Origin of the sequence: Gardnerella coleohominis (assembly GCF_002896555.1) — a bacterium.
Classification (GTDB): Bacteria; Actinomycetota; Actinomycetes; order Actinomycetales; family Bifidobacteriaceae; genus Bifidobacterium; species Bifidobacterium vaginale_F.
In genome coordinates, this window is sequence record NZ_MNLH01000009.1 from 1 (window position 1) to 57671 (window position 57671).

Here is a 57671-nt window from a genome sequence, read left to right on the forward strand (position 1 = left end):
GATGTGTATTAGAGACCGACTCACRRTTGWCWKGTCTTTACCAGTCTTGTTTTCAGCTTTCTGCTCGCTAACAGCTGGTTTTCCTGCTGCTGGTGTTTCACCGGTTACGGTCGTTTCGACTGGGGTTCCGGTTGCACCGTCCTTGCTTGGAGTGAGCGTGAGCTTGGTGTTCGGGTCTTGCTTATCAATATCGACAGTGAAGGTTCCGTCGTCTTTAGCTGTTGTTTCGCCAACTGTTTGACCGTTCTTGCTGATAGTGACTTTTGCGCCTGGAGTGGCTTTACCACTCACGGTTGTCTTGTCTTTACCAGTCTTGTTTTCAGTTTTCTGCTCGCTAACAGCTGGTTTCACGGTTATGGTTAGAGTTGTGGTGCCGGTGTTTCCTGCCGAGTCGGTTACAGTGAAGGTTAGGGTATGTGTGCCAACTTCCTTCGGCTGCATGTTCTTAATAGTAAGATCCAACACTTGTTTCTGATCAGTGTCAGTGGTTTTTGAAACACTCGCACGTCCACTAGTGAGATCAGTATCTTGAAGCAGATTGGCGCCCTTTAGTGCCTGTATAGTGTTGATGTCTTTAACTTGCACATCATCTTTAGCAACAATGTGAATCTTCAGATCTTGCCCAACTGTTACAGGCGATGAAGTAGCAGTAATTGTTGGGTTTTCAGTATCCTTAGGCTTGGTAGCTTGTTTTTTCTCACTGTTTTCTGAAGTTAGTTTAAATCCTGGAATTTTTATTCCTTTAGGACTATTTTCATCAGGCTTCGTTACAGTTGTTGTTGCATACACGTTGCCTTCAGGAATTTCACCATTAACAGTAATCTCCGCTTTATCACCGTTAATCGTTGTAGTAGAGCCGATTTCATTGCCATTTTTATCAAACAGTTTAACTGTTGTAGTAACTTTAGCGCCAGTAGGAATGCCGCTTCCAACAGATACTGTTACTTTCTGCCCTGTCCTTCCAGCAAGATCAGTCAGATCAGTTTCGATAACTGGCTTCTGTGGTTTAACATTGATGGTTACGTTTGTAAAACTCTTGGACTTATCGGAGTATTCTCCCTTAATACTAGGGGTAAATACGCCAACTTTATCAGTGTTTGGAGTAGCAGTGCCGTTCCACTTTAAGGTTGGCTTATCTTTAAGATTGTCTCCGTCTGTAATCTCAACAAGTTTGTCAATTTCTGTCAATGGCGGTAATTGATCACCAACGGTAACATCAATGGTTTTACCGGTAATAGGATGTTCATCAGCAAGTGTTTTCTTTTTAGTAACTGTGACTTTAACTTTGCGCGTGGTAACGTTGCCAGAGCCATCCTCGGAAGTAATAGTTACTTCCTTGTCCTTCATTTCTTTAGTAACTTTGATGCCGTCTGATGAAAGCGGGTTACTTTCGCTTCCAGCGCCTTGCTTGATTTTAGGAGTTTTTGTTAAACCAGAAATGCTAAACTTCTCAATATAACCCTTGTCATCGGTGGTAGTGAAGCTTAGTTTATCGCCTTTATAAAGATTAATGGTCTGATTGTCGCCAGTTATTTCATTGCCATTGTAATAAATTTTTGGCGCTATGCTGTCAGTTTTATTGCGCTTTAACTTACCATCTTTGTCTGCATCATTGTTTGGATCTCGACCAGAAATAACTGTGTATGCAGAACTTGTAGTTTTTCCCCAAGAACCGCTATTGGCCCATGTCCATGCGTTTTGAATGTTTGCATACTTGTCGTTATAATTGTCCGCGCTTTTATTAATAACTCCTGGACGAAGTTTTAATTCTGCATGCATATGATACGCAACATCGTCATACGGTTTAGCAACTGTTATACCAAAACCGTAATTTTTGTTATACTGCGAACCATTATTAAAAGCATACGTTGCTTGATCTCCAGCCATTCGACTAATGAGTGGGTCATTTCCGTTTTGATGGAAGATTTGATCTAAATCGGTATAAAGTTTATCACCAGGATTAAGTCCTATACCTACCTGATAAAGAGCATAACCTTTTTTGCCAAAATGCTGATCGGTTTTATTCATGTTAGGTACAGAGAATGATAGGGAATCATCTTTCTGAAAAGCTTCCGGATCTTGCGAAAGAATGTGACCTTTGGTTTTCGGTCTGTACGCATCGTATCTAAGATTAGTAACCGTATCAGATTTATATAGTCCATTTGAATCCAAGTCTGCAATTGCATATGGTACCTGCCATAAGTACCATTGCTTGTTAGATTTATCTACCATTGACTTAGCATTGTTGTTGAAGAAAATATCGAAAACAAGATAGTCAGAGCCGCCACGTGTTTCCACATGCGCATACATAGCTGTTCTATCATTAACAGCTTTCCAATCAGAATCAGATCCTTCCTCGTCTGATTTTATTTCTGTTGCATTGCTGTTTCTACCGCGTAATCTTCTGAATTCAAGAATATTTGGATACTGCAACCAAGGTTTCTTGTCGCCTAGTGGAACATATTCACGATCTTGATACTTAGCAACCGTGCCGCTCGTAAGCTTTTCAGCTGTTGCAGTGTACGTTGGTGTAGTAATTGTGTTTGCCGTAACAGCCATGGCAGGCTGGCTGCCTAAGCAGGTTGCTGCTGTCAACAAAGCAGCCATTGTTGCTAACGGAAGCGTGTGTACTTTGTGTGCGGAACGCTTTCTAGAAGATTTTGATGATGATGTACTTTTTGAAGGGTTAACTGATGTCATAACAATCTCCTTAATTTTCCCTAATCTTTAACGAATTTTTAAACAAATAAATAGAACGAATTCTATGACAAATCTCTCCAAAGCTAGCAATAAAGCTCTCTATTTAAATGGGTCTATTTAAAATTCTATCATTTCTTGTTATTTTTTATAATATTTTTCAGTTTGAAATTAGTTTAGACTGTAAAATTTCCTACGGGGGGGGGGTGCTCTAAATGAAAATTTTTTGCGAAATGTTATAACAATATAACTTTTGATAAAATTTCTTATTATTTTCGTAACTTGCTATATGACTTATGGTGTGTCGCAGATATGTGATTGGGTAATCACTAAACAAATGTTTATTAGTGTTGGGAATGTCATGACCATCGTTTGAAGATGCTGAGCATTAGAAAGTATATACTCTAGTTTCTTAATTCTTGGATACGATGCAATTTGCTCGACGAAATACGTGATCTAAAGAAAGAGTTGCGTAATATACGCAATGCATAGGTCAAAATATTTTGTGTGAACGTTCACAAAACGCCGTATTATTATACTTTCAAGGTCATAATACGTTGATACACTTGAATACGGAATTGGGTGTTTTATGTGTTTTTCTTGTAAAGCGCTCATAAAAAATAAACAGAAATAGAAAATAGGTAGGCATTATGCGTAAAGCCAAAATCGTTGATACTATTGGTCCAGCTACCGAATCCTTGGAAGGAATTACCAAGCTTGTTGAAGCCGGTATGGATGTTGCTCGTTTGAACCGTTCTCACGGCACTCCTGAAGATCATTTGCGTGTTTACAACAACGTTCGTGAAGCTTCCAAGTCCACTGGCCGTAATGTTGCTGCTCTCGTTGATTTGCAAGGTCCAAAGATTCGCTGCGGTTGGTTTAAGAAGAACGCTGATGGCGAAGACAAAGTTTATTTGGAAGAAGGCCAAGAGTTCGTAATCACCACTGATGATATTGAAGGTGATGAGCATCGCACTTCCACAACCTTTAAGGGCTTGCCAGGAGATTGCCATGCAGGCGATCCAATTTTGATTGATGATGGTAAGGTTCGTCTTGAGGTCACTAAAGTTGAAGGCAATGACGTACATACTAAGGTAGTTGTAGCAGGCCCAGTTTCTAGCCATAAGGGTATTAATCTTCCAGGCGTTGCTGTGTCTCTTCCAGCTTTAACAGAAAAGGATGAGGCTGATCTTCGTTGGGCTATCCGTACTGGTGCAGATATTATTGCTATGTCATTCGTGCGTTTTGCAAGTGATATTGATCGCGCTCATGAGATTATGGACGAAGAAGGTCGTCGTATTCCAATCGTAGCAAAGATTGAGAAGCCACAGGCTGTTGAAAATCTTGAAGAGATTGTTAAAACCTTCGATGGCATTATGGTTGCTCGTGGCGATATGGCCGTTGAAATGCCTCTCGAAGAGGTTCCACTGGTCACCAAGCGCTGCATCGAGCTTTCTCGCCGTTACGCAAAGCCAGTTATCGTTGCTACTGAAGTTCTTGGCACAATGGTTAACTCTCCAGTTCCAACCCGTGCAGAAGCTTCTGACTGCGCTAACGCTGTTCTCGACGGTGCTGACGCAACAATGACTTCTAACGAAACTGCTGTTGGTAAGTATCCATCTGTGACTGTTCAGACTATGGCTCGTATTTCTCAGTTTGCTACTGAGCACGGCTATGATCGCATTCCAGCTGTTGAGCTTGATATGTCCAGCACCGGTGCAGTTTCCTCTGCTGCTGTTGATTTGGCAGATAAGCTTAACGCTAAGGCTATTGTTGCCTACACTCAGACCGGTCGCACGGTTCACCGCATTTCCCGCGAGCGCCCAGTTGCTCCAATTTACGGCTTGACTAACAATGAGCACACATATCATTGGTTGGCTTTGAGCTGGGGTACTGAAGGCTTCTTGATTGATGAAGATTATCATGAGATGAATCGTCATGATTTGATGATCTTCACCGACAAGGTTCTTCGTGAAGCAGGTAAGGTTTCCGACGGAGACAAGATTGTCGTTTTGAGCACTGCTCAGGGCGAACGTCAGGCTGGTCGCACTGATTCAATCTACGTACACACTGTTGGTGCATGCGACTAATTTTGCACCTTTAATGCTCACAAATCGCTTGAATATTTATTCTCCTGATCTTGTGACTTTGATTTCTGTGTGATTATTGATGCGTGCAATCTGCTTAAAAACAGGTTGCACGCATTATTTGTTGGTTTATTTATTGGTTCCGCTTCCCTCCAATATTTATTTGCGACACGCTCAAAACGCGCTAAGTATTTGCATATTGCTCAAAGTGTGGTATAGTCAACAAGTCGCGCAAAAACGCGGATAATTTAAAATGCCCCTGTATCCCAATTGGTAGAGGAAACAGCCTCAAAATCTGTGCAGTGTGAGTTCGAGTCTCACCGGGGGCACGTGCACAGCGTCGCTTAGAATGTAAGCGGCGTTTTTTATATTTTCGTTTGCTTAATTTTGGTGATATAGCTTTGTATTTTGGGGAATAGCCCACGAGAAATAGCTCAAAATAACCACATATTTTGCTTAATTGCGTTTGATTTTTTATAGATTATATATTTATACTTGATTACAGTTAGTGAGGAGAGTTTAAGGAGTTTTTTATGTATCCAGACGACAACCAATACCAGAATACTTACAACGCTAGTAACCAGTATCAAGACCCTCAGTATAAGGACCCTCAGTACGTTGATCCTCAGTATCAAGATCCACAGACTGTAAATAATTATTCTGGTTCGCAATACGCTGTTCAGCCTTACACTAAGCCTGATTACAGTGCCTATGGTTACAATCGTGGATACACTAACGGTTATGACGACGGCTATAACAATGGTTATAACAATGGTTATAACGTTAATGGTGGTTATGATCGCTATCCTGCAGGGCGATACGATTATTACGATGACTACGAATATAGAGAAAACAACCACTATAATGTTTTTGCTATTATAGGCTTTATTTTTTCACTAATTGGAAACGCTGTAATAGGGCTTCCTTTCTCATTTGTTGCTTTGAATCAAATTAAGAGAACCAATGAAAAAGGTAAGGGTCTAGCAACGGCAGGTGTGATAATAGGCTTCATATGGCTAGCTTTTTGGTTGGTAGTTATCGTGTTTTATATAGCTGCGATTATTTGGGCTTCTTCGCAGACACATTATTATTATTCTTATTATTAAATTTTAGATTTGTATGAATTTTTGTATGAATTTTATTGATGCAGTTTAATCGACTATTTATGAAGTAGTTGATTTTCTGCATCAATATTATTTTTTTTGAGTTGATTTTAATCAATTGCGAAATTAGTTCGAATTTGTGGATATAGCTTCGTATTTTGCTTAATTGTGTTTGACTTTTTATAGATTATATCTTTATATTTGATTACAACCGTTAGTGAGAGTTTGAGGAGTTTTTTATGTATACGGACGACGACCAATACCCGAATACTTATAACGCTAGTAACCAGTATCAAGACCCTCAGTACGTTGACCCTCAGTATCAAGACCCTCAGATTGTAAATAATTATTCTGGTTCGCAATACGCTGTTCAGCCTTACACTAACCCTGATTACAGTGATTATGGTTATAACAATGGATACACTAACGGTTATGACGACGGTTATAACAATGGTTATAACTTTAATGGTCCTGCAAGGCGATACGATTATTACAATGGCTCTGGTTATAGAGAAAATGATCACTATAACCTTTTTGCTATTTTGGGCTTTGTTTTTTCTATAATTGGCGTTTCTGCAGTAGGGCTTCCTTTTTCAATTGTTGCTTTAAATCAAATTAAGAGAACTAATGAAAAAGGTAAGGGTCTTGCTACAGCAGGTATGATAATAGGCTTTATATGGTTGGGTATTTGCGTGACAATCATTTTGGTACTATTTGTGGTTCCTGCGTTTGAAATGGTAGCTTATTTACTCTTGCTTTTATTTTACTCGGCTCGTTAAAATTATTATTCTCCTTACTATTATTAAATTTTAGATTTGTGTGAATTTTTGTGTGAATTTTTATTGATGCAGTTTAATTGACTATTTATGAAGTAGTTGATTTTCTGCATCAATATTATTTTGTGAGTTCATTAATTTGTTCCGCCACAGTGATGTTTATTCGCGTAAGGATGCTTTTATTTACTTTTTGCTTTACTAAGCGTAAAGTGAGAAAGTGCTGTTTGCGCTTTGCATGTAAAGTGTTATGAAAGGGACAATGATGATCCGCCATACAAATCTATATAGTAAGTTCAAAGATTTAATAAGTAATAGCGTGGATTTCATGCATGAAGAATCTCATTCAATAATCATGAAATCTTGCGCGATTTTTGCATCTGCTGCTGCTGTGCTTTGCATGGCAACTATTATTCCGGCAAATGCTAATGAGTCTAAATCCTCCTTTAATACTGCTTCTGAATCTAAAAATAAGTCTGAAAAAAAATTTACTGAAAAAGGTGTTATTGTTACTGCATTCCAGCAGAATTGGAAGAGTATCGCTAAGGAATGCAAGGAAACTTATGGTCCTGAGGGCGTGAGTTATGTGCAGGTTTCGCCGCCGCAGGATCATATTAAGGGTAATGCGTGGTGGACTTCTTACCAGCCTGTGAGCTATAAGCTTGATTCTAAACTTGGTACTGAAGCTGAGTTTAAGAATATGATTACTACTTGCAAGGCAAAAAAGGTTGGAATCATTGTTGATGCTGTTATTAATCACATGACTGGCGATGGTAATAAAGATACTGTTGGCGTTGGTGGAAGCAAGTATGATGCAGCTTCGCAGACTTTTGAAGACGCTGGATACACTAAGGATGATTTCCATCAAATAGAAAAGAATATCGGGAATTACAAAGATCCTGAGGAAGTTTGGAATTATAGGCTTGTTGGTTTGCTTGATTTGGATACTTCTAAGCCGCATGTTCAGCAAGTGTTAGGCGGATATTTCGCTAAGCTACTGAAGATGGGCGTCGCTGGATTCCGTATTGATGCAGCAAAGCATATGGAGCCAAAAGATGTGAAGGCGATTAAACAAGCTGCCTCTGATCTTTCAGGAATTGCCTATGACAAAATTTGGTGGATGCAGGAAACCATTGGTGATATTGATGGTGCTAAAGAAACTCAGCCGGATCAATATTATGGTACTGGTGAAGTAGATGAGTTTGAGTATTCACACCGTTTGCGTAATTATTTCTACGGTTCTATTGAAAATCTGAAGCATATTACTGACAACCTCACTCCTAATGATAAAGCTGCTATTTTTGTGACTAATTGGGATACTGAGCGCGACAGTTCAACGCGAGTGCTCACTTATAAGGATGGTGCAAAGTACGAGTTAGCTAATGCGTTTATGCTTGCTTATCCGTATGGAACACCAAATATTTACTCCGGATATAAGTTCACTCAACGCGATGAAAGCGCTCCTGGTGCGACTGATACGTCTGTTCCAGATGTAACTTGCGGTAAGGATTCTCAGTGGCAGTGCACACAGCGCTTAACTTATATTCGCGGAATGGTTGGATTCTATAATGCTGTTAAAGGCACGAAAGTGACTCAATGGCAAGATGACAACGATAACAATGTTGCTTTTAGTCGCGGAGACAAAGGATTCTTGGCGATTAACAATACGGACAAGCCTAAAAAGGTGAGTTATAAAACTGATTTGCCTGATGGCGAGTATTGCAACGTGTATGTTTCGAGTAAATGCGGCAGCAAAGTTACTGTAAATAGTGGGAAAATTGAAACAACTATTCCAGCTAACTCAGCTATTGCTTTGCATGTTAAAGCTGTAGATCATTTTGGAAGTACTTCTGTGCTGACTACAGTGTTGATGATTGTAGTTGTTTTCGTTGTTCTGTTGATTGAATTAGTGCTGATTCTGTGCAAGAACAAGGCTGATTCTAATAAAAAGTTAGGTTCTGGTAAAAATTAGATTCTAACAAGTAAGCTGATTTTAATAAATAAGCTGAAAGCGGGTACTGATTGTAAATAAATTGGTATTGTAGTGTTTGAATGGTATAATTTTCTCCGCTGATTATACACATTATGGGCGATGGTTAGCATCATGGTTGTGCTAGCCATCGCTTGTGTATTAAGGCTATTAATGCGTCCGAGGAAGAAGCGCGTTAATACCAATGGAGGAAAGGATACTGATGGCTCGTCATAGACATCTTGCATCGAAGATTGTTTCTATTGTTGCGTCTGTTGCAATGCTTGTAACTGGTTTTGCTGTTACAGGTGGCGCAAACGCCGTAAATACTGCCGGGGGGGGGTCTGCCAATAGCAAAGAAACTTCTACTAATGTAACTCTTAAAGGTAAGGGAGTTATTGTTACTGCATTCCAGCAGAATTGGAAGAGTATTGCTGAAGAGTGCACTAACACTTACGGCCCTGAAGGTGTGAAGTATGTGCAAATTTCGCCTTCTCAGGATCATATTAAAGGTAAAGCCTGGTGGACTTCTTACCAGCCTGTGAGCTATAAGCTTGATTCTAAACTTGGCACTGAAGCTGAGTTTAAAGATATGATTAAAACTTGCAAAGCAGCAAAGGTTGGGATTATTGCAGATGCTGTGATTAATCACATGGCTGGAGCTGATAATAAAGATAAAGTCGGTGTTGGTGGAAGCAAGTATGATGTGTCTACTCAGACTTTTGAAGATGCTGGATACAAAAAGGATGATTTCCATCAGAGCACCGAAAACATTAAAGACTACACTAAAGCTGAGGATGTGTGGAATAACAGGCTTGTAGGCTTGCTTGATTTGGATACTTCTAATCCGCACGTTCAGAAGATTTTAGGTAAGTATTTTGCAGATTTGTTGAAACTCGGTGTTGCAGGTTTCCGTGTGGATGCTGTAAAGCATATTTCGCCAGATGATATGAGGGGTATTAAAGCTTCTGCTATAAAGCAATACAACGAAAGTGTTGACGACAGCAAAAAGATTCATGACATCTGGTGGATGCAGGAAACTATCGGCAACTCTTCAGAAGCTGCACAAATTCAGCCGTCTGCGCATTTGAATGAAGGTGAAGTTAACGAGTTTGGCTACTCTTACCAGCTTAAGCAGAACTTCAAAGGTTCGCTGATGAAGGCAAGCAAGCCTCTGAACAAAATTCAAGACGGAATGGTTAAGAGCGATAAAGCTGCTATCTTCGTTACGAATTGGGATACTGAGCGCGGTAACAGCGTGCTTACATATAAGGATGGTCGTCGTTACGCTTTAGCAAACGCATTCATGCTTGCATGGCCATACGGTACGCCAAACGTGTATTCCGGATACAAGTTCGATAAAAATGATGAAGGTGCGCCTGATGCAACTGATATACATGTTCCAGATGTGACTTGTGGTAAGGATTCCAAGTGGCAGTGCACTCAGCGTTGGACTTCGATTCGTGGAATGATTGGATTCTACAATGCTGTTCAAGGTGCGAAAGTCACAAATTGGCAGGATGATGGAGACAACAACATTGCTTTTAGCCGTGAAAAGAAGGGCTTCTTAGCAATCAACAATTCGCTTGACGAAAAAGAAGTTTCTTATAAGACTGATTTGCCTGATGGTGAGTACTGCAATGTTTATGCTGCAGGCGACTGCTCTAAGACTGTTAAAGTTGAAAAAGGTGAAGTTAAAACCAAGATTGGCGCTCGCGAAGCAGTAGCTTTACATGTTAATGCAACAAAAGCTACACATCCGGCTGGCTCTGCTGCAGACGCGTCTGATCCTCAATATGGTGTAGAAAAGCCTGATGCAGGCATGCCAGAAGATCCTACAACAACTATTTACTTTAAGCCAGACAAAAAGTTTAAAGATAAGAAAGTATACGTTCACTATGGCATCAGAGGCTCAACCTGGACTCAAGCTCCTGGCGATGAGATGAAAAAGGCTTGCGATGGTTGGTATAAGAAGACGATTACAACCAATGGCAAAGCTTATGAAGCAGTGTTTAATAATGGTGAAAACTACTGGTATCACGAAGGAGATAATGATAATAACTTTAAGATTCCAGCTCACACTGATTCGTATGTAGCTCAAGATCACAAGGGTAGCGTTGGAGTAAATCCTTGCCCAGTAGCGTATAATCCAAAGACTACTGTTCGCATCCACTACGCACAAAAAGCTGGTGATACTCGCAATATTAGCATTTGGTTGTGGGGCAAAGACAAGGATGGTAAAGAGCTAAAAGGAGCTTGGCATGAGTTCAATGGCAGTGATAAATTCGGCAAAGTTTTTGAAACTACAGTTGACGGTGCTTTTGAAAACAAGTCGCTTTCCTTTATTACTAGTACAAAAGAGTGGGGTAAAGACGGTGGCGATCGTGCTATTGAAAACTGTGCAAGTGGTCTTGCTGAAGCTTGGGTAACAGGCGGATCGGATACTACGCAGTTTACTGCTCCAGACAACCTTAAGAATAAGCCAAAAGAGCTAAAGGTAACAGTTCATTATCGCAGGAATGCTGGCGATTATGAAGGCTGGAACATGTGGACTTGGAACGACGGAACCGGTGGTACTGCTCGTTACTTTACTTCGCATGATGATTACGGCAAAGTTGCAACCTTTACTGCTAAGAATTATGGCGGTATTGACAGTGTTGGCTTCAAAGTTAGAAAGTCTACGCCAAATAATGCTTGGGATAAACAAGATCCTAGCGATCGCAGTATTCCAAACAATGCGATTAAGCTAGATTCAAATGATCCAAACAAGGGTAGTGCTGAAGTCTGGTTAATGCAAGATGACATGACAGTATACTTAAACGCTACTATGCCGCAACTTACAGCTCACGTAATGTCTGCTGATATTGCTGGCTTAAAGAAGTTAGCTGTAAAAGTATCTGGAGATGTGTCTTCTGTAAAAGATTCTGACGTAACACTTTTGGATGCTAGTGAAAATCCTGCCACGACTGTTGAGCTTAATTCTGTTAAAGCTAATGGTTCAGAGATTACTATCGAAACCAAGAATGAACTTAATATTAAACACAAGTATGAGTTGAGTATTAAGGGATTGGCTAAAGATATTAAGCTTTCTGCTTCCTCAAAAACTGGTGCTAGCGTAATTCGTACCGATGAATTTGATAAGAAATACGCTTATGCTGGCAATGATTTAGGTGCTGTGTATTCTGCTTCTTCAACTACTTTCAAGCTTTGGGCTCCAACAGCAACTGAAGTAAAGTTGATTACGTATAAGTCGACTGCTGAAAAAGCTGAAAAAGACAAAGAAACAGCTATGAAAGCGGAAGATCGTGGTGTATGGTATGCAAAGCTCGATGGCGACAAAGCTAATACAGCTTACGCATATGAAGTTCATTTTGCTGATGGCACAGTGAATGTTTCTGCTGATCCTTATGCGAAAGCTGCAGTAGTAAACGGTGAACGTTCTGTTGTATTAGCAGATAAAGACGCTGGTAGCGCTGGAAATCGTATGCCAAAGTTTACGAATCCAAGTGATGCAATAATTGCAGAAATGGATGTTCGTGACTTTTCGATCAATCCAAACTCTGGTATTAGCGATGATCATCGCGGTAAGTATCTTGGCGTAATAGAAGAAGGTACTAAGACTACAGATAAGCATAATGTTTCTGGATTGGATTATTTGAAGTCTCTTGGTGTAACTCACGTACAAATCATGCCAATGTATGATTTTGGTTCTGTGAATGAAGCAGGTAACTTGGGTTACGGTCAGCCAGGTGCTCAAAACTGGGGCTATGATCCGCAAAACTACAATGTTCCTGAAGGATCTTATTCTACTGATCCTGCTAATCCAACAGCGCGAGTTAAGGAAGCTAAGCAAATGATTGCTGGTCTTCATAATGCTGGTTTGCGTGTGATTATGGATGTTGTTTATAACCATGTTTATGACGTACAAAAGCATTCATTTAACAAGACAGTTCCTGGATACTACTTCCGTTATAAGGATGGCGCTCTGAATGGCAACTCTGGATGCGGTAATGATACTGCTTCTGAGCGTCAAATGATGCGCAAGTATATTTTGGATTCTGTAAAGTATTGGGCTACGCATTACAACCTCGACGGCTTCCGATTTGATTTGATGGGCTTGATTGACCTTGAAACCATGAAGGAAGTGCGTGCTGAGCTTAATAAGATTGATCCTTCAATTATTGTGCTCGGTGAAGGCTGGGATATGAATGAACTGCTTCCTAAGAGCGAGTCTACTATTCAACCTAATGCTTATAAGATTCCAGGAGTAGCGTTCTTTAACGATTCATTCCGCGATTCTATGAAGGGTTCTGTGTTCGGTGATGCGTCTACTGGTTTTGTAAATGGCAATACAGATAAAGGTGTTAAGGCTTTGCTTGAGCATAATTTGCTTGGTTGCCAATTTGGCAAGAGTACTGTTAAGTGCTCGAATGGTAATGCTGAAACGCACTTTGCTGATGCAGGTCAAATTGTTCAGTATGTTGAAGCTCACGATAACTTGTCGTTGTACGATAAGCTAAAGGTTTCTGCTCCTCAAGACACTGAAGATGTACGATTGAGGCGAGTAAAGCTTGCAAATTCAATGATTTTGCTTTCTCGTGGCATGCCGTTTATTCAGCTTGGCCAGGAATTCTTGCGAAGCAAGAACGGTAACCATAATAGTTACAATGCTGGCGATAAAGACAATGCTCTTGATTGGAATCGTGCAACAGAAAAATCTGATTCCGTAAACTATTTCAAGGGATTGTTGAAGCTACGCAAGAGCATTAACTCTCTTCGTGATTTTGATTATGCAACAATTAACAATAACATGAAGATGATTGATGGCACTCCTAATGGTGTAATTGCTTACACGCTTAACGATGCAGATAAGCAATACGTTGTTGTGTTCAATGCTAATAATGCTGAAACTCAAGTAAAGATTCCAGCAGGAAAGTATTCTGCTCTTGTTGCTGATGGCACAGTCAATGACGTTGCTAAAGAAGCTAATGTTTCTGCTGACGGAACATACAAGGTCGCTGCTCTTTCTACTGCAGTGTTGCTTAATGCTGAAAAGAAGAGTGAACCTGTAAACCCTGTTGTTCCAACGCCAACTCCTCAGCCACCAACGCCTGGTCCGGTTGTTCCAACGCCAACTCCTCAGCCTCCTGCTCCTGGTCCTCAGCCTCAGCCTGGTCCTGGTCCTGTGACGCCTCAGCCTGGTCCTGTGACGCCGACACCTCAGCCACCTGCTCCTGGTCCGGTAACGCCTGCACCAACACCGTCTCCGGCACCGGCTCCTCAGCATCAGCCATCTGAGCATGAAACTCCAGCTAAGCCAGGTCAGACTAAGCCAGGTCAGACTAATCCGGATCAGACTAAGACTGAAACTCCAGCTGAGCATCCTGCACCGGCAAAGTCTGAGCAGTCTGCGCCAGCCCAGTCTGAGCATCCTGCACCAGCTAAGCCAGCAGAGTCCGCTCCTGTACCTGTTGCTCCTGAAACAGTTCAGCAGCTTAATCCAGAATTAAAGGGAACTCTTAGCATTGGTAACAATAATGTTGCAACTGCAGGTGTTGTTAACACTGTGAGCATTAATGTTGTTAACAGCGAGTTCACTGAGCGCTTGCAGCGTGATGGAGTAGTTTATGCATACGCGTATATCTACTCGTCTCCTCGTTTGCTTAAGGGTGCTGATGGTTCAAAGTTTGTGACTGTCCGCATGGTGAATGGCAAGCCTCAATTCGACGCTCAGTTCCCAGCTGGATACTCCGGAAAGCATACGGTTGTTTTGGTTGACGAGAAAGGTAATCAAGTTGCTTGGACTAATATCGTTGTAAGTAGTTCTACCAAGAATGCTCAGGACAGCAAGGAATCTGCAGCCAATTCAGCTAGTGCTCTTAAGAACACTGGTGCTGAAACTGGATTGTTCGCAAGTATTGCTGCAATCTTCGCTGGTTTCGGTGTTGCGGGCATAGCATCTCGCCGTCGTAAGAACTCTAACGAGTAAGTTCGCTCATAACTAGGCAAATTCCCTCGCGATTATCTTCCGATAGTCCGCGAGGGATTTTCATATATACCATGTAGTAGTGAGGGATGGCTGTTACTAGCGCGATGACCTGCCTGAGCGCTTAAAGCTGCATAGTGCGCTGCGGTTTAAAATCCATGCTGATGTTGCTGAGCTCTCGGAGTTTCTCTCATCGCAAGATTTTTACATTGCTCTAAGAGAAACTCCGACAGCTCTTGGCATGTTTAGTCTTTTAATCTTCGGTTAATCACCGAGATTTTTCAATTTTTCTTCTTCGCTCAATGAATCACCATCGAAGGGCTGCGAATCGACCGAGCTTAAAGCAGCATAGTTCGCTTTAAGCTCCTTCGATGAGTGAGCTGGCACAGAGAGGAAGTCCAGTGGACTTCCTCGCCAGCGAAGTGTTGAGCTGTTACTGCGTGCGCGATGGAAAGTGGTACTAAAGATCTCTTTCGCTGCGAAAAATCTTAAATCTCTGCCTAACTGGTGGCAAAGCATGCTAGATCAAGCAATCCTTATCACTCACCGCCACAGCCATATCCTCGCTTGCGTTGAAAGCGCACTGTGCTTTCAACTTTGAGCAAGCTCGGCGCTCCGAGTTGCCTTCGCACGCTATATCGCAGTGCTCAGGCAGGTCGTCGCGTAACAACAACGCTTAGTTTTGTGATTTCGCAAATCTGTATTTCTGTATTTTTGTTTCAAAAAATTCGTATTATCAAAAATTGTGATTCGTATCATAACAAATGTTTAGATTGGTTAATGAAAAGTTGTGAAAAAACGCCCACATTCAAAATATTTACAAAAAAATATTAATCTCCAAAACCGTTGAAAAATATGGCTTGGGGGNGGGGGCACTATAGGCTTTTTTGATTTAAACATATGTTATTTGACTTCAAAAAAATTTTTAAATTGTTATAATAACCTAACAAAGATAGCTTGCGATTTTATAAATGTGCGCTATGAAAATTTTAAATTAGCGTTGTTGAAAATTTGCATTTTGCATGTCTATAGGCGGGCATGCGAATCTGCCTCTTTATCGGATCACTAAGTGAAAGAAGTATATCATGGTATCAAAATCCAGAAAGCATGCGAATACTGTGAAGTTAGATGCTGTAGTAAGTAAAGCGATTGAAAAGGCTGTTGACGTTCGCAAAGTGGCGGCGTTTACGGTTGGTGCCGCTGGCGTATTGGCTGGTGCGGCATTCGCTTTTGGCGCAACCCCGGCGATGGCGGCGGAGGATAGTGCTGCGAATAAGACGAATTCAACTCAAGCTCCTGTGACTACTGATAAGAAGTCGGGTATTAAGCCTGATGCTAAGGAAGAAAAGAAGGAGCAGAGTTCCACTAATAAAGATTCTGGGCAGAAGACTGAAGCAAAGAAACAGACTGATAATAAAGCTGAATCTGACGAGAAAGAAGACGCTAATAAAGCTGAAGCAAAGAAGCAGACTGAGAATAATACATTGGATAAGTCTGGCGAGACTAATCTTGAAAAGAAACTGGCTAACAGAACGAATGCTTCTACGCTGTCTGTAGCAAAGACTGATGATAACAAGTCTGATGGCACTAAGCATGTAGATAATAAGATTGGCGAGAAGGCTTCTACAGATAGCGCTTCTGTATCTAGTATCACTTCTGCGGAAACTAACACTCCTGTATCTAATATCGCTCCTGTAGAAAGTCCTGTAGAAACTAGCACTTATGCAGCTAGCAGCACCTCTGCGGAAACCCCTGCAAGTGCTACTGCAAAAATTCCTGCAAACACAGTACCTCAGGGACAAGATCGCGCTGGCGACGAGCACAGTCCTAATGAGATAGCTTTTTCCAAAAAACTGCCAAATATTTATGGTTGGGCAACTTCTAACAACACGTTTGACGAGAAGCTTGAAAAGCAAGAAATCGTGTACCATTTGCCAAAGAAGGATAATAAGCCGGTTGTACGCGTAGTAATTCTTCCAGATTCAAAAGATAGTATTAATACTGATGATCCTAGTGCTTACGAGAAAATCATCGAATTTGATTCTGAGCATGTAAAGGACAGGCGCCAAAGCTATTCTGGAATTTACGAGTTAAAAACGAATGAGTCTGACGGTAGCGTGGACTTGATTATGAAGCAGCCATTCAGGGATGGCGGCATATCTTCGGGTCAAGGTTATTGCGCAAACCGCTCAATCTTCTTGTATTACGATGAGAAGAATTTGCAGCATGACCAAACATCTAATAACTTCCGTGTTGCAACGCTTGTTCCGCCAAAAACAGCGGGATCAATCGTCTTAAAGTACAACGAGAGTTTGTCGGCAGATAAAGTACGAGAAGTTCTTCACAAAGCAGTAAATCTTCCTACTGAACATAAGGCTGGTAGCACTGTAGCTGAGCAGCTTGTTGCTCAAAGTAAGTCAGCGGGTGTTGGTTTACGAGTTAATGAAAGCACTGTTAATAACACTCCAGATACGGTAGACGCAAAAATTCCGCAAGACATGGGTTCTTATGACGGAACTATGTTCGAAGCAATCAATAAGAAAAATGATAGTGGAGATTACTCATTTGGCGAGCGAAAGCTCAAAACGTATCTTGTAACAGATTTGGGAATGAAGTCTCCGGAAATACCTCTTACTGTAGTGCGCTATAGCACTCGCATTGAGAAGCCGGTTGTGGATACAGTTGATTTTAGCAAGCTTACAGAGGATCAAAAGACTCAAATCAGAAAGAATCTTGCAAAACTTAACGGCGTATCTACCGACAAAGTTACGTTTGATAACAGTGGCACGGCAACAATCGACTTCGATGGCTTGAGCTCGCAAGATGATCCAAAGATTCCTTTGAGTGACTTAGTGCTTACAAGAGTTGCTACTAAGAATATTGCAATTCCAAGTGATTCTGAAAACTCGAAGGTTAAGGCTGTAGTTGTTGCTAATCCTTTGGGTTACTCGCAAGCTGAGTTGAAGCAAATCAAGAAGGCTATTTACGAAGCTAATAAAGACAATCAAGATCTTGGTTTGAGTGGAACAGACTATGAGAAGCAGATTTCACTTGGTTGGATTGAAGGTAATTTGCAAAACTCTGGTAAAAATAACCAGGGTATTTCAAACGGTCAGAGTGAAAATACTATTACTGTTACTATCAGAACCGATAAAGCATACGCTCAGTTTAAGTCCGACATTAAGAAGCATCAACTTACGCGTTTGATTGATTTGCGCAAGGATTACACGCTTAGCTGGGATGCTGATAAGAACAAGATTAATGGTCGCGCAAGCGATGAAGGTCTTGCTTGGATGGAAGATGGCAAGACTCTGGTTTACCGTTACGATCCAGATAAAGGCGAACAAATCAATACGCAAGCCGTACTTAATTTATTGAAAGCTACCGTAAAGTCTGATGTGAAGGCTGATAACCCACAATTGCGAGATAATCTTCTTGGCACTGAGATTACTACTGTTAAGCGAGAAGGTTTGAAAGGACAAACTACACGTAGCCACAGGTCTTACACTGTTGACGACAAGGGAGAGCCAATTGGTGTTCTAAACCTTGTTAAGCTCAATGGTGGCGGTTATGGTGGCTTTGCAAAGCCTGTTGATAACTCCGACAAGAAGATGGGTGACGAGCAGTCAAGTGTAAATAAATTTACATTTGATACTGAAAGTAAAGCGGTTGAAGTTGCTGGCAAGAATGGCAAGTGCATGATTGGGCGCTTGTTCATTGAGCCTTATAGCTTGTATTACTACAACTACGTGTATGGTGAGAACAAGTATAATTTGCGCAATACTCCTAAGGGTATCAACGTTGTGTTTGTACCGCAGACGAAGAATAAGACAAGTGATTTGAAAGGTTCGATTGATAAGCATACGGTAACGAAGGATGACAAGAAGACTCCTACCGATTCTAAGTACTACAACGCGTCTGCTGATAAGAAAGATGCGTACGACAAGGCACTTGCTGCTGCCAAAGAAACGCTTGAAAAAGTTGGTAACAAAACTGATGCTGATTTAAGTGAAGATCTTAAGGCTGAAGTTGATAACGTAACGATTAAGCTGGATAAGGCTCGTGAGGCTCTTGATGGTGACGCTACCAAGAAGGAAGAGCTGAAGAAGTCAATTGAAGCTAACGGTAAGGTTGCCGAAGGCGCTACTGCTGCAACACCTGGTACGGTAACTACTGACAAGTATAAGAACGTAAGCGACCCTGACTTTAAGGACGCTAACGGCAATGACGATACTAAGAAGAATGAGGCTGCCAAGAAAGCTAAGACAGATTATGATAACGCACTTTCTGAAGCTGAGAAAGTAAACAAGGACGAAAACGCCACCCAAAAGGCTGTTGACGATGCCAAGGCTAAGCTCGATGCTGCGCGTAAGGAGCTTGATAAGTACAGCACTAACAAAGACAAGCTGAATGCTGCCATCGCTGAGCATGGTAAGGTAAAGACTGGCGATGCGACGCAAACTGACCCAGCAGAGAAGCTCAAGACCGCCGACCCAACTTACCAGAACTCTAACGATACAGAGCGCAAGGCGTATGACGACGCTGTTAAGAAGGCAAACGATCTTTCTAAGGATCCAAACGCTTCTCAAAAAGATGTAAACAAAGCTATTGAGGATCTTAAGAAAGCTAAGGAAGCGCTCGACAAGAACGCAACCGACAAGGCTCCTCTTGATGCTGCGGTGCAGAAGAGCTTCGATAATCCGAAGCCGGACGATAAGTCGAAGCAGAGCGTGTTCTATAAGAACGCCGCCGCGAAGAAAGACACCGACCCTGATGCTAAAAAGGCTGTTGAGGACTACGATAAAGCTTTGCAGAAAGCCAAGGATGTTCTTGGTGACAAGAACGCTACAAAGGCCGATGTAGAAAAGGCTAAGAAAGATCTTGAAGACGCTGAAGCAGCACTTCATGCTGATAAGTATCAGACAAAAGTAACTGATTTAGCTGAAGCTATTGCAGATAATGTAAGCGGTTACCTGATGCCTGCGTACTTCAACGCCTTTGATGAAGCGCAAGCTAAGGGCAAAGATTCTCAAGCCGCAAAAGACTTCAAAGCCTACAACGACGCTTATCACGCTGCAAAAGACTTGCTTAAGGATATTAAGAAGCCAAATAGCACAGTAACGCAAGATCAGGCTGATGAGGTTAAGAAACAGCTTGTTGAAGCCCGTAAGGCAATCGATAAGTATGCAACAGACACCAGCAAGATTTCGGCGGCGCTGCTTCACAGCTTGGCCATTACTAATAGCCCAGCGTATCTAAATGCGTCTGCAAATACTGACCAGAATTCTGAAGAAGCTAAGGCAAAGAAAGCATACGATGATGCGCTTGATGCTTTGCAAAAAGCATTCAATGATGAGATGCCTCAAGATACGGTCGATGGCAAGCCTGGTAGTCAAGTAATCTCGACTGACAAAGTGCCTGACAAGGATGGAGACACAAATAGTGCGAGCTACCTTGACGGCATCCAGTCCCACGCTAAGGGTCAGCCTTTGAATAGGGATGTGCCAAAGCTACTTGCAGATCTTAACAAAGCTGTGGCAGATTTGAATAAGTTTGCAACTAAGACTGATAAGCTGCAGGAATCCATCAACAAGGATACCGATACTCAGCACGATCCAGCGTATAAGAACACAAAGGATCCGCACAAGCTGGGCGATAACGGCCAGGAAGATACTTCTGGATACGCTGATATCGAGAAAAAGGCTAAAGACTACGACGATGCGCTTACTGAGGCTAAGAAGCTCTTGACGGATCCAACCGCTACCCAGGCGCAGGTGGATGCGGCTCTTAAGAAGCTCGACGATGCTCGCGATGCTCTTAAGGCTCAAGATACCAACGTTGAAGCACTGAAGAAGAGTGTTGAAAAGCACGGTAAAGAGGCCAGTGGTACTGAGAAAGCTACCGAAGGTACTGTTACTTCTGATGCGTATCGCAATGCGTCTGATCCTCACTTCTTAACTCCTGATGGCAAGCCTGATGAACAGAAGAACAAGCAAGCCAAGAAAGCTAAGGCCGATTACGACAAGGCGTTGGCCGAGGCTCAGGAGTTGATCTCAAAGCACGATGATGCTAATACGCCTCTCGACGCTAAGCCAACTCAGAAGCAGATTGACGATGCTTTGACAGAGCTAAATAAGAAGCGTGAAGCCCTTGATGCCTACAAGACCGACACTTCTAAGTTGAGCACTGAGGCGGATTTGTCTAAGGCGGATACTGAAGGTGCTTCTATAGAGGGCAAGTTCGAGAACACTCCAGAGTTCAAGAATGCCGACGCCAAGAAGGGCGAAGGCAACACGGATAATGACGATGTCGATGCCTATAAGAAGGCTTTGAAGGCTGCTCGTGATTTACTCGCTAAGAAAGACGCTACTAATCTCAGTGATCACCCAACTCAGAAGCAGATTGATGATGCTCTCGAAACGTTGAAGAAGGCAAAGAAGCAGATTGAAGACAACTACAAGACGGATACTTCGAAGCTTGAAGAAGCTAAGAAGTATGCGAATGGTGACTTCAAGAAGACTCCTGAGTATAAGAATGCTACTGCAATAAAGAATGACAATACCAACGCAAAGCATGAACAAGCTGGTAAGGATTTGGAGGGTACTGATCAGAATCCTGGCTTAAGCAAGCTTGTTGAAAAAATTGCTACAAAACTGCAGGATACTAGTAAGCTTACTCAGAAGGAAGTCGATGATGCGCTTGAAGCTTTGCAAAAGGCCATGGACAAAGTTACCGACGGCTATAAGACTGATGTTGACCCTCTTCAAAAGGAGGTTGGCGACAAAACTCAAGACAACAATCCTGTAACACCTCCATTCGAGGAGTCAATTCCGTACAAGAATGCTCTGTATAAGAAGCAATCCGAAACTGGTACTGATGCAACGGCTGATACTTCTGCCACCAAGAAGCTTCAAGATTATAACGATAAGTTTGAAGCAGCGAAGAAGATTATTGATCAGGTGAAGAACCCAGATCCGAATGCTGATCCAGATAAAAAGCCAACTAATGCTGATGTTAAGACAGCTTTGGAAGCCTTGCAAAAAGCAAAGAAAGCTATCAAAGATTCCTTTACGACCAGTGCTAAGGATTTGAAGACTGAGGCAGATAAGTCTAAGGAAGATGGTGAAGGTGCTTCTATAGATGGCAAGTTTGAGAATACTACAGAGTTCAAGAACGCTGATTCTAAGAAGACTGATGACGGCAAGGATAATGCTGACATCACTGCTTATAGGGATGCGTTGAAGAAAGCTAGGGCTTTGCTTGAAAAGTTCGGTAATGATAATAAACCAAAGTCTGATCTAACTGACGTTCCATCTCAGAAGGAAGTTGACGAGGCTCTTCAGAAGCTGAAGGAAATTAAGGACAAGATTACTGCTGACTACAAGACGAGTCCTACTGAGCTTCAGCAAGAAGTTGACAAGTCGAAGGATGGAAATAAAGACACCAGAGATGACGTGTTCGAGAACACTCCTGCGTTCAAGAACGCGACTGCTAAGGGCGATGAAGCTTCTAAGAAGGCACTCGAAGAATACAACGACAAGCTCGAGAAAGCCAAGAAGCTCCTCGGTGCCTTCAATCGCAATGATGGCAGTGTAAAAACTCAACTTCCAGATGGTATGGAAAAGGCTCCAACCCAAAAAGAGCTTTATGATGCTCTAGATGCATTGCAAGCCGCTAAGAAGAAGATTACTGACGAGTACAGCACGGTCAAGTATGATTTGCGTCAAGAGGCTGGTAAGGATTCTGACTTCACTAAGTCTCCTGAGTATCAGAATGCTCAAGCTAAGGGTGATGACGCGTCTAAGCAGGCTCTTGACGAGTACAAGAACGCGCTTGACGAAGCTAATTCTGTGCTTGATGATCCTAACGCAACTCAGGCTCAGGTAGACGAGGCTTTGAAGAAGCTTCAAGAGGCTAAGGCCAAGCTTAGGTCTGAGAATGGCACGGATAAGTCTAAGCTTCAGACTGAGGCTGATGATGATGCTAAGTTCCGTAAGTCTTTGTACTTCATTATTGGCAAACGCGACGATATTGAAGCATACAACACTGCTTTGGCTGAGGCTAACAGAGTTCTTAACGATCCAACAGCTACTCAGGCTCAGGTTGATGAGGCTTTGAAGAAGCTTCAGGCTGCTAAGTATAAGCTTAATCATCCGTTTGGCGCTGGCAGTGGTAGCGGAATCGGTAGCGGCTATGACACCGATGCTGATGCTGGGGATGGTTTTGATACTAGTGCTTCTCAGAGTGCTTCGGTTGATAAGTCTGCTTTGCAAGTCGAAGTTAATAATTCTGAAGCGGATTCTTCTGCTGCGTCTAAGTCGAATAATGCTGCTGCTAAAGCTTACGTGAGTGCTTTGGCCGAGGCTAACAGTGTGCTTAACGATCCTAATGCAACTCAGGCTCAGGTTGATGAGGCTTTGAGGAATCTTAAGGCTGCTAAGGCTGCGTTGCTTAATAGTTTGCGTGGTGCTTCTGGTAATGCTGGTGGTCTTGCTAATACTGGTGCTGAGACTTCAATGTTTGCGAGCATTGCTGCAATCTTCGCTGGCTTTGGTGTTGCGGGCGTAGCGTCTCGCCGTCGCAAGCACTCCAACGAGTAAGTTCTAACCTATATCTAAAATCCCTCGCAGGTTATCTTTCGATAGTCCGCGAGGGTTTTTCATATGCTTAATGCGATAGATTGCCGTGAGGAGTGGGTGTTGCTTGGTCGAGCAATATAAGAGTGGAGCGATTCTAAATAAATTCCCACATAATCCAATCCTATTGGGAATCAAAACTTAACTAAGAATTCAAACACTAGTAGCACAAGCATAAAAACTATGTACTGTACGAGAGCGTAACGTCTGCGAGACAAGTAACACCCACCCCTCACCTCCACAGCCATATCCTCGCTTGCGTTGAAAGCGCACTGTGCTTTCAACTTTGAGCTTCCCCGATTTTGTTTACTTATGTACCATCTAAGTCCACAAAATCAAGAACCCTTCCCCGATTTTGTTTATCGACACGCCCAACAAGTCCACAAAATCAAGAACAGGATGCCAGTGAGGGATGGGTGTTGCTTGGTCGAGCAATATAAGAGTGGAGCGATTCTAAATAAATTTCCACATAATCCAATCCTATTGGGAATCAAAACTTAACTAAGAATCAACCACTAGTAGCACAAGCATAAAAACCATGTACATCACGAGAGCGTAACGTCTGTCCTCACGGCTAGTTGCCGCTCGGCTGAGCTTGCGTTGAAAGCGCACTGTGCTTTCAACTTTGAGCAAGCTCACGCTCCGAATTGCTTTTGCACACTACGTTCTAAGTGCAAAAGCAGGTCGTCGCGCTAGTAACACCAATCCCTCACCGCCAGAGTCATACATTCGTTTGCGATTCGACATACAGAGTAAATTAACAGATTTTCTGTAAAAGTGTTAAAATGCTGAACGGTACTGTGATGAAATTCACATAGTTTCGTTACATCTACCTGCAGCATTCGCATATTGCTAAGTTAGCAATATTACAATGTTCTGCATTTGTAATTCTTGAAGGTCAAGATTTACAGATACGGGAGCTTGTTCTATACAGGCTGAGAGGGCGGAAGCCGACCGTAAACCTGATGCGGGTAATGCCGCCGTAGGGAAGGAGTATTATGCGAAATATTCGTATTATTGGTGCAGGTATTATTGGTTTAGCAACAGCTTGGAGACTTACGGAAGCTGGCGTAAAAGTTAGCATAATTGATCCAGATCCAGTCTCAGGCGCTTCTCACCATGCTGCCGGCATGTTAGCTCCTACCGCAGAAATGCAATATCAGCAAGAAGCGTTGTATCCGCTTATGTTTGAGTCCGCAACCATGTATAAGGAATTGGTTGATTCGGTTGCAAAGTACACCGATAAGCCAACTGGCTACTTAGAGTGCGGCTCTTACGTAATCGGTGGTGACGCTGCAGATAACGAGCACGTAAACGAGTTGCTAAACTTGCAGCATCGTTATGGACGTAGAGCTGAGCATATTTCTGTGAGTAAGCTTCGTGAAATTGAGCCTGCGCTTTCGCCGACGATTGCAGGCGCTGTAAGCGTGCCGGATGATCATCAGATTAATCCTCGTCAGTTTACTGCAGCAATGATTGATGCACTTGAAAAGCGTGGTGTTGTTATTGAGCGTCGCGCAAGCACTCCAGACGATTTGGGTCCAGACACAGTTTTGGCATCTGGTTTGGGTGCTAAGGATATGCTTCCTCAGCTTAAGCTTCGCGCTGTGTGGGGCGATATGATTCGTATGACTATTCCAGAGCCTTTGCGTCCAATTTTGAGCTCTGTGGTTCGTGGATTTGTGCATGATCGCCCAGTTTATTTGGTGCCTCGCGCTAAGGAAACAGGCGAGCTTGTGCTCGGTGCTACTTCTCGTGAAGACGACCGCGATATTCCAAAGGTTGGCGGCGTGCTCGACTTGCTTCGCGATGCCGCAAGCGTGCTTCCTGGCATTCAGGAATGCTCGATTACTGAGGTTACCGCTGGTGGCCGTCCTGGAACTCCAGATGATTTGCCATTCATTGGCATTGATCCTAAGACGCATACCACGATTTCCACCGGTTACTTCCGTCACGGCATTTTGCTCACAGCTTTGGGCTCTTCTTTGACTACAAAGCTTGTGCTTGAGCAAGAGTTGACTGAGAAGGAAAAGGGCTTCTTGGAGAGCTGCAATCCTGCTCGCTTCTAGTGACGAAAGTTTCTAGTAAGCGTTTTAGTAACGCAAGTTTTAATAGACGTTAATAAAGGTTGAACTATGCAAATCGTCGTCAATGGTGAAACTACTCAAGTTCAAGATGGGTCTACTGTGGCAGATCTTGTCGCGCATCTTTATGGCCCAGATGCAGGTCCTGGTATAGCTGTTGCCATTGGCGACGATGTACTTTCGCGCGCGCAATGGAAATCAACCATCATCTGCGATGGGGATAAAATCGAAATTCTCAGCGCGGTTCAGGGCGGCTGATCCTAAATAGTAGGCTGATCCTAAATAAGGACTGATTGCAAATAGGAAGTTGGATTCCAAATAGGCGCCTGATTACAAATAATTTGAGTATAGTTTCAAAAAATTTATATAAAAGGCTTAAAGGCTTAAAATGTCAGAAAATAATACAGAAAATAATGAAGAAAATGTCGATACTTGGCAGCTTTGCGGTAAGACTTTGCATTCAAGGCTTTTGCTTGGCACTGGTGGCATGACAAGCATTGACATTATGGAAAAGTCACTTGTGGCTTCAGGCGCGGAAGTAGCAACGGTTGCTTTGCGCCGTCACGCAAAAACTGGCGTTGATATTTACGGTATGTTGCAGCGTCATAATATTAACGTTTTGCCAAATACTGCTGGTTGCAAAACTGCGCATGATGCTGTTCTTACGGCAAAAATGGCTCGTGAATCGCTTGGAACTGATTGGATTAAGCTCGAAGTGATTGCAGACGACGATACTTTGCTTCCGGATACTCGCGAAGTTTTGCTTGCTGCTGAAAAGCTTATTGAAGAAGGATTTAGCGTTCTTTGCTACACGAACGACGACCCGATTGTGGCTCGTCGCCTTGTGTCGCTTGGCGTGAAAGCTGTTATGCCTGGTGGTGCTCCAATCGGTACTGGCCTTGGCATTTTGAATCCTCGAAACATTGAGCTGATTGTTCAAGAATGCAAGGAAGCTGGCGTTCCTGTGATTTTGGATGCTGGCGTTGGCACTGCTTCCGATGTTGTTAAAGCTTTTGAAATCGGTTGCTCGGGCGTGCTTCTTGCAAGCGCTGTAACTCGCTGCCCAGATCCAGTGAAAATGGGTCGCGCAATGGCTGCTGCTGTTACTGCTGGAAAGCTTGCTCACGATGCTGGCCGTATTCCTAAGCGTGAACATGCGCTCGCTTCATCGCCTGTTGAAGGTCGCGCTTGGGCTGATTCTGTACTGTAAATTTCGGTACTGTAATTTTCGGCATAATTTTTCGGCATATTTTTCAGCATGACGATTAATAAAATTTACGACAACCTGCAGGAGCTTGAGGCGGAACGCACTTGTCGCCACTTGCTCCTGCCGGGCTTTACGCGTGAACATCAGCAGTTACTTCGCGATGCAAAAATCTGCATGGTTGGAGCAGGTGGACTTGGTTCGCCATGCTTGCTTTCGCTTGCTGCGGCAGGAGTTGGCGAAATCACGATTTGTGACGACGACGTTGTTGAGCTTTCTAATTTGCAAAGGCAGACTTTATACACAGTCGATCAGTGCGGCAAATCTAAAGCGCAACTTGCAGCTAAACGCTTGCAGGCGTTATCTCCAGGTTTAAAAATCAATCTTGTAGATAGATTTAATGAAGATAACGCAAAACAGCTTGTAGAAAGTCACGACTTGATAATTGATGGTTGTGATAATTTCGCTACTCGCTTTTTGATTGCGGATGCTGCTTGGAGCGCTGGTACGCCGGAAGTTTACGGCTCGGTGCTTTATTATGAAGGTCAAGTAAGCGTTTTCGTGCCAGGAAAAGGTCCTGGTTTGCGTGATTTGTATTCTTGCCCTCCGCCTAAAGAAAAAGTGCCAAAATCGGCTGTGTTGGGTGCGACTGCAGCTATTGTTGGCGCAATGATGGCAACTGAAGCAATCAAACTCATAACCGGTATTGGCACACCGCTTATTGGCGTTTTAGCTCGTTATAATGCATTGGATAATTCATTGAAACGCTTTAAATTCTCCTTATAAGGCTTATTTTTAGATTTTCTATAAGTTTTATTTTTAGATTATCTAACGATAAGCCTTATAAGGTTTATTCCGTTAAGGCTTATTTCGTTATTACGCTTTTAAATAGTTTTGCTGTTTCTTTAGGATTTTCAGCGCACATAAGCCCAGATACAGTGCACACGCCGTCGATTTCAAGATCTCGTATAGGGAATACCGTGCTTTCGTGAATGCCGCCGATAGCAAGAGTTTTTACACCCATTTTATGAGCTACTTTAGCGACTTCATTAACTCCATCTATTCCAAGTGGTGGCACATCGTGTGCTTTAGTATTTGTGGCAAAAGCTGCTCCAATTCCAATCACATCTGGAAGAGGTACATCGTTTTCTTTGCATTCTTTATAAGCTTTTTCCATTAAATCAGGTCTAGCGCAAGATAATCCAATCATCCATTCTGCAGGCATACGTTTGCGTGCTTCAACGAACGGAGTATCTTTTTGGCCAATGTGCAAGTTAAATCCGAGCTTAGATGCAACTTCAATATGATCGTCGATAAAAATAGGTACATCTGCGTGTGAAGATTTTATTAAAGCGTTTCTAAGACTTGTAGCTTTCTTGGCAATAGTTTCATCATCTGAATATTTATCGCGCAATTGCACTACAGTTACGCCGCCTTCTATGCTGCTAACAGCAACATCTTCTTCAGAGCGTTCGCCCATGCGCGGATCTGTAACTAAGTATAAAGTCCAATCAGTTGGCTCAATGCTGAACTCTATGTTGGTAAGCTCAAACATATCGTTCACGCTTAAAGTAGACAAAGCATCAATCCAAAGTGCGCGGAATGTTCCTGGAGCTATTGTTTGACGTGCGGCCCATGTTCCAGCTGCGGAAGCATGTACGTGTGCGGCTACTGTTGCTGCAAATGGTCGCTCCGGATTTGCTCCAACATATGCCGCAACAAGCGCTCCAAGAGTGCAACCTGTTCCAACAACCTTAGTCATAACTTTATGACCGCCTGTAATGCGAGCTAAGCATCCATGGCCATAAACTGCGTCTTTTTCTCCAGAAATAGAAATGATTGAGCCATATTTTTTAGCTAATTCGTGAGCTGCTTCTATGGCATCGTTAACTGGATCGTGCGCGTCAACGCCTTTCATGTCACTTTTTTGACCTGAAAGAGCTAGGATTTCTGAAGCGTTAGCTCGTATAACAGTTGGATTGTGTGTAACAATATCTTTTACAAAATTATTGCGAGTTTCTAATGCTTTTACGCCTACTCCAACTGGGTCTAAAACCCATGGTGTTCCTGATTCTTTACAACCTTTAACAGCGCTGTATATGGCATTAGAACGTGAATCTTTTTGGAATGTTCCAACGTTTACGAGCACTCCGGATGCGATTTTTGCAACATTGTATGCTTCTACAGGATCGCATACCATAATTGGTGAAGCTCCTGCTGCAAGTAGAGCGTTAGAAGTTATATCTTGCACAATGCTATTTGTTATGCAATGTGTTAAAGGTTGTGTTGCGCGAACTCTTTCTATACATTCGCGTACGTCGCGTAAGAACATGCGTCGGCGAGCTTTTTCTGAAAACGAAGTGTCGAAGAATGTTTCTGAAGATTTATTTTTATTAATATTTTCGGAGTTTTGCATATTTTCATTAAATTCTGTCATGATATTCCCTTCGCTAGTGCTGGCTAGATCAGGTTCAACGGGTGTGATCTCAGCGCATATGCGCACCCCGAACCACTGAAATCGTCATTTTGATATCTTTATCGATGATATCATTCCTATATCTTTATCGATTTGACTATATCTATTATGCGTGACGTTTTATTTACATATGTTTAGATTTCGCCAGAAATGCTTTAGTTTTAGCTTAAAAATAAGTTTTCAATAGCACATGATTATGCGCAATGTATATAATTATGTAATAGCTTTATTTTTTTTTAAGAGTATATTATTTGCGATGCAGGGAGAAAGCAATGAAGTGCTCAAAATGCGATTATGAGAATGATGATGAAGCGAAGTTTTGCGAAAACTGTGGATGTAGGCTTTCTAAGGAGAATTCTAAAGATAAAGATGATTCGCGTGAGCGTCCAGCGTATATCATTGATCAACAGAAGTCGTTAAAGAATCAGCCGAAGTTTAATAGATCAAATCAATCTGCTCAGTTTAGTAGACCGTTCGCGTTCCAGCATGGTGGCAATTCTAGTATCTCTTCTCAAGGCGCGCCTAATGTCGCATCTGATGCATTTTATAGAGATAATTCTGTGAATAATTCGGGAAATGCTTCTTCAAATACTGTAAACGCTTCTGCAAATAGTCAGGCGAATAGTCCTGCAAATACTTCAGTGAATAGCGGCAATAATCATAATGCTAATTTTGTGAATAATAATGGGCATAATCCAGCGCATAACCCGGCTAATAACCAAGGGCATAATCCGGCTAATAATTATGCTAATAATCCGGCGAATAATCCAAATAATTCGCATAGTCTGAATGGCAACACAAATAGACCGCATAATGCCAACGGATTGTATAACCCTAATAACACTAATAATCCGAATAATCCACATAATCCACATAATCCTTATGGTCATAACAATCCGAATAACCCAAATAATCCGAATAACCCGTATGCCAATAATAATCCGCAATATCGCGCACCATATTCTAGGAATGGAAACTATAATTACGGACCAACTAATCAAGGTTATCGAAATGGTTTCCAGAATTCTCCGCAGGATGCTTCGCAGACTCGCGTAATGGGCAATGTCTATACTCAAGCTTCCGGTCCAGCTATGCGTCAAGCGGCCGTTTCTGCTGCTGGTGCCGCAACCAAAGCAGGTATTGCTGGTTGGAAAATCGCTACAATTTGTATTTCAATATTAGCGGCTATCGGCATTATAGGTGGAATTTGGGGATATAATGCATGGGTAAATCGCTTCCAAGTGCCTTATGGTGAGCTTCATTCTAAGCTTTTATCAAGTAAAAAAGCACAAGCTTATAAAGTTAAGATAGTTGGATCAGACGTTAGTAATTATCCTGATGTTAAGTTGTATTTCTCTGTTACAGATAAATCTGGAAATTCCTTAGAGCTTGATTCTCCTACTGCTGCTATTAAAGAGAAAATTTCCGGTGGTGCAGAAGTTGAAAGAAGAATTCGCAATGTTGAGCGAATTAAAGATAAGCAGGGCGTTGGCTATGAGATAATGCTCGATAAATCGTATTCTATGATCAATTCCATGGATACTATGAAAAAGACTATGAAAGATTTTGTTAACGCTCTTAATTATAAAGTTGGAGATAGAGGAGAGCTGATTTCTTTCGATAGTTACCTTATGTATATGGCCACATACACTAAAGATAAAGATAGGCTTATTACAGGCATTAATAATATGACGCCTTACGGTAATACTGCTCTTTATGATGCTTTGTACACGGGTGTAAATAATGCTTCTCAGCGTTCTGGAGCGAATTGCGTTATAGCGTTCACTGATGGTGAAGATAACTCAAGTACTCACACTATGGATGAAGTAGTTCAATTGGCAAAAGAAAAGAATATACCGATTTATTTGATTGGCACTGCTGACGCTGATTCTTCTACTTTGCAAAGTATTGCTGACGAAACAAACGGATTCTTCTGGAGTATGGATTCTATTAGTGATATGAGCGAAGTGTTGAATCGAATTAAAATGAACCAAGACAATTTGTATTGCCTTGAATATGAATCTGATTCTTCATCTGACCCTTATTCTGATCGTATTGTTTCTGCTCTTCTTGCTGATTCTAATGATCATACTAATGGTGGAATTGGTGAAGATTTGCAATTTGCTCCTGTTAAGAAGGAGAAGGTGCAGAAGGCAGTTTATAAGGTTTATAAGGGAGATGTGACTTGGACTGAAGCTAATGATGCTTGCATGAGAGAAGGAGCTCATCTGGTTACTATTCCTAGCAAGAAAGAAGAAGATAAGATTATTAAACTCGCTGTGGATAATGACCTTAAGTATGTTTGGATTGGTGGATACACTTCGCAGCGTCAAGATGGCGATGTTTTTGCTCATTGGATAACTGGTGAAAAAACAACGTACACTAATTGGATGGAGGGTGAGCCAAGTCGTAATGATAAGGATGGTTCTCCTGAGTTCTACCTTATGCTGTGGCGTATTGGATCTGAATGGTCTTGGAATGATCAGCGTAATAATGTTTATAATTCGCCTTATTTGCATAAGACTTTTTCTGGTAGAACAGGATACGTTTGTAAAGTTGATGCGCAAGATTAATTCAGCATTAGTTCAAAATTAATTCAGTATTAGTTCAAAACTAGTTCAGAATTAGTGAAATTGACATTTACTTTAATTAATTGTGGAGATACGTATGGTGAATCGCAGAAATTTTCGTGGCGATAGGTTGTCAAAATCCTCTAAACGCTGTGTTTATGGACGACCTAATTGCGCATATCCAAAGCGTGTTCATCATTTATCGCGTGAAAAAATTGTTCATAAAGCTTGGATGAGTTTTATTGCAATAGTTGTTTCTATAGCTGTTATCGCTGCAATAATTTTTGGCGTTTATAAATTCTACGGGCATGATTTGAATATTGGTTTTGGCGCGTTATCTAAAGAAAGCGTTCAATCTCAAGCTAAAGCGCACAAGATTAAGCATAAATATCACTTTAATTTCAAGATTTCAGATAGTGAAGTTGATAAAATGCTTAGGTCTATGTCTTTAGAAGACAAGGTTGCTCAAATGTTTATGGTAACTCCTGAACAGTTGCTCGGAATAAGAGGAGTGGTAACTAGCACTGGCCCTTATATTCGTAACAGTTTTTATAGGATTCCTGTTGGTGGAATCATGTATAAAGCTGAAAACTTGCAAAATCCACAGCAAACTAAAGATATGATTAAGGCTTTGCAATCTATAAGTAAAGCTCGTGTTGGCTTGAATGCTTTTGTTTCGGTAGATGAAGAGGGTGGGACCGTAGCTCGCGTTAGTAGAAATCCTGCTATGAATGTTGAGAAATCTCCTAATATGTGTGATGTTGGAGCTACTAAAAAACCTGTTAAAGCTATGAAAATAGGTAAGCGCATGGGGGAGTATCTTTCAGATCTTGGATTTAACGTAGATTTTGCTCCCGATGCTGATGTTTTAACAGATCCTAATAATACTTTAATTAAGAAGCGTTCTTTTGGAAGTAATCCTAAGATTGTTACTAGTATGACTGAAGCGTTTACGGAAGGATTACAATCTTCTAATATTTTCGCTACTTATAAGCATTTTCCTGGTCACGGATCAACTCATACTGATTCGCATATGGGGATAACGATTTCTGAGCTTTCTGAAGAAGATTTGCAGCGAGTTGATTTAAAGCCTTTTAAAGATGCTTCTGAAATCGGTGTTCAATTCATTATGGTTTCTCATGTTTCTTATCCGAAGGTTACGGGAGATAATACTCCTGCCAGTGTTTCTGAAAAGATTGTTACAGGTTTAGCGCGAAATAAGCTTAAATACAACGGTATCCTTATTTCTGATTCTATGGGTATGGGCGCTATTACTAACGTTTATGGCCCTGGTCAAGCTGCTGTTCAAGGTATCCGTGCAGGCTTAGATATGTTGTTAAGTCCTGTTGATCTTCAAACAGCGTATCAGTCTGTTTTGCAAGCTGTTCGGAATAAAACAATTAGCGAGAAACGTATTGATGAGTCGGTTCGTAGAATTCTAAAAGTTAAATTGCATCTTGAATCTCAAGAAAGCAGTAATTCGAAGAAAGTAGTAGTCCCTCAAAATAGTGATTCAAAGAAAGTAGTAGTACGTAAAAAATAGTAATATCCCAAAAGTATCAGTACTTAAAAAGTATCCATACGTAAAAAGTAGTTTTTGAAGGAATATATTTTATCGGCGTTTTGCTAGATATTTTGCGCTTTCTTTTAGGATTATTCAGCTGAATCGAATTTTTATTTACGAATATATTTGCATTTGTACTTTTATAGTGTTAGCATCGTTCTCAACACAAACGAATATCGATTTAAGATTGAGTTTTGTGGGTCATCGCTGTAGGCATATAAGTTTAGGAGGTAGTCATCATGCGTAACATGAATGCACAGTCTCTTAATGCTCGTAATGCTGTTCGCATGTGGTGGTGGCAGACTTCTCTTTGGCGTAAGTTTACTCTGAAGTTTTAGAAGCTGCTTTTTAATAATAGCTTTTAAAAAGACCTCCGGGGTAAACCGGGGGTCTTTTTGCATAATAGGCTTAGTTTTCAACAACAATCAAATTACAAATAAAATCACAAATAAGTTAAAAATTAAAAATCACAAATTACAAATCGAAATTCGTTCTGTATTCGCATACAGAACACAAACAAGGAGAGAAATCATGGCTAAGAAAATAAACGAAAAGAATAATGAAGCTGCTATTGATTCTACAAATGCAATTCCTGCAAATGCAATCAATAACGATGCATCGTCAATGATGCGAAATGTAAAAGTAAAGCATCATGCTTTAGATATTACTTCATTAGTTTTAGTTGCAGTTTTATTTGCTGCAGGATGCATTCTTGACTTTACTGTTGCTAAGCCGCTTTCTATTGGAGGAAATATCCAGCCTGAGTTTGTTATTGCTTCATTCTGCTTGTCAATTTTGTTGGTTCGTCCAAAGATTTATCAAGGAGCTATTATCGGTGCTCTTGCTGCAACCTTAATCCAACTTAATACTTCGATCCCATTCCTTGAGTATGCGTGTGATATTCCTGCTGCAATTGTTATGACAGCTATGCTAATTGGATATGTTCATTTCTTCCCAAAGGATGCAGCGCGTAAAGTTAGTATATTCCCATTTATCGCTTCTTTTGTTACAACAGTAATTTCTGGATGCATTTTCGCTTATATTGCTGCTTACTTTATTCATCATTCTCCAAATATGGTAATTGTAATGTTGCCGGTTATTTTTGGTACTGCTGCATTTAATGCCATAATTGTTGAAATCCTTTACACTCCAATAAGGCTTGTATTGCACAAGTAATATAAAGAAGAAATTCTCATGATTGCATGTTTAATTGCACGTTTTGCTTGGCAATATGCGTTAACGAATATGTTTGATGTGCATAAAGGTATAAATTTGCAGAAGTGAAATATATAAAGGTATAAAAGCAAGTTGGCATCAGTCTAATATGATTGGTGTCAACTTGTGTTTTCGTGTTATTAATTTTTTAGCGTTTGCTCGGTGTGTTAGAGTTAGGAATGTTATGTCTCAGCAAGAAAAATATGTTGCAGATAATCATTTAGTTGATTCTGCTGAACCGTGTAAAGAGCTTATGGAAAAAAGTGATGAATCAGTAAAAGAAACGCCATTGCTTGAATTAAGTAATGTTTCTTTTCGCTACGATACTCATAGTGATGAAAATATTGCAAATAAAGATAAGAAGCACAATGAAAGTAATTCTAACTTTGCTCTTAATAAAGTAAATCTTAGTGTTTACGCAGGTGAGTTTGTTGGAGTTATTGGTCCAAGTGGCGCTGGTAAAACAACTCTTGCTTCGCTTTTTTCTGGTGCTATTCCTCATCATTATTCAGGAAATCTTTTTGGAACTGTAAGAATTGCTGGTCATGACACTACTACTCTTGATCTTACTAATATCGCTTGCTTAATTGGTTCTGTTATTCAAGATATTGACGCTCAAATGGTTGCTGCGAACGTGGAAGACGAGTTGCTTTTTGGATTGGAAAACTTTGGAGTTTCACACGATGAAATCCCTGAGCGTATAACGAATGCACTTGAAACTGTTGGTATTAGCAATTTGCGAAATCGCGATTTAGATACATTATCTGGAGGTCAGAAGCAGAAGGTTGCTATTGCTGCTATTTTGGCTCTAAAGCCTAAAGTTATGGTTTTGGATGAGCCAACTTGCGCGCTTGATCCGGTTTCTTCTCGTATGATTTTCGACGTTTTAAGTGATCTGAATAAAAACTTTGGTATTACTATTGTAGTAATTGAGCAAAAAGTAGCTTTATTAAGTGAGTATTGTAAGCGTCTTATTGTGCTTTCTAAAGGTGAGCTCGTGATGGATGCTCCTACAGGAGTTGCGCTTAAACACGTTGATTTGCTTAGCGAAGTGGGTATTAATTATCCACGTACTACGCGATTGCTTAAGCAATTACAAGACGAACAAATTTGTAATTCAGCGCCTCTTACTGTTGGAGTTGAAGAAACTGTAGATACTATTGTTAAAACTTTGCGATCTGATTATTCTAAACTTTCTAATAGTTCTAATCTATCTGATTCTTCTAATTCTTTTAATACTTCTAATAGTTCTAAATCTAATACTTCTAATAAGCCGTGCCTTTCAATAAATCATGTGAGTTTTTCTTACACAAATGGTTTTAAAGCTCTGAATGATATTTCATTTAATGCGTATGCAGGCGAGTTGATTACACTAATTGGAAGAAATGGTGCTGGAAAAACAACTATTACAAAGATTATCAACGGTTTATTAAGGCCTACAGAAGGTAGTGTAATAATCGATGGAATTGATACTAAAGCGTTACGCATCAGCCAAATAGCAAAATATGTATCTACGCTATTCCAGAATCCTGATTATCAATTGTGTAAAGATACTGTTCTTGAAGAAGTAGCTTTTAGTTGTAAGTTAATCGGTGAAGATTCTGAACAAGCTCAAGCTCATGCAATGGAAGTTATCGAAAAACTTAATCTTAACCCTAAAGATATTCCGTTCATGCTTTCTAGAGGTCAGCGTCAAATGGTTGCATTGGCTGCAACTGTTGTAACGCGTCCTAAAATATTAGTTCTTGACGAGCCGACTTGTGGCCTTGATTATCGCGAATGTGTGCGAATTATGCAAGTAGTTGAAGATTTGCGAGATCATGGATGTTGCGTGATTATGGTTTGCCACGACATGGAAGTAGTACTTGATTACGCAACTCGTCTTATAACAATCAACGATGGGAAACTTATTATTGATGGATGCGCTCGCGATGTTTTTGAAAATCCAGAAGTATGCTCTTCTGCTGCTTTGTATCCGCCGTTATTATGCTCTGTTTGCCAAGGCTTAGTCGCACGCGGTTTTAAGCAATGCGATGGATTGTATACGCGAAAAGAATTAGTTGAAGCATTGTGTTGTGGGAAAGAGCAACACAATCAGAATATTTAGCAGAATATTTAGCAGAATAATTAGCAATGAAATAAAGGTATCTGATACTTATGAAAACGAGACTATTAACATATCAATCAGGCAACACGTTTCTTCACCGCGCCAATCCTATTGCGAAGCTAATTCTTGCTGCGAGTATTGTAATAAGCGTATTTATTGCTAAACAGTATTCTGTACTTATTGCACTAGCTGTCATTATTTTTGTTGTTATGGCTTTTACTCATGTTACTAAAACATTATTTGGCCTTGTTAAAGCCATGCTAGTAATCTCTTGCATAATGTTTTTCCTACAAACTGTTATTGCTCAAAGTGGAAACTATATTTTTCTATGGTTTACGTTAAAAGGCATTGATATTGGAGCAAAATCTTCTTTGCGTCTGTTTTGTTTTGCTTTTCCTTTGGTTACAGTACTAACAGTAACTAAATTAAACGATCTTGCAAATTCTATAGTTCAATATTTGCACATTCCATATTGTTATGCTTTTACGATTACTACAGCAGTTCGTTTTGTGCCAATTTTTGCGCAAGAAATGTCTTCTATCAGTGAAGCTCAAACTGCTAGAGGAGTCGAGTTTGATACTAAGAATCCTTTTAAAAAGCTAATACTTATGGCTCCATTGATAATACCTTTAGTTATAACTTCTGTGCGCAAAGCAGATAGCTGTGCTTTAGCTGCAGAGCAAAGAGGATTCTATCTTAGAAATAGCAAATCATCCTATTACAAGTATCCTTTTGGGTGGCGCGATTTAATAATATTCGTTATTTCTGTGCTAATTATTGCTGCGCCTATACTTATCTCGTGTTTTGCTCCATACATAGTGTGATTGTGTTTTCGCATATGTCAATCTGAATATAGGTCTATTTACAGGATTTTCCTGTCTAATGTTGCTGAGTTGTCGGAGTTTCTCTCATAGCAGGCGCTTTGACTGAGCTTGAAATTGCATAACGCATTTCAAGCTCCTTCAAAGCGTGATTTGGCTTAATTGTGAAGCACGGTGCGCTTCACATGCCAAATCAGCCGAACGGCTATGCCGTGAGGATCAGAACTCACGTCCTCGCTTGTGTTGAAAGCGAGTGTATGGCTGTGGCGGTGAGAGATAAGGATTACTTGTCTCGCAGACGTTACGCTCTCGTGAGGAACATTGTCTTTATGCTTGTGCTACTAGTGTTTTGATTCTTAGTTAAGTTTTGATTCACAATAGGATTGGATTATGTGAAGGTCTGTTTAGAATCGCTCCACTCTTATATTGCTCGACCAAGCAATCCTTATCCCTCACTACTACTTGGTAATGCACGCCTAAGCAAATATATGGGCGAAAAATCTCAAATCTCTGCCTAACTAACTAATAGCAAAACGTATATTTTAAATCTATATATTAGTAGACTCGAATTGTGGAGCATATAAATAGGAATATATTAGTGATAATATTTTAAAGGGTTAAGCGTTTAATTATAGCATTGAGGCGCGTAATGAATAATATAAAGTTTTGGCTTAAAGGTGCTCGTGTATACACGCTTCCAATTGGTCTAGTTCCAGTTATTATGGCTGTGGTTGTCGCTATTCGCATGACTAAATATGCGAGTTGTAAAATCACTAGTGCGAATATTACGCAATTCATAATTCAATCTATTTTTTGCATCGGTGTCGTGCTTTTCCTGCAAATATCAGTAAATTACGCTAATGATTATTGCGATGGCATAAAAGGACTTGATGATAAACGCTATTTGCGTGCTGTTGGAAACAATAATAGCGGCAATGCGAATAATGCTAGCAAGAAGTCTTTGTGCGATGTTTCGTGGAAGTTGGCAGATGCAGGTATTACAAGAAATAAAGTACGTAATGCGATGATTATCACTGCTTTGCTTGGATGCGTTTGTGGGCTTATAGTTACGTATCTTTCTGGATTGTGGTACCTCGTAATAGTTGGTATTTTATGCTTAGCTGCAGCATGGTTTTACGCCGGTGGTAAGCATCCATATGGGTATCGTGGTCTTGGTGAAGTAAGTGCTTTTACTTTCTTTGGTCCTGTGGCATTCATAGGAACTTTATGTGCTATTTCTTATGGAATAGGCGTTTCTTCGCATGTTACTTTTAGTTCACCATGGCTTGTTATTGCTTGCTTTGCAATGTCTTGCATTCCAGGAGGGTGCTCTGCGTGCTTGATGATGATTAATAATCTTAGAGATATTAGTACAGATAAAGAGCACGGAAAAATAACAGTTATGGTAAAAATAGGAGAAAAAGCTGGGCAGAATCTGTGTAGTGCTTTCGTTGCTATGATATTGATTCTTATGGTTTTTTATGATGTTGCGAGCATTGTTTTCCCATCTGTTTTGCCATCAGCGTGGTATTTTAATTGCGCTAAAGAAAGCGGATTTATTTCAAGTGGTGCGGGTGTATTAGCTGCAGATTTAATGTCTAATAGTTTGAGATTCCCATTACTTATAGTGCAATGTATTATGCAATTAATTATTCTCGTATTTATGTTTATTAAAGGATTTGCGTTAATTCGAGTATTGCATAAAAGTGATTATCGTAGTGCTTTCCCTCTATGCGTTGCTATTTCTATGCTTTGCGCTGTTTCTACGTTGTTGTCACTTATATCATGATTAATGTATAGTTGTGTATCTTATACATGCTTATGGGTACCATTGATAGTCACGAACATGGTGCGCGATTTTTAAGATGCATGTTAGATTTGCACTTATTACCACGTGGTATATGTGAACAAATTGTTTGTTGTATGCGCTCTGTGCGAGAGGTACACGGCGGTGTTGCCTGAGGTGCGGAAAGGAAATGAGGTTTATATGTCTGAAGTACGTAATGGTGAAGCATCTGGTGAAATTCCTGTGGTGCTTACTGAAGAAGAGCTAAAAGCAGCTGCTAATGATAATAAAAGTGAAGAAACTCGTGTTAACAATGGTGTGCGCACAGTAGTTGTAGCTGAAGATGAAGCTGTTAATCGTATGGATTTAGTTGCAATGCTCGAGGACAATGGTTATAAAGTTGTCGGTCAAGCTGCTAATGGTGAAGAAGCTATTGATTTAACGCGTAAGTATCGTCCAGATGTAGTGTGCATGGATGTAAAAATGCCTGTTGTTGATGGTATTCAAGCAGCTGCTACTATTTGTGACGAAAATATTGCTCCGGTTGTTATGCTTACTGCTTATTCTCAAACTGATTTAGTTAAGCAAGCAACTGGTGCTGGAGCAATGGCTTATGTAACTAAGCCTTACGAGGAATCCAAGCTTTTGCCTGCTTTGGAAGTCGCTATGGGTCGTTTTTGTGAAATTAACGACTTGCTTGATAGCGTTGAGCGCATAGAAACTCAGCTTCACGATACTGAAGACCAATTGCATAAGGCTGAAGAAAAGCTTAAGAAAGCTGAAGATACTCTTGAGGAGCGTAAGCTTGTAGATCGCGCTAAGGGCATGCTTATGGATAAAGCTGGATTCTCAGAGCAAGGTGCTTTCCGCTGGATTCAGAAAACTTCTATGGATCAGCGTATTCCTAAGAAGCGTTTGGCTATGGCTATTATCGCTAAATATAGTGATGAAAAGCCAGCTTCTGAAGAAGAGTGATTTAGTTTATTTTCTAAATTTAAATTAGTGCTTATAAATTAGCTTTTATAAATTTAGCTTTTATAAATTAGCGCTCATAAATTGTTGCTTGTAAATTCTTGCTTATAAAACGGAACGTAGGTGAATTGTCAACTGTGAATACCAACATCGTCGAAGAATGCTCAGAAAATAATGATGAGAAAGGGACGTTGCTGGTTGTTGATGGCCATTCGCTTGCGTTCCGTGCTTATTTTGCTATACCTGCAGAAAAATTTGTTACTAGGGATGGTCAATCAACGAATGCCATTTGGGGATTCATAACAATGCTTTCTGCAGTTATGGAAACAGAAAAACCTGATAAGTTGGCAATAGCTTTTGACGTAAAAGGTGGCACTTTTAGGAATAAAATGCTTCCTCAATATAAAGGCACTCGCGATGCTGCTCCTGAAGAATTGATTTCACAATTGCCAATTTTGCAGGAATTATTAAAGTCATTAGGTATTGTTTACGTTGAAAAAACTGGATTTGAAGGCGACGATATTATTGCCACTCTTGCTACTATGGGTGAAAAAAATAATTATCGTACTCTAGTGTTATCTGGCGATCGCGATGCTTTCCAATTAATTGATGATCACATTACAGTGCTTTATCCTGGTCAGCATTTTAAAGATTTGAAGCATATGACTTCTAAGGAAGTATTCGATAAATATCAAGTATTACCTAATCAATACCCAGATTTAGCAGCTTTAAGAGGTGAAAAATCAGATAATATTCCTGGTGTTCCAGGAGTTGGTGACGCTTATGCAGCGAGGTGGATTAATCAGTTCGGCGGCTTAGAGCAAATTTTTGAGCATGCATCTGAAATTACAGGCAAAAAAGGTGAGGCTTTACGCGATAGTATTGAACAAGTTCGTTTAAATCGTAAAGTGAATGCTCTTGTTAGAGATGTTGATTTAGATTTAAAAGTTGATGATTTAGATTATGGGCGCGTTGATGCAGCGCAATTAGGATTAATACTTTCTCGTTTGGAATTTGGAGAGAATAAAAAGCGGAAGATAATGCGCGTGTTCAATACAAATAAAACAGATTTGAACGATGATATTAGCGCTATGCTTAATGTAAATTATTCTTCTAATCAAGATTCCAAAATTATTACTAATAGCAATACCGACAATAATTCTTGCGCAGATTCTTCTAGTGATGAAAATTCTTATGATATGGCATCAGAAAATCTCGAGAATTTAGAAGATTTTATTAAATCCTGCGAGATTACTTATATAAATTCTGTTGAAGATGTAAATAATTGGTTTAATATTGTTTCCGACTTATTGAGCTCCAATGAAAGTGGGGAAGTCCTAAAGCATCCGCTTGTTGTGTATGCTCATGAAACAAATTATGACGATTATTGCGGCGTACCTCGTGCTGATGCGCTTGTTCTTATGGTTGAATCCAAGGCTGCGATTATACGTTTAGATGCTTCACAATTAGCGTATTTATCTAAGTTGATGCGCGATAGTGTTGTTGGCAGAGATTCTGATAGTGTTGCCAGTAGTGCTGCTGATGACGCGGACGATAACGCTAATTCTATTAGTAAAGACGATTTTAATATTCTAAATTCACAAAGCTCTTCGGATACTAGCGCAGACAAATCTAATTTATCCATTGTAAAAATATTCGAAACATTAAAAAAATATGTTAAAGAATACGCGTCATATATAGTTTTACACGATTATAAAAAGCATTTAGCTTTATTAAAATTCCTGCATGTTATAAATGCGTATGAAGATTTTGTTCCTGCAATGGACACTCGTTTAGCTGCGTATCTCGTGGAACCAGATTCTAGATCTGAAACAATCGAAGGAGTTGCTAAGCATTTCTTCGGCGTTGAAATTGAAAAATCCAATGAGCTTACAGTTCTTGAACAAGGCGAGTTAGATATTCTTCTAAACGAAGGCGATACTGAATCTAATCTAAATAATAAAGATGAAGAAAAGGATATAGAAGAAGATAAGCGATTTGAGCGTATGCTTATTTCTCAATCTCGCGTTATTCGTATATTATGCGATTATTTTGCTCCACTTCTTAAAAAACGAGAGCAAAAATCGTTAATGACTAATCTTGAAATGCCAGTTTCTAGAGTTCTTAGAGGCATGGAAGATTGCGGTGCTGCAGTAGACATGAATCGTTTAGTTGCAATGCGAGATCAATTCGTAGCTGATTCCGAGCTAGCGCAAAACATGGCATGGGATATTGCAGGTAAACAAGTTAATTTGCAAAGTCCTAAACAAGTACAGAGCATTCTTTTTGAAGATATGGCTTTAAAAGCTACTCGTAGAACTAAAAGTGGATCTTTTACTACTAATGCTGAAGCTCTTCAAGAATTATATTCAAAAATAGATCCAGATGAGCCTGCAAGCCAATTTTTAGGAGCATTGCTTAAGCATCGTGAAACGAATAAATTAAAGCAGATTGTACAAAGTCTTATAGATGCAGCTCATTATGGTGATGGACGCGTTCATACTACTTATGAGCAAACTATTGCTGCTACCGGACGTTTAAGCTCGGTAGATCCGAATTTGCAAAACATACCTAACCGTAATGCTACTGGTCGTGAGATTCGTGCTGCGTTCGTTCCTGGCGAAGGGTATGAGTCTCTTATGAGCTGTGATTATTCTCAAGTTGAATTGCGAATTATGGCTCATGCTTCTCAAGACGAGTCATTAATTAATGCATTCTGCTCTGGCGTTGATTTCCACAAGTATGTTGCGAGTATGGTTTATTCAATACCAATGGATGAGGTTAGTTCAGATCAGCGTACTCATGTGAAAGCAATGAGCTATGGCCTAGCATACGGTTTGAGTACTTACGGTTTAGCCAAGCAGCTTTCTATTTCGACGAGTGAAGCAGTAGTGTTAAAAAATAAGTATTTTGCTACTTTTGGCAAAGTTCATGATTATTTGGAATCTCTGGTTGATAAAGCTCGTTCTCTTGGCTATACGGAAACTATGTTTGGGCGTAGAAGATATTTCCCTCAGCTTCAGTCTAAGAATCGCGTACTTCGTGAAGCAGCAGAGCGTGCTGCTCTGAATGCTCCTATACAAGGAACTGCTGCCGATATCATGAAAATGGCAATGATCAAAGTTTGCGATAATTTACATAAAGCTGGAGTTTCAAGTAGAGTAATATTGCAAATTCACGATGAACTTGTTCTTGAAGTGGCTCCTGGAGAAAGCGAGCAGGTTGAGGATATTGTTCGTAATGCTATGGAGCATGCTGTTGAGTTAAGTGTTCCGCTTAACATTTCTACTGGCATTGGGGCTGACTGGCAGCTGGCTGCGCACTGATTCAAGCTCATTCAAAGCGAAGTATTTTAGAACTATGCAAGATTTAGATGCAAATTTTGTGAATTAACGAATCACGTAGTTCCATGGATCAGACGATTCTTTAAGCCAAATGACTTCTATATGCTCCCCAGAACTTGTTTTAATAGCATTTTCAATATCTTCAACAGCGTAATTAAACCACAAGGATTCTATAGCACTATGAGGTGTATTGATAAGCATAGGCTTGATTGAATCAGAGTTATCCAATTGTGATAATCCGCATTTTTTCCTCAGCAAAAATTCATAGCGAGCTTGTTCAATCGCGTCAAGTGCTGGATGATGACGTAAGTCACTTGTAACATACACTTCAGCTCCACTTGCTCTAACCTCGTCAAATAGAGAATCTCCAGATCCAGGTAGTACTGCGATTTTAGAAACTACAGCGTCAATATCACCGCATACTTGTATTCCAACTTCTGTATGAGGTATTGTCTTAAAAACTTTATTAGCAAATTCACGCAAACTAATAGGATTTTCAAGCTCGCCAATCCTGCCAAGTCCAACTTCATGGCCTTTAGCATCTAATTTTTCAGCAGGAACTAAAGGATGCTGATTAATCAGACCAAAAGCATCAGCTGCAGCATGAGCAACTCCACGCCAAGCAGAATCCGCATTAGTGTGGCCAACCCATAATCCGCAATGGTTTTCTATAAGATTACGAACAATCTCCCCGCGAACACCTCGTCCAGAAACTTCATGAACAGATCGGAAGAATAAAGGATGATGCGTTACTAATAAATCTGCATTCATGTCGCAAGCATGCTTGACAACAGATAAAGTGGGATCAGACGCACAAACAATACGCTTAACAGGTGCCGTCATATCTCCAACTATGAGACCAGGCTCATCCCATGACTCAGCAAGATCCAAAGGATAAAGCGATTCTAATACTTGAACAGTTTTAAATAACGACACCATGATTTCTTCCTAACGCTCACTAAGTAGTCAATAATCAAATAGGAATCTTAAAGAAACATATACGATTATTTGAGTACCGGGTTCTCGCTCATAAGAAGTAAGAAGCTTCTAGAGTGTGCAACGATATTGAAACCAGCTTCATAATGCAACTCAGGACCAGTAGGATTATTTGTGTCTACAATTAGAGTCCACTTTTCTCCATAACGCTTATCAGGCAAAGTGAAAGTAATTGGTTCGTAATGAGCGTTGAAAAGAAGAATGAAGTCATTATCGACCATTCTACTTCCATACCAATCTGTTTCAGGAATGTCTGAGCCGTTTAAGTAAATCATCACAGACAAAGCATGCGTATTTGACCACGCGTGCATATCCATAACTGAGCCAGTGTGATCAAACCACTCAACTTGTGGAATTTCTGAAACATCGTCATCAGCTTCACGTCCTGTGAAGAATCTACGACGATGCAATACAGGGTGATTTAAACGAAGATGAATAAGTTTCGCAACAAAATCAAACATTTCTTGCTGCGTATCGTTAATGTCCCAATTCATCCACGAAATGCTATTGTCTTGGCAATAAGCGTTGTTGTTTCCATTTTGAGTGCGCATAATCTCATCGCCAGCGCAAATCATAGGAATACCTTGACTCATTAATAGAGTGGAGAAAAGATTGCGTATTTGGCGTTGACGAAGATCGTTAATATCGTGTATCGTCGTAGGACCTTCAACTCCGCAATTCCACGAGCGATTGTCGTTAGCGCCGTCGTTATTGCCCTCTTTATTCGCTTCATTATGTTTTTCGTTATAGCTCACTAAATCATTCATAGTGAAGCCATCGTGAGCGGTAATGAAGTTTACTGAGGCTACAGGCTTGCGTCCATTTTGCTCATATAAATCTGAGCTACCCATAAGGCGACTAGCAAATTCAGGCAAAGTCGATGGTTGCGAGCGCCAGAAGTCACGTACGCAATCACGATATCGTCCGTTCCATTCCGACCAGCTTGGAGGGAATCCGCCTACTTGATATCCTCCTACGCCGATATCCCAAGGCTCTGCAATAAGTTTTACGCTAGAAATAATCGGATCTTGCTCGATAATGTCAAAGAATGCAGAAAGCTTATCTACTTCTTGGAATTGACGAGCTAGGGTTGCTGCCAAGTCGAATCGGAATCCGTCTACGTGCATTTCAGTTACCCAATAGCGCAAGCTGTCTGTGATTAATCGCAGTGCTTTTGGAGATCGCATAAGAAGCGAATTACCAGTACCAGTAGTATCGAAGTAATGTCTCTGATCGTTATCTACGAGACGATAGTATGCGCGATTATCAATGCCGCGGAAGCTTAAAGTTGGGCCTCTATCGTTTCCTTCAGCGGTATGGTTGTAAACAACGTCGAGTATAACTTCCATTCCGGCAGTATGGTATGCCTTAACCATTGCTTTGAATTCGTTAACTTGTTCTCCGCGCTGTCCGGAACTTGAGTACGAATTCTGAGGAGCAAAGAAGCCTATAGTGTTGTATCCCCAATAGTTACTTAAGCCCTTATTTTGCAGGAATGAGTCGTTTACGAATTGGTGAATAGGCATTAATTCAATAGCGGTAACGCCTAGTTTCTTCAGATAATTAATAACTGTTGGGTGAGCTAATCCAGCATAAGTTCCGCGAATTTCTGGAGGAACTTGACGATCTAAATTAGTCATTCCACGAACGTGAGCTTCGTAAATAACTGAGTCATGATAAGGGATCATAGGATGTTGATCATTTCCCCAGTCAAAGTACGGGTTGATTACTGCAGCTTTCATAGTGTGCGAAGCAGAATCCAAAGTGTTTATTGCAGTAATATCGTCAGGATTGGCAAACCAATATGAAAATAGGCTTTCATCTCCGTCAATATTTCCTTCTATGGCTTTTGCGTAAGGATCAAGTAACAATTTATGTGGATTGCACCACAAGCCATGTGAAGGATCATAAGGTCCGTATACTCGGTACCCGTAACGCTGTCCTGGCTGAATGCCAGATATGTAGGTGTGCCATACATATGAATTCTGCTCTGTGATGTCGATGCGAGTTTCATTATCTTGCTCGTCGAACAAGCATAACTCAACACGTTTTGCTACTTCGGAAAATAGCGCAAAATTCACACCCGCGCCATCGTAGGTGGCACCAAGCGGGTACATAGAACCTGGTCTAATCTGCATAGTTTAAGTATCGCATATATTTGCGTAAGTTTCATGAATATAAGAGCGTTTCTTTAGAAAAGAATAAAAATTCATTAAAAACGGCGTTATAACGCAAAATTTGCTCGTTGTAATAAGTATTTTGCGTGTTGTTTTAAAAGTTTCTTAATTTAGCTTGCAAGCGATCGCTTTGTAATGCTGCAACTTGCCTTGAAAATACAATAATCCAGCCAAGGAATAGGAGACAGGAAAGTGCTTCTACGTTAGTTAGAGTGTTGTATCCGCGTAACCATTGTGTTCCAGCCCAAGATGTAAGCAGTATAGCCAAATCAGACGCGATGTAGAAAGTTTTAGAAAGTTGCGGTGCAAGAAGTGGGAGTCCGACGAGCACAGCTCCTACTAGCAAAGTAACGCCTCTAGCGCATAAATCATGAATGAATGGATGCGGAGTGTATCTAAATGTTCCAATTCCAATAAATGCAACGCCGCCGAGAATAAGTAACGTTGCCATTATGGTTGTGCGAATATAAAAGTATTTAATAGTATGATTTTTGTGTTTTGTATCTGATTGTGTGTCTTTCTGTGAGTATTGCTGTTGACTTCTAAGTTCTTCTTCTAGTGCTTCATGCTGTATTTCTACGAATTCTGTTACAGCAAAGTAGCTTGTAATAATTATGCAAATTCCAGCGAGTATTAGCGTAGCGTTAAACATGCTTGCTGCGAATGTTGTTCGATCGCCTAGCTGCGAAAAATTATTGTTATACCAATATGGATCGTCAGATGTTAATCCTGCTGTAGCTGCTCCTGAAATAACGAAAAGAGGTAGTAAAGATGCTACGGTTTTTGCTTCTAGAAGTTCGGCTTGTACAAGAGTTGCGTATCCAACAATTCCAGAAAGAGCAGAGCAAAATACTGGTAAATAACTATTTACAACGCTTCTGCCAACGATTCCATTGATAATAGAAAGAAGTGCAAAGGACATAAGAAACATTGTTGCGCCATAAATTGTTGACAATGCTGTGATTTCAAAGATGTGTTTAATTATTCTTATCCAGCGTTTTACAATTAGATTTCTATGCGTGCGTAAATATCCGACTATAAAAGCTCCCATGCTGCATGCGGCTACAATCCCAGATGCCATTGTGAATAGTCGTTGACTAACTTGCCATATTGCAGGCATAACATTCATATATACAGTCATGGCAATAATAGCTAAGACTGCGCAAATTAGGAATGATATAAGACCTGCTGCTTCAGCACGCTGAAATTTACCCATAGCTAACCTTTCTTAAACTAAATATATTGTATCGTGTTAATTTAAATGGGCGTAATTTCGTTTTTTTATATTTCGTTTTTTTTTTATATTTGCTATTTGTCTTACTTATGTTTGATTGCTTTTATTTGCTTTATTTTATAGCGTTCTTATAGTCATTCTTTTATATTTACTTAACTTAATTCTGTAGTTTTGTAATTCTGTAATTCTGTAATAAAAATAAAAATTTGCTTAATTTTTGATTTATCAGCGTGTCGCGTTTGTATTGGGAAACAATTTGCGCTACACTAATCACTTGTGCTTGGAACTGGTAATCAGTTCAAAAGCCTCGGGGTGTAGCGCAGTTTGGTAGCGCGCCTGCTTTGGGAGCAGGATGTCGCAGGTTCGAATCCTGTCACCCCGACTTTTTTATATCTATTGAAATATTTATGACTGTTTACTAGATACGCTCTGCTATTCAGAAGGCAGAGATTTGAGATTTTTCGCCCATATATTTTTTATGTAGCCGTACATATTTATAGATAGTATTCATAGTATGAGTGATATTAACGATACTGCGGATTGCACTACTTCTTGGAAAGCACCGTATGCTAATCATCAATTAAAAGCTTTTATTGAGGTTCCTGGTAGTAAATCCTTGTCGAATCGTTATTTAATTCTGGCAGCAATAGGCACAAAACCTGTAGTTTTACAAGGATTATTGCGCTCGAGAGACACAGAGCTTATGATTAACGCTTTATCTACATTCGGAGTTAAATGTGAGTCGCTAAATGAAGATGGCACTAAGCTTCGCGTAATTCCTCCTGAAGACGGAATTTTTAGAGTTCCAGATAATGCTGAAGTGTATTGCGGTTTAGCTGGAACTGTAATGCGTTTTGTTACAGCTTTAGCTTTATTTGCAAATAAAGCTGTGCGATTTGATGGCGATAAGCAAGCTTATGCTCGTCCTATGAAGCCAGTTCTTGACGGCTTAGAGCAGCTTGGTGCTCGCGTAGAATATCACGGAGAAGAGGGTTTCCTACCTTTTACTATTACTCCTCTTGCGAATGAATCTAGAATAAATGATTTTTCTGAAAAAGTTGTGCAAATTGATTCTTCTTCATCATCGCAATTTATTTCTGCGCTGCTTCTGATTGGCTCGCGTATACCTGGAGGCTTAAGCCTTAAGCATATGGGATCAACATTGCCAAGTATGCCGCATATTCGTATGACTATGGATGATATTTGCAAAGCTGGCGGAATTGTGAATATGACTAGCAACGCAATATGGCATGTTAAAGAGAGCAAAATAGCTTTAGCGGATACTGTTACTATAGAGCCTGATCTTTCGAATGCTGCGCCATTTTTAGGATCGGCTTTAATTAACGGAGGAAGTGTTAGCATACCTAATTGGCCGCTTTCAACAACTCAACCTGGGGGATTGCTTCCTGGAATATTAGAGAAAATGGGCGCAAAAGTTAATTTTGAAAAAACAAGCGATGACGCTGGAATAATGCATGTTGAAAGCGATGGTGCGATTAAAGCAATTCCGTATCTTGATTTGAGTGCAGCAGGGGAGATTGCTCCGAGTATTGCAGCAATTCTCGCGTTTGCGGATGGGCCAAGTGAACTTCATGGTATTGCGCATTTGCGAGGACACGAGACGAACCGTTTGCAAGCTTTAGTTAATGAATTAAATCGAGTTGGGATTGGCGCTAAAGAGCTTGAAGACGGCATTCGTATTGAGCCAAGTAATCATATGCATGGTGAAGTAATGGAAACTTATGCGGATCATCGCATGGCAACTTTTGCTGCAATGCTTGGATTGCGCATAACTGGTATTTACGTGAAAAACATTGAAACCACGCGCAAAACAATCCCTGATTTTCCAGGAATGTGGCATAAAATGCTTGAATAACAAATAATCCCGAGCCTTTTTGACCCGGGATTATTTATATCTATTTATTTATATCTATTTATTTGTTTGTTTTACGCTGTTAAGTGCCAACGATTTAGTGCTTAAACTTGTTGCCGTAGCTATCTTCGCCAGCTTCAGCAATAGCTGCAGCCTTGCGTGCAATAGCCAACTCTTCGTTCGTTGGAATTACAGCAATAATCACAGAGCTGTCTGGAGTGGAAATAACGCGTGGTTCCTTAGAACGAACAAGGTTCTTTTCCTTGTCAAGCTTAACGCCGAATGGCTCAAGCTTTTCGCATACGCGAGCGCGCACGATTTCATCGTTTTCGCCAACACCTGCAGTGAAGGTGATAACATCGACGCCGCCCATTTGAGCAGTGTAATTGCCAATGTATCCAACAATGCGATGAACGTATACGCCGAGAGCAAGCTTAGCGTTTTCATCACCTTCAGCAATAAGCTTATGAATATCACGCAAATCGCCGTGGCCAGTCATGCCCATCATGCCGGAACGCTTGTTGAAGAGAGTATCAAGCTCGTCCACGTTCATATGAGCGTTGCGAATAAGGTGGAAGACTACAGCTGGGTCGATATCGCCGGTACGGCCGCCCATCATTAAGCCTTCGAGTGGGGTTAAGCCCATAGAAGTTTCAACTGGCTTGCCAGAAATCTGAGCAGAAGCAGAAGCACCGTTACCAATGTGCAAAACAATCTGCTTCAAACCTTCTGCAGGCTTACCGACAACGCTTGGAACAACAGAGCCAATGTATTCGTGAGAAGTGCCGTGAGCACCGTAACGACGAATATGATAGCGGTCTGCGATTTCCTTATTCAAAGCATAAGTTGCTGCAACCTGTGGCAAATCATGGAAGAACGAAGAATCGAATACCATAATTTGTGGAACATCTGGCAAAAGTTCAGTCATGACTTCAGCACCAACAGCTTCTGGGCCGTTGTGAAGTGGAGCCAAAACTGCCAAATCCTTAACCTTATTGATTGTCTTAGTATTTACTAATGCAGGCTTAGGGAATGTTAAGCCACCCTGAACAACGCGGTGACCAACGGATACAATGCCAGACTCTGAAAGCTTTGGACCATATTCCTCGAAGAATCCAAGTACACGCTTCAAGCCTTGCTCGTGGTCATGAACTGGCTCATCGAACTCATGCTTTTCGCCATTGAATACGTGCTTGTAGTGTCCGTCAACTGGCTCGCCAATTTTCTCAACGATGCCGGAAGCGATACCTTCGCCGCTTTCCAAGTCAACGAGCTGATACTTAATCGAACTGGAACCAGAATTGATAACAAGAACGGTTTTTGCCATGTGGGCATCCTCCATAAAGTATTGATAAGGCTTGTAAATTGCCACGCTCTAGTTTAGCGTTAAGTTCCTACAATACATTGCTGTACTGTGCTTATTCAGATTGTGCTTCAAGAGCTGTAAGTGCAACAGTGTTAATAATGTCTTGTACAAGAGCTCCTCGAGATAAATCGTTAACAGGTTTATTTAATCCTTGTAAAATTGGACCTACTGCTAACGCTCCGCTAGATCGTTGAACAGCTTTGTATGCTATATTTCCTGCGCATAAGTCTGGGAATACGAAAACGTTGACGTGTCCTGCAACAGAATTTCCTTTAGCTTTTGACTCCGCTACTGTGCTAGACCATGCTGCGTCAAATTGAATTGATCCAACAACTTGTAAATCTGGCGCTTTTTCATGAACTAAGCGTGTTGCTTCTTCTACTAAATCTACGTCTGGGCCTTTTCCAGATCCTAGAGTTGAGTACGATAGCATGCCTACTTTAGGTTCAAGTCCGAATGCTGAAGCTGTTGCAGCTGATTGAATAGCAATATCAGCTAACTGTTCTGCAGTAGGATTAGGGTTAATTGCGCAATCAGCAAAAATTGCTACATGGTCTTTAAAGCACATAATGAATGCTCCAGAAACCAGCTTAGAACCAGGCTTAGTTTTTATAACTTGAAGAGCAGGACGTACAGTATTAGCTGTTGAATTTACAGAACCAGAAACAAGACCATCTGCTTGACCTAGGACTACTAGCATAGTGCCGAAGTAGCTTGCATCAGTTAGCTGTTCTCGCGCTTGTTTTTCTGTCATTCCTTTCTTTGAACGCAATTCGCAAAGCTTTGTAACCATATGGCTAAGCATTGCTTCATCATGCATTGATTGGAAACTTGCTTTACATACTGAGTGAAGATTTAATTCTTCGGCTCTCTCCAATATAGATTCACGTTCTCCGACAATTATTAGGTTGACTATATCTCGTTCGAGTAAATAATCTGCGGCTTTAAGAATGCGATCTTCTTGTCCTTCTGGAAGAACAATAGTTTTCTTATTTGATTGAGCTTTTCCTAGCAAACTATATTGGAAAGCGTAAGGAGTGATTGATGCGTTGAAAGGTTGACGTAAAGCGTTTAGTATATCTTCTTCTTTTACTAATTCGTTAAAAGATTCCAAAGTTTTATTAATATCGCTGCTATCTAATTCAGGAAGAACCCATAGTGGAATATTTCTTATATGTGAAATATTGTCAGATTTTGTATAACTTTGCGAAGTGTAATCGCGTATTACTTGCAATCCTATTTCTTCACTGCAATCTGTAACAAAAATGCCCAGAACTTGCGCGCTTTCCTTAGTAATCCTAGCATTTTCAGCATCAATTGTTTCCAAGATTTGTTCAGAATTGCGATTTTTTGCAGAAACTACTAGGAAGATTGGAGATGCTAAATCTGCTGCAACTTGTGCGTCAAAAGCAAAAATATCAGGATCGTAAACAGGAGTAAAGTCGCTAGCAACAATTAAGCAAGCTTGAGCTTGTGTTTTCTTTAAAACTTCGTGATAAGCTGCAACGATATCTCCTCTTACTATGTCTTTATTGTTTCGTATTTCGCAAGTTTGTAATCCAATAACATCGTTTGTAGGAATGTTACTATTTGCAAGATTAAGTAATGATGTAGTAAAAGCGTCATCTTTTTGAGCAAACGGGCGGAAAATTGTAGTCGAATAATGCTTAGATAATACCTTCGTTATTCCTAGAGCGATTGCGTTTCGTCCTTCAGTGTTTTCAGCACTTACGATAGTTACATTTAGAGGTGACACGCCTTTTCTCCTTTGATACGGTTCGTGTTAAACATTTGGCATATAAATATGACAATGTATTCGTATTTCTTTCATAGTACATAGCTTTAAGTTTGTTATATTTTGCGATGCGCTCGCGACTAAACAAATGCTCGATGTGCTACAAAACTTCTATGATTTTAAACCATCTTATGAATATACATGCGCGGATTTTGTAAATTAAAACGAAATAGTGCTACCAACATATGCCGATAGCACTATTTTCTAGGTAAATATTATTTTATTATTTACTTTTATTTACTATTATTTACTTTTATTATTTATTCCCACTCGATTGTGGCAGGTGGCTTAGAAGTTACGTCAAGTACAACTCGATTGATTTGACGGCATTCGTTTGTGATTCGAGTAGAAATCTTAGCTAATACGTCGTAAGGCACGCGAGACCAATCGGCAGTCATAGCATCCTCAGAACTGACAGGACGCAAAACAATTGGAGAACCGTATGTGCGCTCGTCGCCCTGAACACCAACTGAATGAACGTCAGCAAGTAATACGACTGGGCATTGCCAAATATCGCGGTCTAATCCAGCTTTAGAAAGCTCTTCTCGCGCAATAGCATCTGCTTCACGAAGCACAGCTAAGCGCTCGCGAGTAATTTCGCCAACAATACGGATACCTAAGCCTGGGCCTGGGAATGGTTGACGCCAAACAATTTCATCTGGAAGACCAAGCTCAGTTCCAATAGCGCGAACTTCATCTTTAAACAAAGTGCGCAAAGGTTCAATAAGCTTAAACTTCAAATCCTTTGGCAAACCGCCAACGTTGTGATGTGACTTAATATTTGCAGCTCCGTCTCCGCCGCCTGATTCAACAACATCTGGATAAAGTGTGCCTTGTACGAGGAACTTGACTTCTGCTCCAGATTTTCCAGCTTCTTCAATAACTTGACGCTGAGCTTTTTCAAAAGTTCGAATGAATTTCTCGCCGATAATCTTTCGCTTGCGCTCAGGTTCGCTCACGCCTTTAAGTGCTTCAAGGAAGTCATCTTCTGCATCAACTGCAATAAGTTTGATTCCGGTAGCTTTTACAAAATCATGCTTAACTTGTTCAACTTCGCCTTTACGAAGAAGACCATGGTCTACGAAAACGCAAGTAAGCTGATTTCCAATAGCTTTATGGACTAATGCTGCTGCAACAGCAGAATCTACGCCGCCAGAAAGTCCACAAATAACCTGTGCGTCTCCAACTTCGGCGCGAATCTTAGCAACTTGATCTTCAATTATATTAGAAGGATTCCAGTCGTTTCCTAGACCTGCGCACTTATGCAAGAATGTAGAAATAAGTTCTTGACCAAGAGGAGTGTGCTTTACTTCAGGATGCCATTGAACGCCGTATAATTTTCGATTTGTATCTTGCATTGCTGCAACTGGAGCACCTTGAGTATGTGCTAATACAGTGAAACCTTCAGGAGCGCTTTTAACGGCTACACCGTGACTCATCCAAGTGTTTTGTTCAAATGGGGAGTTTGCTAGCAATCCTTCTGAGTCGTCGATAGTTGCAGAAGTTTTACCGTATTCTCCAAGAGCAGCTTTATCTACGTTTCCGCCTAATTCATGAGCCATAACTTGGAATCCGTAACAAATTCCAAGAACTGGTATGCCTGCATCGAAAATCTTTGGATCGATATCTGGTGCGCCTGGCTCATATACGGATGCAGGTCCGCCTGAAAGAATAATAGCTTTCGGGTCTTTTGCGAGCATTTCGTCGACTGGCATGGAGTGTGGAACAAGTTCGGAATATACATTTGCTTCTCTAACTCTTCGAGCGATTAGCTGTGCATATTGTGCTCCAAAATCAACAACAAGCACTGGACCTTTAGCCATGATTCTCCTTATATATATGTTCTTACACGATTCAATTTATAATAGTGGCGCTTTTAGACGTTGGGGGCTGACAAAACGCCGAAAGTTAACATGCGAATCATGCGAATAATTGGTTAAATGTTGGTTATTTGCATATCTTTTGTTCTAAATTTTGTAATTTAAGGTATAAATCGAACATTAAAGATAACATAATGTATACAAATGAACTAATTTTTGCGCACATTATCACACATTTTTTCAACATAAATGCACGAAGAAGTAACCAAACGAACAAAAGTCAGACGCTGGCACTATACTGAAACGGATGGAAAAAGAGCTGAATACATTTGTTTTTCAGCTTCTATAACCAAATGGTAATGATCAAATTGCACTGAAAAGTGCTTGAGTACAGGAGTACACATGACGAGTCCTGTTATTGGCACCCCTTGGAAGAAGCTTAATGCTCCAGTTTCTGAGGAGGCTATCGAAGGCGTAGACAAGTATTGGCGTGTTGCTAATTATCTCGCTATCGGTCAGATTTATCTTCGCAGCAATCCTCTAATGAAGGAGCCTTTTACTCGCGAAGATGTTAAGCATCGTCTGGTGGGCCACTGGGGCACCACTCCAGGTCTTAACTTCCTTATTGGCCACATCAATCGTTTCATTGCTGATCACCAGCAGAACACCGTGATTATCATGGGTCCAGGCCATGGCGGCCCAGCTGGTACTGCTCAGTCCTATCTCGACGGTACTTACACTGAGTACTATCCAAAGATTACCAAGGACGAAGCTGGTTTGCAGAAGTTCTTCCGTCAGTTCTCTTACCCAGGCGGTATTCCTTCTCACTTCGCTCCTGAAACCCCAGGTTCCATCCACGAAGGTGGCGAGCTTGGTTACGCACTTTCTCACGCTTACGGCGCTGTTATGAACAACCCAAGCTTGTTCGTTCCAGCAATCGTCGGCGATGGCGAAGCTGAAACTGGTCCTTTGGCCACCGGTTGGCAGTCCAACAAGCTTGTGAACCCACGTACCGATGGTATCGTGCTTCCAATCTTGCACTTGAACGGTTATAAGATTGCTAACCCAACTATTCTTTCCCGTATTTCCGATGAAGAGCTTCATGAGTTCTTCCACGGCATGGGTTACGAACCATACGAGTTCGTTGCTGGCTTTGACGATGAGGATCATATGTCCATCCACCGTCGCTTCGCTGACATGTTCGAAACCATCTTCGATGAGATTTGCGATATTAAGGCTGAAGCTCAGACTAACGATGTAACTCGTCCTTACTACCCAATGATTATCTTCCGCACTCCAAAGGGTTGGACCTGCCCGAAGTTCATCGATGGCAAGAAGACCGAAGGTTCTTGGCGTGCACACCAGGTGCCACTGGCATCTGCTCGCGATACCGAAGCTCACTTCGAGGTTTTGAAGAACTGGATGAAGTCCTACAAGCCTGAAGAGCTCTTCGATGAAAAGGGCGCTGTTAAGGAAGACGTTCTTTCCTTCATGCCAAAGGGCGAACTCCGTATTGGTGAGAATCCAAACGCTAACGGCGGTCGTATTCGTGAAGACTTGAAGCTTCCAAAGCTTGAGGATTACGAAGTCAAGGAAGTTAAGGAATTCGGTCACGGCTGGGGTCAGCTCGAAGCTACCCGTCGTCTTGGTGTTTACACTCGTGACATCATCAAGAACAACCCAGATTCCTTCCGTATCTTCGGACCAGATGAGACTGCTTCCAACCGTTTGCAGGCTGCTTACGAAGTAACCAACAAGCAGTGGGATGCTGGCTACCTTTCTGGCTTAGTCGATGAGCACATGGCTGTTACCGGCCAGGTCACCGAGCAGCTTTCCGAGCACCAGATGGAAGGCTTCCTCGAGGGTTACTTGCTCACCGGTCGTCACGGCATCTGGAGCTCTTACGAGTCCTTCGTACACGTTATCGACTCCATGTTGAACCAGCACGCAAAGTGGCTTGAGGCTACCGTTCGTGAGATCCCATGGCGCAAGCCAATCTCCTCTGTGAACTTGTTGGTATCCTCTCACGTATGGCGTCAGGATCACAACGGCTTCTCGCACCAGGATCCAGGCGTAACCTCCGTGCTCTTGAACAAGACCTTCAACAACGATCATGTAATCGGCATCTACTTCCCAGTAGATTCCAACATGTTGCTTGCTGTTGCTGAGAAGGCTTACAAGTCCACCAACATGATTAACGCTATCTTCGCTGGTAAGCAGCCAGCTGCTACTTGGTTGACTCTCGACGAAGCTCGCGAAGAGCTCGAGAAGGGTGCTGCTGAGTGGAAGTGGGCTTCCAACGCTAAGAACAATGACGAAGTTCAGGTTGTTCTCGCTGGTGTTGGCGATGTTCCACAGCAGGAATTGATGGCTGCTGCCGACAAGTTGAACAAGCTTGGCGTTAAGTTCAAGGTTGTTAACGTTGTTGACTTGCTCAAGTTGCAGTCCGCTAAGGAAAACAACGAAGCTTTGACTGACGAAGAGTTCACCGAGCTCTTCACTGCTGACAAGCCAGTCCTCTTCGCTTACCACTCTTATGCACATGACATTCGCGGCTTGATTTACGATCGTCCAAACCACGACAACTTCAACGTTCATGGCTACAAGGAGCAGGGCTCCACTACAACGCCATACGATATGGTTCGCGTGAACGACATGGATCGTTACGAGCTTACCGCTGAAGCATTGCGCATGGTTGACGCCGCTAAGTATGCCGACGAAATCAAGAAGCTCGAGGACTTCCGCCTCGAAGCCTTCCAGTATGCAGTCGACAATGGTCTTGATCACCCAGACTACACCGATTGGGTATGGCCAGGCGTTAAGACCGACAAGCCAGGCGCTGTCACCGCTACCGCTGCAACCGCTGGCGATAACGAGTAGTTTTAAGCTGATAAAGCTAAAACTGGTTAGTTAAATATTTCGGGAGTCAATCGAAAGGTTGGCTCCCGATTTATTTTTTGATTTTGAGTATTAACCAGCATCTTTGGGGAATAACCAGCATATTCTAAATCAACCA

General features: G+C 41.1%; 28 protein-coding genes, 2 tRNA genes and 2 riboswitches. Of the genes, 22 read left to right on the top strand and 8 right to left on the bottom strand.

The annotated features are described in order from the left end of the window. Positions 1-2700: Ig-like domain-containing protein (locus tag BFS05_RS06150; protein ID WP_258004289.1), on the bottom strand; the 2700-nt coding region annotated here is incomplete at its 3' end. A gap of 647 nt (positions 2701-3347) precedes the next feature. On the opposite strand from BFS05_RS06150, the gene pyk reads away from it, so the two are divergent. The 11 genes from pyk (at position 3348) to BFS05_RS06205 (ending at position 27325) form a co-directional block, all read left to right on the top strand. Further along, a complete protein-coding gene (pyk, locus tag BFS05_RS06155) occupies positions 3348-4787 on the top strand; it encodes a pyruvate kinase (RefSeq protein WP_103085087.1) in 1440 nt (479 codons plus the stop codon). Positions 4788-5039: 252 nt separating this feature from the next. Then, positions 5040-5113 (top strand) — tRNA-Leu (locus BFS05_RS06160). Between the two features lie 204 nt (positions 5114-5317). Next, positions 5318-5890: a DUF4190 domain-containing protein gene (locus BFS05_RS06165; protein ID WP_103085088.1), complete on the top strand. Its 573-nt coding sequence runs from the start codon at positions 5318-5320 to the stop codon at positions 5888-5890. Positions 5891-6126: 236 nt separating this feature from the next. Continuing rightward, positions 6127-6666, top strand: coding sequence for a DUF4190 domain-containing protein (locus tag BFS05_RS06170; protein ID WP_103085089.1), 540 nt, complete (start codon positions 6127-6129; stop codon positions 6664-6666). Positions 6667-6988: 322 nt separating this feature from the next. Beyond that, positions 6989-8632: an alpha-amylase gene (locus tag BFS05_RS06175; protein WP_103085110.1), complete on the top strand. Its 1644-nt coding sequence runs from the start codon at positions 6989-6991 to the stop codon at positions 8630-8632. A gap of 220 nt (positions 8633-8852) precedes the next feature. Continuing rightward, positions 8853-14618 (top strand): type I pullulanase, encoded by a 5766-nt coding sequence (gene pulA, locus BFS05_RS06180; RefSeq protein WP_103085090.1) that lies wholly within the window; start codon positions 8853-8855, stop codon positions 14616-14618. Between the two features lie 1082 nt (positions 14619-15700). Further along, positions 15701-23215 (top strand): FIVAR domain-containing protein, encoded by a 7515-nt coding sequence (locus tag BFS05_RS06185; protein ID WP_103085091.1) that lies wholly within the window; start codon positions 15701-15703, stop codon positions 23213-23215. 939 nt (positions 23216-24154) lie between these two features. Beyond that, positions 24155-24257: riboswitch (TPP riboswitch) on the top strand. Beyond that, on the top strand, positions 24250-25320 hold the full coding sequence (thiO, locus tag BFS05_RS06190) for a glycine oxidase ThiO (RefSeq protein ID WP_103085092.1): 1071 nt from the start codon (positions 24250-24252) through the stop codon (positions 25318-25320). Its footprint overlaps the riboswitch before it by 8 nt. Positions 25321-25386: 66 nt before the next feature. Then, entirely contained in the window at positions 25387-25593 is a 207-nt protein-coding gene (gene thiS / locus BFS05_RS06195; protein ID WP_103085093.1) for a sulfur carrier protein ThiS, read from the top strand. Between the two features lie 130 nt (positions 25594-25723). Beyond that, positions 25724-26545, top strand: coding sequence for a thiazole synthase (locus BFS05_RS06200; RefSeq protein ID WP_103085094.1), 822 nt, complete (start codon positions 25724-25726; stop codon positions 26543-26545). Between the two features lie 48 nt (positions 26546-26593). Further along, complete coding sequence (locus BFS05_RS06205) at positions 26594-27325, top strand: HesA/MoeB/ThiF family protein (protein WP_103085095.1); 732 nt, start codon at positions 26594-26596, stop codon at positions 27323-27325. Between the two features lie 79 nt (positions 27326-27404). Here BFS05_RS06205 and thiM read toward each other — a convergent pair whose 3' ends face one another. Then, entirely contained in the window at positions 27405-28955 is a 1551-nt protein-coding gene (gene thiM, locus BFS05_RS06210) for a hydroxyethylthiazole kinase (RefSeq protein WP_103085111.1), read from the bottom strand. 8 nt (positions 28956-28963) lie between these two features. Then, a riboswitch (TPP riboswitch) is annotated at positions 28964-29056 on the bottom strand. 231 nt (positions 29057-29287) lie between these two features. Between thiM and BFS05_RS06215 the strand changes: the two genes are divergently transcribed. The 8 genes from BFS05_RS06215 (at position 29288) to polA (ending at position 43376) form a co-directional block, all read left to right on the top strand. Continuing rightward, positions 29288-31588: a VWA domain-containing protein gene (locus BFS05_RS06215; RefSeq protein WP_258004290.1), complete on the top strand. Its 2301-nt coding sequence runs from the start codon at positions 29288-29290 to the stop codon at positions 31586-31588. 94 nt (positions 31589-31682) lie between these two features. Further along, a complete protein-coding gene (locus BFS05_RS06220) occupies positions 31683-33128 on the top strand; it encodes a glycoside hydrolase family 3 protein (RefSeq protein WP_103085096.1) in 1446 nt (481 codons plus the stop codon). Between the two features lie 645 nt (positions 33129-33773). After that, positions 33774-34325 (top strand): hypothetical protein, encoded by a 552-nt coding sequence (locus BFS05_RS06225; RefSeq protein WP_374703776.1) that lies wholly within the window; start codon positions 33774-33776, stop codon positions 34323-34325. Positions 34326-34617: 292 nt separating this feature from the next. Then, positions 34618-36471: an ABC transporter ATP-binding protein gene (locus tag BFS05_RS06230; RefSeq protein WP_258004293.1), complete on the top strand. Its 1854-nt coding sequence runs from the start codon at positions 34618-34620 to the stop codon at positions 36469-36471. A 50-nt stretch (positions 36472-36521) separates the two neighbouring features. After that, entirely contained in the window at positions 36522-37295 is a 774-nt protein-coding gene (locus BFS05_RS06235) for an energy-coupling factor transporter transmembrane component T family protein (RefSeq protein ID WP_103085099.1), read from the top strand. A 646-nt stretch (positions 37296-37941) separates the two neighbouring features. Further along, positions 37942-39081 carry a 1,4-dihydroxy-2-naphthoate octaprenyltransferase gene (gene menA / locus BFS05_RS06240; RefSeq protein ID WP_103085100.1) on the top strand — a complete coding sequence of 380 codons (1140 nt, stop codon included), beginning with the start codon at positions 37942-37944 and terminating at the stop codon, positions 39079-39081. 198 nt (positions 39082-39279) lie between these two features. Then, positions 39280-40053 (top strand): ANTAR domain-containing response regulator, encoded by a 774-nt coding sequence (locus BFS05_RS06245; RefSeq protein ID WP_103085101.1) that lies wholly within the window; start codon positions 39280-39282, stop codon positions 40051-40053. 134 nt (positions 40054-40187) lie between these two features. Beyond that, positions 40188-43376, top strand: coding sequence for a DNA polymerase I (gene polA / locus BFS05_RS06250; protein WP_103085102.1), 3189 nt, complete (start codon positions 40188-40190; stop codon positions 43374-43376). Between the two features lie 63 nt (positions 43377-43439). Here the strand turns inward: polA and BFS05_RS06255 are convergent, their stop codons facing one another. From BFS05_RS06255 to BFS05_RS06265, 3 genes are all read right to left on the bottom strand, one after another. Further along, positions 43440-44333, bottom strand: coding sequence for a Nif3-like dinuclear metal center hexameric protein (locus BFS05_RS06255; protein ID WP_103085103.1), 894 nt, complete (start codon positions 44331-44333; stop codon positions 43440-43442). A 65-nt stretch (positions 44334-44398) separates the two neighbouring features. Beyond that, complete coding sequence (gene glgX / locus BFS05_RS06260) at positions 44399-46528, bottom strand: glycogen debranching protein GlgX (protein WP_103085104.1); 2130 nt, start codon at positions 46526-46528, stop codon at positions 44399-44401. A gap of 133 nt (positions 46529-46661) precedes the next feature. Beyond that, entirely contained in the window at positions 46662-47783 is a 1122-nt protein-coding gene (locus tag BFS05_RS06265) for an ABC transporter permease (RefSeq protein ID WP_103085105.1), read from the bottom strand. A gap of 326 nt (positions 47784-48109) precedes the next feature. Between BFS05_RS06265 and BFS05_RS06270 the strand changes: the two genes are divergently transcribed. Continuing rightward, a tRNA-Pro gene (locus tag BFS05_RS06270) sits at positions 48110-48183 on the top strand. A 132-nt stretch (positions 48184-48315) separates the two neighbouring features. After that, positions 48316-49677, top strand: a complete 1362-nt coding sequence (gene aroA / locus BFS05_RS06275) for a 3-phosphoshikimate 1-carboxyvinyltransferase (protein WP_103085106.1) — start codon at positions 48316-48318, stop codon at positions 49675-49677. A 94-nt stretch (positions 49678-49771) separates the two neighbouring features. On the opposite strand, the gene BFS05_RS06280 is transcribed toward aroA, so the two are convergent. The 3 genes from BFS05_RS06280 to guaA form a co-directional block, all read right to left on the bottom strand. After that, the gene (locus BFS05_RS06280; protein WP_180978623.1) at positions 49772-51001 is read right to left on the bottom strand and encodes an acetate/propionate family kinase; all 1230 of its coding nucleotides are present in this window, start codon (positions 50999-51001) and stop codon (positions 49772-49774) included. Positions 51002-51092: 91 nt separating this feature from the next. Continuing rightward, the gene (gene pta, locus BFS05_RS06285) at positions 51093-52796 is read right to left on the bottom strand and encodes a phosphate acetyltransferase (protein WP_103085107.1); all 1704 of its coding nucleotides are present in this window, start codon (positions 52794-52796) and stop codon (positions 51093-51095) included. 299 nt (positions 52797-53095) lie between these two features. Next, positions 53096-54658, bottom strand: coding sequence for a glutamine-hydrolyzing GMP synthase (gene guaA / locus BFS05_RS06290; protein ID WP_103085108.1), 1563 nt, complete (start codon positions 54656-54658; stop codon positions 53096-53098). A 399-nt stretch (positions 54659-55057) separates the two neighbouring features. Between guaA and BFS05_RS06295 the strand changes: the two genes are divergently transcribed. Then, the gene (locus BFS05_RS06295) at positions 55058-57535 is read left to right on the top strand and encodes a phosphoketolase (RefSeq protein ID WP_103085109.1); all 2478 of its coding nucleotides are present in this window, start codon (positions 55058-55060) and stop codon (positions 57533-57535) included. The last annotated feature ends 136 nt before the right edge of the window (positions 57536-57671 follow it).

Bases quoted from the DNA above. Each gene is read 5' to 3' on its own strand.
- pyk (WP_103085087.1), top strand. From the start codon at position 3,348: ATGCGTAAAGCCAAAATCGTTGATACTATTGGTCCAGCTACCGAATCC.
- BFS05_RS06165 (WP_103085088.1), top strand. From the start codon at position 5,318: ATGTATCCAGACGACAACCAATACCAGAATACTTACAACGCTAGTAAC.
- BFS05_RS06170 (WP_103085089.1), top strand. From the start codon at position 6,127: ATGTATACGGACGACGACCAATACCCGAATACTTATAACGCTAGTAAC.
- BFS05_RS06175 (WP_103085110.1), top strand. From the start codon at position 6,989: ATGCATGAAGAATCTCATTCAATAATCATGAAATCTTGCGCGATTTTT.
- pulA (WP_103085090.1), top strand. From the start codon at position 8,853: ATGGCTCGTCATAGACATCTTGCATCGAAGATTGTTTCTATTGTTGCG.
- BFS05_RS06185 (WP_103085091.1), top strand. From the start codon at position 15,701: ATGGTATCAAAATCCAGAAAGCATGCGAATACTGTGAAGTTAGATGCT.
- thiO (WP_103085092.1), top strand. From the start codon at position 24,250: ATGCGAAATATTCGTATTATTGGTGCAGGTATTATTGGTTTAGCAACA.
- thiS (WP_103085093.1), top strand. From the start codon at position 25,387: ATGCAAATCGTCGTCAATGGTGAAACTACTCAAGTTCAAGATGGGTCT.
- BFS05_RS06200 (WP_103085094.1), top strand. From the start codon at position 25,724: ATGTCAGAAAATAATACAGAAAATAATGAAGAAAATGTCGATACTTGG.
- BFS05_RS06205 (WP_103085095.1), top strand. From the start codon at position 26,594: ATGACGATTAATAAAATTTACGACAACCTGCAGGAGCTTGAGGCGGAA.
- thiM (WP_103085111.1), bottom strand. From the start codon at position 28,955: ATGCAAAACTCCGAAAATATTAATAAAAATAAATCTTCAGAAACATTC.
- BFS05_RS06215 (WP_258004290.1), top strand. From the start codon at position 29,288: ATGAAGTGCTCAAAATGCGATTATGAGAATGATGATGAAGCGAAGTTT.
- BFS05_RS06220 (WP_103085096.1), top strand. From the start codon at position 31,683: ATGGTGAATCGCAGAAATTTTCGTGGCGATAGGTTGTCAAAATCCTCT.
- BFS05_RS06225 (WP_374703776.1), top strand. From the start codon at position 33,774: ATGATGCGAAATGTAAAAGTAAAGCATCATGCTTTAGATATTACTTCA.
- BFS05_RS06230 (WP_258004293.1), top strand. From the start codon at position 34,618: ATGGAAAAAAGTGATGAATCAGTAAAAGAAACGCCATTGCTTGAATTA.
- BFS05_RS06235 (WP_103085099.1), top strand. From the start codon at position 36,522: ATGAAAACGAGACTATTAACATATCAATCAGGCAACACGTTTCTTCAC.
- menA (WP_103085100.1), top strand. From the start codon at position 37,942: ATGAATAATATAAAGTTTTGGCTTAAAGGTGCTCGTGTATACACGCTT.
- BFS05_RS06245 (WP_103085101.1), top strand. From the start codon at position 39,280: ATGTCTGAAGTACGTAATGGTGAAGCATCTGGTGAAATTCCTGTGGTG.
- BFS05_RS06255 (WP_103085103.1), bottom strand. From the start codon at position 44,333: ATGGTGTCGTTATTTAAAACTGTTCAAGTATTAGAATCGCTTTATCCT.
- glgX (WP_103085104.1), bottom strand. From the start codon at position 46,528: ATGCAGATTAGACCAGGTTCTATGTACCCGCTTGGTGCCACCTACGAT.
- BFS05_RS06265 (WP_103085105.1), bottom strand. From the start codon at position 47,783: ATGGGTAAATTTCAGCGTGCTGAAGCAGCAGGTCTTATATCATTCCTA.
- aroA (WP_103085106.1), top strand. From the start codon at position 48,316: ATGAGTGATATTAACGATACTGCGGATTGCACTACTTCTTGGAAAGCA.
- BFS05_RS06280 (WP_180978623.1), bottom strand. From the start codon at position 51,001: ATGGCAAAAACCGTTCTTGTTATCAATTCTGGTTCCAGTTCGATTAAG.
- guaA (WP_103085108.1), bottom strand. From the start codon at position 54,658: ATGGCTAAAGGTCCAGTGCTTGTTGTTGATTTTGGAGCACAATATGCA.
- BFS05_RS06295 (WP_103085109.1), top strand. From the start codon at position 55,058: ATGACGAGTCCTGTTATTGGCACCCCTTGGAAGAAGCTTAATGCTCCA.